Source organism: Cupriavidus sp. BIC8F (assembly GCF_032465815.1).
GTDB classification, from domain to species: Bacteria; Pseudomonadota; Gammaproteobacteria; order Burkholderiales; family Burkholderiaceae; genus Cupriavidus; species Cupriavidus necator.
The window spans coordinates 2,258,476-2,314,414 of record NZ_CP136094.1; the positions used below are offsets into that span (position 1 = coordinate 2,258,476).

Below are 55,939 nucleotides of genomic sequence, written 5' to 3' on the forward strand. Positions count from 1 at the left end.
ACTACCTGATCAAGGCGCGCATCCGCGAGATCGGCGAATACCGCCGGCTGCTGGGCGATATCCTGCTGCAGCTGCCCGGCGCGGCGCAGTCGAAGAGCTATGTGGTGATGGAAGAGATCAAGGAGACACTGGCGATTTCCGTCGAGGAGAAGGGCCAGGCAGTGTGACCAAGGCCAGCATGGAGCGCTCCCCGCAGAAACCCAAGCCCGCCAGCAGCCGCCCGATGCGGCCCGATGCCGACCCGGACGCGCTCGCGCCGCAGGCAGGCTCGCGGCCGCCCCTGGCGCGCAAGGGGCGGGGCGCCGTGAGCAACCTGCAGGGGCGTTTCGAGCGCGATCTGCGCGAAGCGTTCGACGATGGCTGGGGCAGTGCACCGGAAGAGGCACCGCGTACCATCGAGGCCGCCCCGTCGCCGGAAGCCGCCCCGCTGCCGCCACTGCGCACGGAAGTCCATATCGAGCGCGCCCGTTCGGTCCTGACGCGCAATGCATCGCCGGACATCCCGTTCGATATCTCGCTCAACCCCTACCGCGGTTGCGAGCACGGCTGCATCTACTGCTTCGCCCGGCCGACGCACGCCTACCTGGACCTGTCGCCGGGGCTGGACTTTGAAACGCAGCTTTATGCCAAGACCAACGCCGCCGAGCGGCTGCGCGAGGCGCTGGCACGGCCGTCGTACCGCTGCGAGACCATCGCGCTGGGCGTCAACACCGACGCCTACCAGCCGATCGAGCGCGAGCAGCGCATCACGCGCGGCGTGCTGGAGGTCCTGAGCGAGTGCGACCACCCGGTGGCGCTGATTACCAAGTCGTCGCTGATCGAGCGCGATATCGACCTGCTCGCGCCGATGGCGGCGCAGCGGCTGGCGGTGGCGGCGGTCACCATCACCACGCTGGACGCCGGCATCGCGCGCACGCTGGAACCGCGCGCGGCCACGCCGTCGCGCCGGCTGCGCACCATCCGCACGCTGACCGACGCGGGCATCCCGGTGGGTGTGAGCATCGCCCCGGTGATTCCGTTCATCACCGAGCCCGACCTGGAGCGTGTATTGGAAGCGGCGCACGAAGCGGGCGCCGTCTATGCAAACTACATCGTGCTGCGGCTGCCCTGGGAAGTGCGGCCGCTGTTCGAGGAATGGCTGCTGGCGCATTTTCCCGACCGCGCGGAACGGGTGATGAACCGCGTGCGCGACATGCGCGAGGGCAAAGCTTACGATGCCAGCTTTGCCTCGCGCATGCGCGGTACGGGCGTGTGGGCGGACTTGCTGCGCCAGCGTTTCTACAAGGCCGCCGAACGGCTAGGGTTCCGTTACAACCGTTTCGAGCTGGATACGTCGCGTTTCCGCCCGCCAGTCAGGAGGGGCCGCGGCAAGGACGATCCGCAGGGTTCGCTGTTCTGAGTCTTCTGAGCGCGCTCGGTTGCGAGCTGGTCGCCGATCATGCTGCTGGCGAGTTCCAGCGCGGCCTTCGCGCTCGATGGCGGCAGTCCCGAGGACAGCGCCAGCCTGACAGCGATCGCCGCCAGGCGTCCTTCCTCATAGGTTGGCATGTCGATGCTTGCTCCTTTGCGCCAGGGCGTGGCCCCGCCGCGCGTGACGCCGCCGGAATCGGACGGCTTTACCAGTATGGGCGAATTGGCGGAAAGGGGTGCTGCCGTTTACGCCGGCCTTGATCGTGCGCAAGCGTGCAGTGCGCTCTAGGTATCGGGCCGGTCCCAATAGGGCGGGTTGCTGAAGCGCTCGGCGAAGAAGTCCACGAAGGCGCGTGTCTTGGGCGGTACCAGGTGCCGGCTGGGAAACACTGCCCAGATCGACACTGCCGGCACCACCGGGTATTCATCCAGCACTGTCACCAGCGCACCGCTGCGCAACAGCGGACCCACATCCCAGGTCGATTTGAGCGAGATGCCGACGCCGGCCACCACCGCGTCGCGCAGCACTTCGCCGTTATCCACGCGCAGGTTGCCGCGCACGTTCACCACGGTCTCGCCCAGCGGCGTATTGAAGCGCCACGCCGACTGGTCGGCCAGCACCACGCAGTTGTGCTGGCGCAGGTCGTCCGGGTGGCGCGGCACGCCATGGCGCTGCAGGTAGGCGGGTGAAGCGCAGATCACGCGGTGGCTGGGGGCGAGCGCGCGTGCCACCAGCGTGGAATCGGGCAGCACGCCCATGCGCAGCGCCACGTCGATGCCGGCATCGACCAGTCCTATCACCTGGTCGGTCAGGCGCAGGTCAAGCGCGATGTCGGGATAGGCGGCAAGGAATTCGGGCAGCGCCGGCGAGACATGCTGGCGCCCGAAGGACGCCGGCGCGGTCACGCGCAACTGCCCGCGCGGGTGCTCGGCGCTGGTGCCGACCGATTCGCTGGCCAGATCCGCGGTGGCAAGCAACTGCTCCGCATGCGGCAGGAAGCGTTCGCCGTCGGCGGTGAGTGCCAGCCGCCGTGTGGTGCGATGCAGCAGGCGGCTGCCCAGCGACTGTTCCAGCCGGCCCAGGCGGGCGCTGGCAGTGGAGGTGGACAAGCCCAGGTCGCGCGCGGCGGCCGACAGGTTGCCCAGCGCCGCGGCGCGGACGAAGACGGCAATGTCGAGCAGGTCGAAATGCACGGCGCCAATGCCGCCGCTGCCGCTACTGCGACAATGCGCGGGCGGCCTCGACCTGCGATTCGAAGAAGGTCTGGAAACTGATCGCCAGCCCGGCCATCAGCAGGCCGGTGCCGATCAGCAGCGACAGGATCACCAGGATCACCACCGGCCAGCCGGAGCGCGTAGGTTTGCCGTGCTGGTTGAAGCGAGCATCCCACTTGTCGTCCGGGCGCAGCCCATAGACGATGGCCGCCAGGAAGGCGCTGATGACGGAGGCTCCGCCGGCGATGGCGAAGGTCCAGTTCAGCGCCGGGGTGCCCGCGCCGGTCGACATCGAGGCCACGCCGATCGCGCCCGCCAGCAGCGCCAGCAGGTGCACCCAGCCATACGGATCGCGCAGGCCACCCAGGTAGAAGCGATGCGCGCCCAGGCTGCCGAACAGGAACGCCAGCGCCACGGTCAGCAGCTTCGATTTGCCGCGGGCGGGCGGCGAGGCGAGCGTGGAGGCATGGCGGGCTGGCGTGGCTGCAGGCATGGTCGGATATCCGGCGGTTGCGGGCCGGCAATGCACCGGCACAGGAGCGGCGGCACACGGGTACCGGCCGGCCCACATTGTACGCCGGCAGTCAGCGCAAGAAAGGGAAGTGCGTCAGAAGACGCGCAGGATGGCGCTAATGCCAGCCGGACTGCAGGCCGTCCAGGAAGGCCACCGCGTGCTCGCTGATATGGGTTTCGCCGTAGAGGACCAGGGTCAGGATGCCCATGAACAGGATTGACAGCGATAACTGGCCAGCGTGTTCGGCCAGGTCGCTAAGAAGGGATGACATGATAAACCTCACAGAATTATTGTTATTGTCTTTCTGGAGGCTGCGCCCGGGCCGTCTTGATCGGGTCCGGCAGGAGGTGTCGGGCAGAGGCAGGTCAGTTCGATTGCCGTCTGCACTGGACGGCACGCTGTGAGCCCCGGACAGCGCCGGGCGGCAGCCTGTGCGTGGCACCGCTGAAAGCGGGGCACGCACTTAAATAGAGACAGGGGGAGCGGGGGAGGAGTTCCGCGAACAGCCGAAAGACCGTTGGACCGTGCGGCAATGGGCGGGGTTGCGCCGAAAGCAGTCAGCAGCGACCTTTATCGGCCATTGTCGCGGCCACGTGCCTGCCAGCCGGGGCCGACGACGTTGCCTGGCCGGGAGTCGTTGCGGGCTTCATTGGGGTTGTCGCGTTCCTGGCCCCGGCCGCGGTTGTCGTCGCGGGCACCAGCCAGCGCGGCGCGGCGCCCGCTCAGGCGGTCATCGGCACGGGCACGTGCCTCCATGCGGTCGATCTGGGCTTGCACGTGCTCGCGGCTCTCGGCGCGCACGCTGGCCATCTGCCAGCCGTCGCGGGGCTGCGGCTGCATCCGTGCGGACCGGCCATCGGGTCGTACTTGTTGCCAGAACGCGACCTGGGCATGGCTGGCGGCAACCGCGCCGACCAGGCCCGAGGCCACCAGGATGCCAGCCACCAGGTCGCGCAGGAGAGAGCGGGTGAGCATGCGGATTCCCAGGTTCCTGACGCGCTGTGTTGCTGTTGGAAGATGGGTTCATGGTACGCATGGGCCATCGGGGCGCCTATGCCAATCCCGTTACCGGTGTAACGGATTGTTTCGGCCACCCGGCCCCCCTTTCCGTGGGGTTTTCAGCGGGGTTCAGGGCCGGTAGCGGATGCGGTAAATGGCCCCCGCAAGGTCGTCGCTGACCAGCAGCGAACCGTCCGGCGCAACCAGGACGTCGACCGGGCGGCCCCACGGCCTGCCGCCGCGCAGCCAGCCCTGCGCGAACACCTCCTGGTGCACCGCCTTGCCGGCATCGTCGAGCACCACCCGGACCACGCGGTAGCCGGACGGCTCGCTACGGTCCCAGCTGCCGTGCTCGGCAATGAAGACGTTGTTGCGGTAGGCCGCCGGGAATTGCGTGCCGGTGTAGAAGCGCATGCCCAGGGCCGCCACGTGCGCGCCCAGCAGGGCCACCGGCGGCACGAACTCGGCGCAGGGGCGCTGGCTGCCGTATTCGGGATCGGCAACCGTGCCGGCATGGCAGTACGGGTAGCCGAAATGCTGGCCGGCAGCGGTGGCGCGGTTGAGTTCGTCGTCGGGCAGGTCGTCGCCCATGCGGTCGCGGCCGTTGTCGGTGAACCACAGTTCGCGCGTGGTCGGGTGCCAGTCGAAGCCGACGGTGTTGCGCACGCCGCGTGCCACCACCTGCAGGTCGCTGCCGTCGGGCTTCATCTTCATGATGTTGGCGTAGCGGTTCTCGTCGGGCGCGCAGATGTTGCATGGCGCGCCGACCGGCACGTAGAGGTAGCCGTCGGGACCGAAGGCGATGAATTTCCAGCCGTGGTGCCCGTCCGTCGGGAAGCGGTCGCTCACCACCGTTGGTGCCGGCGGCTTGTCGAGGCTGGCCTCGATATGGTCGATCCGCACGATCTTCGACACCGAGGACGCGTACAGGCTGCCGTCGTGCAAGGCCACGCCGGCCGGCATGCGCAGCCCGGTGGCGACCGTGCGCACGCGCGGCCGGGCCCCCAGCGCGTCGGTCACCGCGTAGACCTTGCCTTCGCTGCGCGAGCCGACGAAGAGCGTGCCCGACGGCGACATCGCCATGGCGCGCGCGCCTGGCACGTCCTGTGTCAGCACCTCGATGCGGAAACCAGGCGGCAGCCGGACCTGGTCCAGCGGCAGGGCAGCCGGCGCGGACCCGGTGCCTGCCAGCAGTACAATGGCGAGCAGCGCCGCAGGCCGCACGGTGCGTGCCATGAAGTGCAGAGCCGGGCGCATGTCGGGCCTCCTGTCGCGGTTTTTGCCACGATGCCTGCACGGCAGGCGCGCGTCAATCACCTAAGTTCACCTAAGTGTTTGTTTGGCCTCGGTAATTGGGCTATACTCTTGCGTTTCGTGTTCGAACGTCCTCGAACACCCCGTTTTCTGAGGAATCATTCCATGGTCGTTATCCGTCTGGCTCGCGGCGGCAGCAAGAAGCGCCCGTTCTTCAACATCGTCGCCACCGACTCGCGCAACCGTCGCGATGGTCGTTTCATTGAGCGCGTTGGTTTCTACAACCCGCTGGCTACGGAAGGTGAAGAAGGCCTGCGCCTGGCGCAAGACCGCCTGGCCTACTGGCAAGGCGTTGGCGCCCAGCTGTCGCCGACCGTTGCCCGCCTGGTCAAGCAAGGCGCCGCCAAGGCTGCTGCCTGATAGTCGCCTGCAGCGCGCCCCGTCGAACCGTTTTTACGGCCGGCCGGGCGCGTTCTTATTGCACACGTGACTGAACGAAAGCAGGGCGCCGCCCGGCCGCTGAACCGACCGCTGGTTCAGCCCCAGGGCGAGCCGCAAAAGGCTTGCAAACTGCCCGCGGCGCTCCTGTATGCCGACCCCCTGCCGGAAGACCTGGTTGAGGTCGGCTATGTCGGCGCTGCCTACGGCATCCGCGGCTGGATCAAGGTCTTGCCGCATGCTGATGATGCTTCGGCCCTGCTGCATGCCCGCCGCTGGTGGCTGCTGGCACCGCCGCAGGCGGGGCTGGTGGCGGCCGACGCGTCGCGTGCCCAGCCCGTGTGCGTAAAGATCGCGCAGTCGCGCGAGCACAGCGGCACCGTCGTGGCGCAAGCGTCCGGCGTGGCCGACCGCAATCTTGCGGAAGCGCTCAAGGGCCGTCGCGTGTGGATCCGGCGTGCGGATTTTCCCGCGCCGGAAGAAGATGAGTTCTACTGGGTCGACCTGATCGGCTGCACCGTCAGCAACGAGCAAGGCGAGTTGCTGGGCGAGGTGTCCGGGCTGATCGACAACGGTGCCCACCAGATCCTGCAGGTGGCCTGCGTGCTCCCTGACGGCAAGGCCGGCGAACGGCTGATCCCGTTTGTCGATGCGTTCCTGCGCTCGGTGGATACCGCGGGCAGGCGCATCGTGGTGGACTGGGGGCTCGACTACTGAGCCTGTGCCCGCGATGGTGCGGGATAGGCGCAGGATTGGGATTGGGAGAGAGCGGATGCAGTTCGATGTGATCACGCTGTTTCCCGACATGTTTCGCGCGCTGACCGACTGGGGTATCACCAGCCGGGCAGCCAAGCAGCAGCGCTATGGCTTGCGCACCTGGAATCCGCGTGATTTCACGGTCGACAACTACCGCACCATCGATGATCGTCCTTACGGCGGCGGCCCCGGCATGGTGATGCTGGCCAAGCCGCTGGATGACGCGATCGATGCCGCGGTGGCGGCGCAGGCGCAGGCCGGCGTGCCAAAGCCGCATGTGGTGCTGATGTCGCCGCAGGGCAAGACGCTGTCGCATGCCAGGGTGATGGAGCTGGCCGAACGGCCGGGCCTGGTCCTGCTGTGCGGCAGGTATGAGGCCATCGATCAGCGGCTGATCGACCGCCGCGTGGACGAGGAAATCAGCCTCGGCGACTTTGTGCTGTCGGGCGGCGAGCTGCCGGCGATGGCGCTGATCGACGCCGTGGTGCGGCACTTGCCCGGCGTGCTGGGCGATGCGCAGTCCGCCGTGCAGGACAGCTTCGTCAACGGCCTGCTGGATTGTCCGCACTACACGCGGCCGGAAGAATATGAAGGCGTGCGGGTCCCCGACATCCTGCTCGGGGGCCATCACGCCGAGATCGAGAAATGGCGGCGCCAGCAGGCGCTGGCCAATACCGCGAGCAAGCGCCCCGACCTGATCGAGGCCGCTCGCGAACAAGGTTTGCTGACCCGGGCCGACGAGAAATTCTTGTCGGAATGGGCGGCGAAGGAAGGGCGGGGGGAGACCCCCGCCAGGTAAAACCCCATCCTCTGCCGGGGCCCGGGCAATGCCTGGGGCATACAACGCCGGCACGATGGTAATGGAGAAAAAACGATGAACATCATCGAGCAGATCGAGAAGGAAGAGATCGCGCGTCTGACCGCGAACAAGACCATCCCCGCATTCGCACCTGGCGACACCGTGATCGTCAACGTGAACGTGGTGGAAGGTACCCGCAAGCGCGTGCAGGCCTACGAAGGCGTCGTGATTGCCAAGCGCAACCGCGGCCTGAATTCGTCCTTCATCGTGCGCAAGATCTCGTCGGGTGAAGGCGTGGAACGTACGTTCCAGCTGTACTCGCCGCTGATCGCCGGCATCGAAGTGAAGCGTCGTGGCGACGTGCGTCGCGCGAAGCTGTACTACCTGCGCCAGCGTTCGGGCAAGTCCGCACGTATCAAGGAAAAGCTGGTGTCGAAGGCTGCTGTCGCTGCCAAGGCTGCGCAGTAAGCTGGGCATGCCGGCCGGGGCAGCCCGGCCAGCGTTTCCTCAGGAAGGGCACCCCCGGGGTGCCCTTTTTGCATTGGCGCGGCGCAAACGTTGAAAGCGGCGGTCATTTTTGCTGCGGCGCCAGAATGCGCGCTTCTGTCATACTTGCGATGTTATGCGTCCTGCCTTCGATCCCGAATCCCTCCCCGTCATCGACACCGACCTGCGCAACGGCGCACTGAGCGCGCCGCGGCTGGAGGTGGACTTTATCCGGCACCGCTTCCAGGTGCCGCCGGCCTGGGCGCCGGAGCTGACCGATGAATCGCGCGTCTATGACCGCAGCCGCGGGCTGCGCGACGCCGCCGTGCTGGTGCCGCTGGTGGAGCGCCGTGATGGCCTGACGGTGCTGCTGACGCAGCGCAATGCCAACCTGAGCGCGCATGCCGGGCAGATCAGCTTCCCGGGCGGGCGGCAGGAGTCATGGGATGTCAACCGAATCGACACGGCGCTGCGCGAGACTGAAGAAGAGGTGGGGCTGGCGCGCGACTATGTGGAAGTGCTGGGTGCGCTGCCGGACTACATCACCGGCACCGGTTTCCATGTGAGCCCCGTGGTAGGGCTGGTGCGTGACGGTTTCACGCTGCGCCCCGATGCCTCGGAAGTTGCCGATGTCTTCGAAGTGCCGCTCGCGTTCCTGATGGACCCGTCCCACCATGAACGGCGCCTGTTCCGCTGGGTCGACGGCGAACGGGTGTTCTACGCCATGCCCTATCCGCGCGAGACTGGCGGCCACCGCTTTATCTGGGGCGCCACCGCGGGCATGCTGCGCAATCTTTACCACCTGCTGGCGGCCTGAGCCGCCGGGTTCCTACGCTGCGGCCTGGTCCTTGCTGCAGATGCAGTGGGGGCAGCTCTTGCCGACCACGTAGTGCGGGCTTTGCTGCTCCTCCGGCGTGACCACCGCGCGGCAGGCAAAGCACTGCTTGGGGCCGGCCGGCTCCAGGTTGGGGTTCAGCGCGGTGCGGTAGTCAAAGACGAAGCAGTCGCCGCGATAGTGGCTGCCGCCGACCTCCTCGAAATACTTCAGGATGCCGCCCTCGAGCTGGTACACGCGCTCGACGCCGACTTCCTGCATATGGATCGCCGCCTTCTCGCAGCGGATGCCGCCAGTGCAGAACGACACCACGGTCTTGCCTTCCAGCTCCGCCTTGTGGGCCGCCACTGCCTCGGGAAATTCGCTGAACTTGGCGATGTCGTATTCGACCGCCGCCTCGAAAGTGCCGACCGCGACCTCGAAATCATTGCGCGTATCAAGCATCACCACCGGACGGCCCTCGTCGTCGTGCCCCTGGTCCAGCCAACGCTTCAGGTCGACTGGCCGCACCGAAGGTGCACGGCCCGCCTCGGGGCGGATCAGCGGCATCTTCATGGTGATGATTTCCTTCTTGGCACGCACCAGCATGCGCTTGAAAGGCTGGTGCTCCGACAGGCTTTCCTTGGGTGCGATATCGGCAAAGCGCGCATCGGCATGCAGCCAGGCCATGAAGCCGTCGATGGCTGCGTGCGGGCCCGCCAGGAACATGTTGATGCCCTCGGGCGCGAGCAGGATCGTGCCTTTCAGGCCGGCCGCTTCGCAGCGCTCGCGCATGGCCGGGCGCAGGGTCTCGATGTCGTCCAGCGAGACGAATTTGTAAGCGGAAATATTGACGATCTGCATGAGAGACTGCGCCTGCACGGCCGCGTCCGGGAGGGCGCCGACGGCTTGCGATAACTGCCTGATTGGAAAGGCGAAATTATAGCGCGTGCAGGCGCCGGCGCCGCGCATTCCCCAGCACTCCGATCAGCTATGCCAGGCCATCGCGCCAGGCCGCCTGCACGCAATATCGGAGGCATGCCAGCGGGCTGAGCCGGTACAATGTCGCCCATGTCCGCACCCCGCTTCGTACACCTCCGCCTGCATTCCGAATATTCCGTCGTGGACGGCATCGTCCGCCTGGAAGACGCCGTCAAGGCCGCCGCCGCCGATGGCATGGGCGCGCTCGCCCTGACAGATCTTGCCAACGCCTTCGGGCTGATCCGTTACTACAAGGAGGCGCGCGGCGGCGGTGTGAAGCCGGTGGTCGGTGCCGACGTCTGGCTCACCAACGCCGAGGACCGCGACAAGCCGTCGCGCCTGCTGCTGCTGGTGCAGGATCGCCGCGGCTACCTGAACCTGTGCATGCTGCTGTCGCGCGCGTGGCTGGGCAACCAGCACCGCGGCCGCGCTGAGATCGATCCGGCCTGGTTCCTGGAACCCGGCGAAGACGACCTGCCGCTGGCGACCGGCCTGATCGCCCTGTCGGGCGCAATGGGTGGCGATATCGGCATGGCGCTGGCCAACGGCAATGCCGACGGTGCGCGCCGCGCGGCACAGCATTGGTCCACGGTATTCGCGCAGCGCTTCTACATTGAACTGCAGCGCGCCGGCAATGCCGGCACCGATGCCTACGTGCAGCAGGCCGTGCAGCTGGCGGCGGAACTGCAACTGCCGGTGGTGGCCACGCATCCGGTGCAGTTCATGACGCCGGACGACTACACCGCGCACGAGGCGCGCGTGTGCATCGCCGAGGGCGAGCTGCTGGCCAATCCGCGCCGCACCCGGCGCTTTACCACTGACCAGTACTTCAAGACCCAGGACGAGATGTGCGCGTTGTTCGCGGACATCCCCTCGGCGCTGGAGAACGCGGTCGAGATCGCGCGCCGCTGCAACCTGACGCTGGAGCTGGGCAAGCCGCGCCTGCCGCTGTTCCCGACCCCCGACGGCATGTCGCTGGACGATTACCTCGTCTACATGGCCAAGGACGGCCTGGAGAAGCGCCTGGCGGTGCTGTTCCCCGACGAGGCGGTGCGCGAATCGAAGCGCCCGGAATACTACGCACGGCTGGAGTTCGAGACCGGCACCATCATCAAGATGGGCTTCCCCGGCTACTTCCTGATCGTGGCGGACTTTATCAACTGGGCCAAGAACAATGGCGTGCCGGTGGGGCCGGGCCGCGGTTCGGGCGCCGGTTCGCTGGTGGCGTATGCGCTCGGCATTACCGACCTGGATCCGCTCAAGTACGCACTGCTGTTCGAGCGGTTCCTGAACCCGGAACGGGTCTCGATGCCCGACTTCGACATCGACTTCTGCCAGCACGGCCGCGATCGCGTGATCACGTACGTGAAGGAGAAGTACGGCAAGGACGCGGTATCGCAGATCGCCACCTTCGGCACCATGGCGGCCAAGGCCGCGGTGCGCGACGTGGGTCGCGTGCTTGACCTCGGCTACGGCTTTGTCGATGGCATCGCCAAGCTGATCCCGTTCAAGCCGGGCAAGCTGGTCACCATCGAGGAGGCCAAGAAGGAAGAGCCGCTGCTGACCGAGCGCGAGAACAACGAGGAAGAAGTGCGCCAGCTGCTGGAGCTGGCACAGCGCGTCGAAGGCATGACCCGCAACGTCGGCATGCACGCCGGCGGCGTGCTGATCGCGCCCGGCAGGCTGACCGACTTCTGTCCGCTGTACACGCAGGGCGCGCAGAACGACGGCATGAGCGGTGTGGTCAGCCAGTACGACAAGGACGACGTCGAGGCCGCCGGCCTGGTCAAGTTCGACTTTCTGGGCCTGACCACGCTGACCATCCTGGACTGGGCCGAGCGCTATATCCGCCGCCTGGACCCGAGCAAGGCCGACTGGAACTGCAGCCATATCCCGCTCGACGACAGTCCCGCCTTCGATATCCTCAAGACGGCCAACACGGTCGCCGTGTTCCAGCTGGAAAGCCGCGGCATGCAGGGCATGCTGAAGGACGCCAAGCCTGACCGCTTCGAGGACATCATCGCGCTGGTGGCACTGTACCGCCCGGGCCCGATGGACCTGATTCCCAGCTTCTGCGCGCGCAAGCACGGCCGCGAGAAGGTGGAGTATCCCGATCCGCGCGTCGAGCCCGTCCTGAAAGAGACCTACGGCATCATGGTCTACCAGGAGCAGGTGATGCAGATGGCGCAGATCATCGGCGGCTACTCGCTTGGCGGCGCCGACCTGCTGCGCCGCGCCATGGGCAAGAAGAAGCCCGAGGAAATGGCCCAGCATCGCGTGATGTTCCGCGAGGGCGCCGACAAGAATGGTCTCTCCGCGCAGCAGGCCGACGACATCTTCGACCTGATGGAGAAGTTCGCGGGCTACGGCTTCAACAAGTCGCACGCGGCCGCGTACGCGCTGCTGGCGTACTACACCGCCTGGCTCAAGGCCCACCATCCGGCCGAATTCATGGCAGCCAACATGTCGCTGGCCATGGATGATACCGACAAGGTCAAGATCCTCTACGAGGACTGCAAGCTCAACAAGCTCGCGGTGCTGCCGCCCGACGTCAACGCCAGCGAATACCGCTTCGCGCCGACCGACTCCAAGACCATTCGCTATGGCCTGGGCGGCATCAAGGGCAGCGGCCAGGGCGCCATTGAAGACATCCTGCGCGCGCGCGAAGAGCGCCCGTTCACCGATCTGTTCGATTTCTGCGAGCGCGTCGACCGCCGCCAGGTCAACCGCCGCACCATGGAGGCCCTGATCCGTGCCGGCGCCTTCGACAGCCTGAACGACAACCGCGCCCAGTTGCTGGCATCGGTGCCGATCGCGATGGAGGCCGCCGAGCAGAAGGCCGAGTCCGCCAACCAGGTGTCGCTGTTCGACCTGATGGGCGATGCCGGCGAAGCGCACCGCCCCGAGCTGCTCGATGAGCCGCGCTGGAGCGCCAAGCGCACGCTGCAGGAAGAGAAGCAGGCGCTTGGCTACTACTTCTCAGGCCATCTGTTCGATGCCTATCGCGACGAGGTGCGCCGCTTCAACAAGGGCACGCTGGCTGCGCTGGAAAAGGAAGTGCAGGGCAACGGCGGCGGCTTCGGCCGCGACGTGCGCGGCAAGACCATCGCCGGCGTGATCTCCGGCGTCCGCACGCAGATGACCCAGCGCGGCAAGATGCTGATCGTGACGCTCGACGACGGCACCGGGCTGGTCGAGATGACGGTGTTCAACGAGCTGTTCGACGCCAACCGGCACATGTTCCGCGAGGACGAGCTGCTGATCGCCACGGGGAATGCGCGGCACGATACGTTTACCGGTGGGGTGAGGTTTACGGCCGAGTCGGTGATGGACCTGGTGGCCGCGCGCCTCAAGTTCGCAAGCGCCGTGCGGCTGGCGATGAATGGCAATTCCTCGACCGGGATGCTGCGCGAACTGCTGATGCCGCACCTGGCCCGCGCCAGCGGTGGGCAGGGTTTGCCGGTGCGCATCCACTACCAGTCTGCGGCGGCTTCGTGCGAGACCATGCTCGGAGCGGACTGGAAGGTGGTGCCCTCCGACGAGGCGTTGACCGCGTTGCGGCTGGCACTGTCGCCGGACAGCGTCAGCACCCTCTACGAATAAGCCGACGGCAGCGGCGGTCTTAGGCCGCCTGCCGGGCGGCACGCGCGCTGGCCGCCAGCGTTAGCAGCGCGTCGACGTGGGCCTCGATGCCCGGATCGTAGTTGAGCATCGCCATCGGATCCGCCAGCCGGCCCTGGCCGCTGTGTGCCGCGTCGACCGCGGCGCGAATCGCGCGGTCGAGCGTCTCGGCGTGATCGCGTGCGAAGGCATGCACCGCCTGCGGCCGGATTACCTCCAGGCAGGCAATATTGTCGGCAAAGACCAGCGGCGTGCCGCACAGCACCGATTCCACGCCGACCAGTCCGAACGGTTCATAGCCCGAAGCCAGGATGGTGAAGTCCGCGGCGCGGTAGAGCGCGTCGATGCGGCTGCTGTAGCCCAGTTCCCGTACCCGCGGGATGGTGCGCCCGACTGGACGGCCGGCCACGGCAAGCTTGATCGGCAGGTCCGATTTAGAGAAATAGTCGGCAAGCACGTCGAAACCCTTGCGGGCATGGCCCGAAGACGGGAACAGGAACACGACCTCATCGTCACCGAAACCGAACTCACGGCGCAACGCGGCGCGCGCGTCGGCGTCGACCGGCGTGAAGCGCTGCGTGTCGACCGGCGGGTAGATCAGTTCCACGCGGTCCGGCGGCATCCCGTACAGCTCGATCACCTCGCGGCGCATCAGCGCCGAATGTGCCACCACGCGATGCGCGCCAGCATACTGCGCACTCTCCAGGTCGATCTGCCACTGGTCGGAGCGGCGCGCTGCCGTGCCGCGCGCGCCGAGATAGCCGCGGTGGGTGCCACCGCAAATGGCGATGTCCGAGCCGCGCACGCGGTTGCAGCCGATCAGGACTTCATCCGCTGGCAGGCGCGCTTGCAGGCGCCACGAGAAATAGCGGTCGCGCAGCTTGCCGGGCAGCCACGAGACCAGGATGCGATGCGGCGTGACGCCGGCCGCCTGCGCCACGCCGGCGTCGAAGCGGCGCGCGTAGACCGACACCTCGGTGCCGGCGCGGCCTGCCATTGCCCGGCTGATGTCGAGCGCATAGCGTTCCAGGCCGCCGCCAGCGCCGAAGCGATTGCAGGAGATGCCAACTTTCATCGATGCATGGAATAAAGGGGAGGGGCGGCCGGCCGCCTCAACGGGTGACCTCAGGTGCGGCTGCCTTGAGATCGGCGCCGGCCTGCAACTGCGCCAGCTTGGCGTACTTGTAGTAGCTTGCCTGCGCATTCATCAGCGCCACGCCGAAGCCTGCGCTGCCGTCCAGGAAGCCGCGCTTGAGCAGGTAGGTCCGGATGAAGGCCCACAGGCCGTGGCCCGCGGCGGACGCCACCGAACTACGCTTGCCCCGCGCGTAGGCCTGCTGCGCGCCTGCGCTGGAGTAGCTGTCGATCTTGCGCAGCACGTCTGACAGTGTGCGGTAGCTGTAATGGATCAGCGGCTCGCGCAGATGGGTGACCGGGTCGTCCACCTTCAGGTGTTCGTGGACCAGGTCATCCGTGAAGCGGCCGCGGCCCTTGCGGAAGACGCGGGTCACATAGTCCGGATACCAGCCTGCGTGGCGCACGAAGGTGCCGCAGAACGCTGACAGGCGCGGCAGCGCAAGCGCGTGGGCGTCGGCCCGCTTCAGGTGGCCCAGGATCTCGTCGCGCAGGGCGGGCGTGACACGTTCATCGGCATCGAGACTCAGGATCCAGTCGCCCGTGGCGGCGTCTACCGCGCGGTTCTTCTGCGGGCCGAACCCAGGCCAGTCGTCGGTCTGGATGACAGTGGCGCCGGCGGCACGCGCAATCGCCACCGTGTCATCCGTGCTGGCCCAATCCACTATAATCGCCTCTTTGCACCAGGACACGCTTTCGAGGCATGGCCCGATATTGTGAGCTTCATTCCTGGTAATGATGACGGCCGAGACTCTCATGGAACATAGGGGAGGCACGCAGGTCGGACAAGACCGACGGGCCGCCGGAGTCGCCCACGGCGCCAGGCGCTGGATCGAGACCGCGTATTCTACCGCACTGGCGCATGGCGCCCTTCGCGCACCCTGATGCCATCGAGTCGGCTCGCGGGCCGTTTCCTGATTCTCAAATTGATGATACGAGCACAATTGTCCCGTTCTGCCGGGATGGAAGAAGTCTTCCTTCTGCCTGCGCGTGCAGCATTGGTCTCTCTCTTGCCGGCTGCAATCCGGGCAAGACCGGACGCACAGGCGCTGGCCGCATGATCGGCGCCTACGTCATCAATCTCGACACCGCGCGGGAGCGCCGGGAGCGCATTTCCGGCCAGCTGGCGGGCCTTGGTATCCCGTTCCAGGTGTTCCGGGCCGTGGATGGCCGCGTGCTGGCGGAGGAGGAAGTGGCCAGCAAGTACGATGCCGCCGCCGCCGCCGCGTGTTACCGCCCCATGAGCCGGGGCGAGGTGGGGTGCGGGTTGAGCCACCTCGGCGTGTACCGCAAGATGCTGGACGACGGCGCCGCCTTCGCGCTGGTGCTGGAAGACGATGCATCGCTCGGCCCCGACCTCGCAAGCGTGCTGGCCGACCTCGAGTCACGCCTGGATCCGGACCGGGCCGAGGTGGTGCTGCTGTCCCATGTCGACAAGTACACCCGCTGGGGGGCCCGCAGGCTTGGCGGCGAGCGACGCCTGGTCAGGCGCTATGGCGAATGGTGGCTCGCGCACGGCTACGTGGTGACGCGCGCCGCAGCGCAGCGGCTGCTGGCCGGCCTGCAGCCGCTGTGGTGCGCGGCCGACTACTGGTCGGCCTTTGAGAAACAGGGCCTGGTGTCGCTCAGTGCCGTGGTGCCGTATTGCATCGGCCTGACCGAGCTGGCCGCGACCTCGTCGCTTGAAACGCATCGCGCCGACCTGGACGCCGCCGACAAGGCTCGCCGCAGCATCGGCTATTATCTGCGCCGCTACGTCTATCAGCGCTTCCTGTTCCAGCTCATCGTCAGGCCCTTCCTTCGGGTAGCCCGGCAGAAGCGGCCGGGCTAGCGCCGGGCCGGCACGCCGCCTCCACACACAAGAAATATCAGTGACCACATCCAAACCGCCCATTTCGCCAGGTGCCGCCGTGCCGTCCAGCATGGCCAGCCGGCTCTGGTCTTACCTGCGCCCCGAGCTACGCATCTTCATCGGCGCCATCCTTGCCATGGCCGTGGTCGCGGGCAGCGAAGGGGTGATCCCCAAGGTTGTCAATGACCTGCTCGACAAGGGCTTCGGCGGCGACTACGCCGGCACGCTGTGGCATGTCCCCGCGATCCTGACCGGCGTGGCCCTGATCCGCGGCGTGGCGCAGTTTGCCTCGGGCTACCTGCTGAACCTGATCTCGAACCGCGTGCTGCTGAAGATGCGCCTGCAGATGTTCGAGCGCCTGCTGCAGGCGCCGGCGTCGTTCTTCCACCGCAACACGGCGGCTTCGCTGATCAATGCCGTGATCTTCGAGGTCAACCAGGTGCTGCAGATCCTGACCAGCGTCTTTATCACGCTGGTGCGGGACTCACTGACGGTTGTCGCGCTGCTGATCTACCTGTTCTATACCAACTGGCGCCTGACGCTGATCGTGGCGGTGATCCTGCCGGTGATTGGCTACCTGATGTCGAAGATCAACCGCCGGCTGCGCAAGCTCAACCGCGATCACCAGGCCTTTACCAACAACGCTGCCTATGTCGTGGAAGAGGCCGTGGGCGGCTACAAGGTGGTCAAGCTGCACGGCGGCGAAGCCTACGAGATGGGCCGCTTCCGCACCGTGGCCGAGCGGCTCAAGAACTACTCGATGCGCATGGCGGTCGCCGGCGGGCTGAACCAGCCGGTCACGGCCTTCCTGGCCGCGCTGGCGCTGTCGGTGATCATCACCATTGCGATGGTGCAGGCGCAGGCCAACCAGACCACGGTGGGCGGTTTTACCGGCTTTGTGATGGCGATGCTGCTGCTGATCTCGCCGCTCAAGCACCTGACCGACATCAACCAGCCGCTGACGCGCGGCATCACCGCAGCCGAGATGATCTTCCGGCTGATCGATGAACCGATCGAGCCGCAGGACGGCGGCAAGATGCTGGGTCGTGCCCGTGGCGAGCTGGCCTTCGAGCAAGTCGGCTTCCGCTACGGTGAGGCATCGCGCGCCGCGCTGGAGGGCATTGACCTGCGCGTCAGTCCGGGCGAGGTGGTGGCGCTGGTGGGCCCGTCGGGCAGCGGCAAGACCACGCTGGTCAACCTGGTGCCGCGCTTCTTCGACCCCACTGCCGGGCGCATTCTGCTGGATAGCACGCCGCTGACCGAGTTGTCGCTGAAGGACCTGCGCAACCAGATTGCCTTCGTCAGCCAGGACGTGGTGCTGTTCAACGACACCGTCGCCGCCAATGTGGCATATGGCGCGCAATCCGACAGCGAGATCGACATGGCCCGCGTTGAGCGCGCGCTGGCGGCCGCCTACCTGACGGAAACCGTCAAGGGGCTGCCGGAGGGCCTGAACACCAATATCGGCGACAACGGCATGAAGCTGTCCGGTGGCCAGCGCCAGCGGCTGGCGATTGCCCGGGCGCTGTACAAGGACGCACCGATCCTGATCCTGGACGAAGCCACTTCGGCACTGGATTCGGAGTCGGAGCGCCAAGTGCAGGCGGCGCTGGAGGAACTGATGAGGGGCCGGACCACGCTGGTGATTGCGCACCGCTTGTCCACCATCGAGAACGCCGACCGCATCGCCGTGCTGGACCACGGCCGCGTGGCGGAGCAGGGCACGCACGCGCAGCTGCTGGCGGCCAACGGCCTGTACGCCGGGCTGCACCGGATCCAGTTCGCGACGCAGCAAGGTTAACGGACGTACCAATGACAAAGGCCGGCGCTTGCGCCGGCCTTTGTCGTTTCCTGCGTGCTCAGTTTGGCGAGGTGACGGGCGGCTGCACGCCCAGTACTTCATCGATGGCAGCCAGCACCTGATCCCGCCGCGGCACCACGCCGCCACCGCCCAGCGAGACCGCGCGGCCCGGCGCATCGACGCCGTACAGGTGGCGCGACGTGGTCGTGAACAGGATCACGGTCGGGCGGCGCAGCGCATCGGCGATATGCACGAAGCCGGTGTCCATGCCAACCACCAGCGATGCCTTACCTACCATCTGCGCCACGCCGGTGATGCTCAGGCGCGGCATCACTTCGGCGTTGGGCACGCTGGCGGCGATGGTCTCGGCTTCCTTGCGCTCCGCGTCGTTGCCCCAGGGCACCAGCACGCGCAGCCCGCGCGCCGAGATCGCGCTGCCCACGCTGATCCAGTCGGCGGCCGGCCACTTCTTTTCTTCGCTCGAGGTGGCATGGAACAGCATCGCGTACGGGCCCTTGGCGGCCGCCGCCGGCGTGTCTGCGGGCATCTCCAGGCCGTAGTCCATTTCCCTGGTCAGCGCATAGCCCAAGGCGCGGCTGACGGCGCGGCGCATCCGCTGCCGCGCGCAATCTTCCTCGACAAATGGCTGGAACACATGGTTGTAGGCGAAGCGAGCGCCGCTCTCGCCCAACTCTTCCACGGGGTAGCCATAACGATTGCGCGTGCGTGCCAGGAATGTCACGATGGCGCTCTTGTAGACGCCGTGGACGTCCAGCACCGCATCGTACTTTTCGCGGCGCAGTTCACGCAGCGCACTGAAGATCGCACGCAGGCCAGCCCAATTGCGCGATTTCTTGAAGCCGCGCAGCGGCGCGGAAATCACGCGCTCGATATTCGGATTCCAGCGCGGCACGTCGGCGCAATATGAGTCGGCAATCCAGTCGATCTTGACGCCGGGAAAGGCCCGCTGCAGGTCTGCGACCAGCGGCTGGGTGAACACCATGTCGCCGAGGGAGGTCAGCTTGACGATGAGAATACGTTTCATCGGGAACAGTAGGGCGGGCAATGGGCGCTCACCTGGTTCGGAAGGTGCGTAGTATGCCTTATCCAGCGGACATGTGTCCGTGCGATGCATGGGCGACATGGCCCCCGCCACGACCGCGCCGATCCGTTAGTATCTGCATCAGAAGCCTCACGATCGATGACGCCTATCCAACCGGAGACCACCATGTCCGACACGGCATTCCCCATCAGCCGCTACCCCATTCCCGCGCTGACCGACCTTCCCGACGACATCCGCGCCCGCATCCTGGAAGTCCAGGAAAAAGCCGGCTTCGTCCCCAACGTCTTCCTGGCGCTGGCGCACCGTCCCGACGAGTTCCGCGCGTTCTTCGCCTACCACGACGCGCTGATGCTCAAGGAGGGCGGCCTGACCAAGGGCGAGCGCGAGATGATCGTGGTGGCGACTTCCGGTGCCAACCAGTGCCTGTACTGCGTGGTGGCGCATGGCGCGATCCTGCGCATCTATGAGAAGAAGCCGCTGGTGGCGGACCAGGTCGCGGTGAACTACCTGAAGGCGGATATTCCGCCGCGCCAGCGCGCGATGCTCGACTTTGCGATGAAGGTGTGCGACGCGTCGCATGAAGTGGGCGATGCCGACTTTGCTGCGCTGCGCGAGCACGGTTTTTCCGAGGAGGATGCCTGGGATATTGCCGCCATCACGGCGTTCTTCGGTCTGTCGAACCGGATGGCGAACACGATCAGCATGCGCCCGAACGACGAGTTCTACCTGATGGGCCGGGTGCCGAAAGCGAAGTAACGCCGCAGGGGCTCAGCGTATCTCGGCACAGGCACCGCTCTTGGGGTCGAACAGCACCGGCCACGCCTGCTCGTAGATGCCGGGCGTGCAGTGCTTCTCGCAGCGGTTATGGGCCAGCGTCACGCGGCGCGGGTCCTGCCACACCAGCAGCTTGCACTGGCTGCCGTCGATGGCCTGAAGTTCGATGTGCGGGGTCTCGCGGACCTGGCGGAACTCTGCCAAGTTGAATTCGCAACTGCCGCGCCGCGATACCCATAGCTTCCACTTGAGCGCACGCACCTCGTTGGCCTTGACGTCCATCAGCGCGTCTTCGCGGAAGCCGTCTTCCTCGGTGCGCTTGCAGGCGGCGGCAATGTTGATCGTCTTGTTCGCGATCGGGGTGGCGCGTTCCTTGGGCGCGGCGGCGACCCCTTCGCCCTTCGCCTCGGGCGGCGGTAGGGGGGCGCGCTTGGCGATCGGCAATGGCGCGCACGCCACCGACAACAGGAGGGCCAGCAGACAGGCCCCATGGTTCGTGGCGTTCATGCCAGACTCCTTGCTTGCCGACCGGGCCGCGCCTCGGGTCGGGGCGGCAAGCCGGGTGCCGCATCCGTGCGGATGCCGCTGACTACGTTGGCTTAGTTATAGCGGATGGCAATCGGAATTGGAGTAGGACCATCCCCGAGTCCGTAAGGAGGCGGACGCAAGCGGACAGGCGCAGGCGCTGCAACGTGGTTACGTTCGTAAACAGCTTGATACACAGATGCGGGGTTCGGCGTGCTAGCCTTCCGCAACCATCGCTCGCCGCCCCCCAAATGAAGCCCCGCGCCCTTGTTGCCCTCGTTGTATTGCCCGTGCTCCTTGGCACCATCTCCGCCGCCGCCCATGCCGACGACCGGGATGACGATGACGATCACCACTACGCGCGCCGGTACAAGGGCGGCGACTACAAGGAAGAATTCTGGGTCGGCAACTGCAAGATCAAGCGCAAGTGGAAAGACAACGGCGAGTACAAGGAAGAGCGCAAGTGCAAGGACCGGCCGGTCGTGTACCAGCCGCCGCCGGCTGTGTACTACCAGCCCGAACCCGCCTTCGTGGTGAGTCCGCAAGTCGTGATCCGGCCCTAGGCCAGAATGCAGAAAGGCCCGCCAGTGAGCGGGCCTTTCCATGCCTGCGCCGGCATCTTCACATCAGGATGATGTCGTATTGCTCCTGGTGGAACGTCGATTCCACCTGCAGCGAAATCGGCTTGCCGATAAAGTCGCCAAGCATCGCCAGATGCTGGCTTTCTTCTTCCAGGAACAGGTCGATCACTTCCTGCGAGGCCAGGATGCGGAATTCGCGCGGGTTGAACTGGCGCGATTCACGCATGATCTCGCGCAGGATGTCGTAGCAGGCCGTACGCGGTGTCTTGACCTGGCCCTTGCCCTGGCAGACCGGGCATTGTTCGCACAGCACATGCGCCAGCGACTCGCGCGTGCGCTTGCGCGTCATCTCGACCAGGCCCAGTTGCGAGAAGCTGTTGACCGTGATGCGGGTGCGGTCGCGTGCGAGCGCTCGCTTCAGCTCGGACAGCACCGCGTCGCGGTGCTCGGCGTTCTCCATATCGATGAAGTCGATGATGATGATGCCGCCGAGGTTGCGCAGGCGCAGCTGCCGCGCGATGGTGTGGGCCGCCTCCAGGTTGGTCTTGAAGATGGTGTCGTCGAAGTTGCGCGCGCCCACGTAGCCGCCGGTATTGACGTCGATGGTCGTCATCGCCTCGGTCTGGTCGATCATCAGGTAGCCGCCCGACTTCAGGTCCACCCGGCGCGACAGCGCCTTCTCGATCTCGGCGTCGATATTGAACAGGTCGAAGATCGGACGCTCGCCGGTGTAGTGCGACAGCCGCGGCAGCACCGCCGGGGTGTATTCCTTGGCGAACTCCAGCAGCATCTGGTAGTTCTCGCGCGAGTCGATCTGGATCACGCCGGTGGCGTCGTTGATAAAGTCGCGCAGCACGCGCTGGGCCAGGTTCAGGTCCTGGTAGAGCAGGCTGGGCGCGGGCAGGGTGGTGGCGTTCTGGCGGATCGTGCCCCAGATCTTGCGCAGGTAGGCAATATCGTTGCCGAGTTCCTCGTCGGTCGCTTCCTCGGCGATGGTGCGCACGATAAAGCCGCCGCGCTCGTCGGCGGGCACCAGGCCCTGCACGCGGCTGCGCAGCGCCTCGCGGTCCACTTCGCCCTCGATGCGCTGCGAGATGCCGATATGCGGATCCTGCGGCAGGTACACCAGGGTGCGCCCGGCGATGCTCACCTGGGTGGACAGCCGCGCGCCCTTGGTGCCGATCGGGTCCTTGATTACCTGCACCATCAGCGCCTGGCCTTCGAACAGGGTCTTCTCGATGGCCAGTTGCGGCGTGGAATTGTTGCGGTCGGCGTCGCGTGGATGCCAGATGTCGGCCACGTGCAGGAAGGCGGCGCGCTCCAGGCCGATGTCGATAAAGGCCGATTGCATGCCGGGCAGCACGCGCACCACCTTGCCCAGGTAGATATTGCCGACCAGCCCGCGCGTCAGCGTGCGTTCGACATGCAGTTCCTGCACGGCGGCCTGCTGCACGATGGCGACGCGGGTCTCTTGGGGCGTGATGTTGACGAGGATGTCTTCAGTCATAGCGGGTGAAACGCGTCGCCGGTGGTCCGGCTGTATAGGGTGGCCCGGCGCGGGGCCGGGTCTTGTCTGGGTACGGAGACCGCGGCTCAGAACTGCAGATGGGCCTGGCGAAGTAACGCCGCCGTCTCAAACAAGGGCAAGCCCATGATACCTGAATAGCTGCCCGCGATCCGCTCCACGAACTCCGCCGCCCGGCCCTGGATGCCGTAGGCACCGGCCTTGCCGAGCGGCTCGCCGCTGGCGACATAGCGCTCGATCTCGGCGGGCTGCATCGGGCGGAAGGTGACTTCGGAGATCGACAGCGCATGCCGCATGCCCGTGGTCGACACGATCGTCACGGCGGTCAGGACGCGGTGGGTGCTGCCCGAGAGCGCGCCCAGCATGGCCGCGGCATCGGCGCCGTCGGCGGGTTTGCCCAGGATGTGGCCGCCCAGGCAGACCGTGGTGTCGGAGGTCAGCACCGGCGCATCGGGCAGCGCGCGGCGTTCGCGGCGGCGCAGCGCGGCTTCGGCCTTCAGCGCGCAGACGCGCTGGACGTAGTCGTCGGGGGTCTCGCCGGGCTGGACGGCCTCGAGCGCTTCGGCATCCTCGTCGTCATCGGCCAGCAGCAGTTCGTAGCGCACGCCGAGCTGGGTCAGCAGCTCGCGGCGGCGCGGGCTCTGCGAGGCGAGGTAAAGATAGTCGTGCAGGGTGTCGGGCATCGCGGCGGAGGGGCCTTCCGGCGACAGCCGGGATCAGGCCCGATGATAGGGGTGGTTCTGCGTGACGGACCAGGCGCGATACAGCTGCTCGGCCAGCAGCACGCGCACCATGCCGTGCGGCAGGGTCAGGCTGGACAGCCGGATCAGGGTGCTGGCGCGGGCTTTCAGGGCCGGGTCGAGCCCGTCGGCGCCGCCGATCAGGAAGGCCACGTCGCCGCCCTCGCGCTGCCAGTCGGTCAGCTGCGCGGCCAGTTGCACGGTGGTGAAGTCGCGCCCGCGCTCATCCAGCGCGACGATGCGGCACTGCTTCGACAGCGAGCCCAGCACCGCCTCGATGCGCGCGGCTTCGCGCTGCATCACGGTGGCGGCGTTGTTGCTGGACGAGCGGGTTTCAGGCTTGACCTCGCGCAGTTCTATGCGCAGCTCGGGCGGCATGCGCTTGGCGTACTCGCTGAAGCCGGTTTCGATCCAGCCGGGCATCTTGTGGCCGACGGCCACGATCACCAGTTGCATGGGGCAGAGGATGGGTCATGCTGCGCGGCCGCCGGGCGGCCGCGCGCCGGGGCTCAGGCCGAGCGGGTGGTGCGCTTGCGCGCGGCCGGCTTGGCTGCTGCGGTCTTGCTGGCTGCGGTCTTGCTGGCAGCGGTCTTGCTCGGGGCCTTCTTGACCGCGGTCTTGGTCGCGGTCTTGCGCGCGGTGGTGCCGGCAGCGGTCTTGCGCGGCGCGGCGGCGCGGGTGCCAGCAGTCTTGGTGGCTGCCGTCTTGGTGGCGGTCTTGCGGGCCGGCTTGCGGATGGTGGCGATGGCGTCGGCGTCGGTGTCCTCATGGCCCATCGGCGGCGACGGCTCCTTCATGCCTTCGGGCAGGCGGGCCAGCGCGGGGCGCAGGTTGCTGGCACGGCGCACGGTGCGCACCGGAGCTTCGTCCTCGTCCTCGTCCATCGGCTCGCTGGCCTTGGCCAGGCTGCGGCCGGCGGTGGCCAGCTTCATGCGCACCGGCTTGTCGCCCCAGATCTCTTCCAGGTTGTAGTACAGGCGCAACTGCGGCTGCAGGATGTGGACCACGGCGTCGCCGCAGTCGACCAGCACCCATTCGCCGGTTTCCAGGCCCTCGACCGCCACGATATGGCCGCCGGCTCCCTTCACCGTATCCCGCACCGACGCTGCCAGCGCCTTGGTCTGGCGGTTGGATGTCCCGCTGGCAATCACCACCCGGTCGAACAGTTCGGTCAGGTGGCTGGTGTCGTACACCTTGATGTCCTGCGCTTTGACATCCTCGAGGCCGTCGACGATGGCGCGTTGCAGTTTACGAATATCCATGGTGTCTTCTTGTTCAGCTGAGATCGGTTGGGGGTGGGCGCCGGGATTGGTGCAACCCCGGTCATGCCCTGGCCGGGGCGTTGCGGTACAGCCCGTGGTTGGCAATGTAGTGTGCCACGCCGGGCGGCAGTTGGTCATCTGCCGGCTGGCCGGCTGCCAGCCGCTGGCGCAGGTGGGTGGAAGACAGGTCGACGGCGAGCGTCTGGTCGATCCACATCCGGCCGGAGGGCGTGCATTGTATCAGGTGCGTGTCAGCCTGGCGTTCGGCCAGTGCCGCCAGCACCGGACCCTCCAGTGCCGCCAGCTCAAAACGCGGCCGCGTGGCGGTGCACAGGTGCACATGTTCGAACAGGGCCTGCCAGCCGTGCCAGGTGTGCAGGCGCAGCAGCTGGTCGGCGCCCATCAGCCAGCACAGCGAGGCTTCGGGGCCGTATTCGGCGCGCAGCTGGCGTACGGTGTCGATGGTGTAGCTGGGGCCGGCGCGGTCCACTTCCATGCGGCTCACGCGGACCTTGGCGCCGCTGTCGCCAAGTGCTGCGGCGGCCAGTTCGGTCATGGCCAGGCGGTCGGCGGCAGGGGTCACGTCGTCGCCTTTTTGCCACGACTGGCCGGTGGGAATCCACACCAGCTCATCCAGCCCAAGGTGTTCGATGCACAGCCGCGCCAGTGCCAGGTGGCCGACATGGGGGGGATCAAAAGTGCCGCCAAGGATACCCAGGCGATAGGGGCGGGCGGACGGTTGCGGCGGTTCTCCCGCGTCGGGGGCGGGTTTGCGGTGTTGCGCTGGATTGGCCATAGGTCAGGCGTCAGGCCCAGTCGCGCGCCGGCAGGAAATCGGTGTACAGCGCCGCTTCGGGGCTGCCCGGTTCCGGTTGCCAGTCATAGCGCCAGGTCACCAGCGGCGGCATCGACATCAGGATGGATTCGGCGCGTCCGCCCGACTGCAGGCCGAACAGCGTGCCGCGGTCGAACACGAGGTTGAATTCGACGTAGCGCCCGCGCCGGTAGGCCTGGAAGCCGCGCTCGCGCTCGCCGTAGGGCGCGTCCTTGCGCGCCTGCAGGATCGGCAGGTAGGCGTCCAGGAAGGCGTCGCCGACGGCTTGCATCATGGCGAAGCTGCGCTCGAAGCCCAGCGCGGAGAAGTCGTCGAAGAAGATCCCGCCCACGCCGCGCGCCTCGTTGCGGTGGCGCAGGAAGAAATACTCGTCGCACCACTGCTTGAAGCGCGGGTACAGGTCGTCGCCGTAGGGGGCCAGCGCCTGCTGGCAGGTGCGGTGGAAGTGCGTGCAGTCGCCGGCGTCGCCGTAGTAGGGTGTCAGGTCCATGCCGCCGCCGAACCACCATACCGGCTCGGCCCCCGGCTTGACCGCCAGGAAGCAGCGCACGTTCATATGGACCGTGGGCACATAGGGATTGCGCGGGTGGAATACCAGCGACACGCCCATGGCCTCGAAGCTGCGCCCGGCCAGCTCCGGCCGGTTGGCGGTGGCCGACGGTGGCAGGGTGTCGCCGCTCACGTGCGAGAAGCCCACGCCGGCGCGCTCCATCACCGCACCGCCTTCCAGGATGCGGGTGCGGCCGCTGCCGCGCAGGCGTTCGGTGGGCGGTTTCTCCCAGGCGTCGGTCAAGAACGGCTGGCCGTCGATGGCACCGATGGCATCGGTGATGCGGTCTTGCAGACCGAGCAGATAGGCACGGACTGCCTGGGAATCGATCATGGTTGGCGGAAAGCGGATGGACCGGGCTGAAAGCGCCCGGCAGCTTTGCTGGCTGCCGGGTGCGTCACAGCGTTGTCACGATTGTACCGGCTGGGGCGGCTGGCGGGTCGCGCAGGTCCAAAGCTGGCCGGCAAGGCGGATCAGCCATGCCGGCCGGAACGGCGTTTGCCGGGAAGGATCAGCGCTTGATGGCGCGGTAGCCGATGTCGGTCCGGTACTGCATGCCGTCGAAGCGGATCTGCTCGACCGCGGCATAGGCGGCGCGCTGCGCTGCCTTGACGGTGTCGGCCAGGCCCACCACGCACAGCACGCGCCCGCCCGAGGTCAGCAGGGTGCCGTCCTTGAGGGTGGTGCCGGCGTGGAAGGTCACGCTGTCGTCGGTCTCGGCCGGGATGCCGGTGATGGCATCGCCCTTGCGCGGGCTGTCAGGATAGCCGTAGGCGGCCATCACCACGCCCAGCGCGGTGCGGCGGTCCCAGTCCAGCTCGATGCTGTCGAGCTTGCCGTTGACGGCGTGCTCCATCACATCGACCAGGTCGGTCTTCAGGCGCGCCAGGATCGGCTGGGTTTCTGGGTCGCCCATGCGGCAGTTGAACTCCAGCGTCTTCAGGTTGCCGTCCTTGTCGATCATCAGGCCGGCGTACAGGAAGCCCGTGTACGGGATGCCGTCCTTTTCCATGCCGCGCACGGTCGGCAGGATGATCTCGCGCAGCGCGCGCGCATGCAGCGCGGGCGTGACCACCGGGGCGGGGGAATACGCGCCCATGCCGCCGGTATTGGGGCCGGCGTCCGCGTCCAGCAGGCGCTTGTGGTCCTGGCTGGTGGCCAGCGCCAGCACGTTCTTGCCGTCGACCAGCACGATAAAGCTGGCTTCCTCGCCGTCCAGGAACTCTTCGATCACCACGCGCGCGCCGGCGTCGCCGAGCTTGTTGTCGGCCAGCATCATGTCGACCGCGGTGTGCGCTTCTTCCAGCGACATCGCCACCACCACGCCCTTGCCCGCGGCCAGGCCGTCGGCCTTGATCACGATCGGAGCGCCCTGCGCGTCGATGTAGGCGTGCGCCTGGGTGGCGTCGGAGAAGGTCTGGTAGGCGGCGGTCGGGATGCCGTGGCGCTCCATGAACGCCTTGGCGAAGTCCTTGGACGATTCCAGCTGCGCGGCGGCCTGGGTGGGCCCGAAGATGCGCAGGCCCTTGGCGCGGAAGATATTGACGATGCCGGCGGCCAGCGGGGCCTCGGGGCCGACCACGGTGAAGGCCACGCCCTCGCGCTCGGCAAAGGCGGCGATGACCTCGGGATCGGTCAGCGGAACATTCTGCAGGCGCTTGTCGAGCGCGGTCCCGCCGTTGCCCGGCGCGACGTACACCACCTGCACCTTGGGGGACTGGGCCAATTTCCAGGCCAGCGCGTGTTCACGTCCACCCGAGCCGACAACCAATACTTTCATGATCCACTGCCAGAAAAGATACGCATGCAAAAAGGCGGCAGCTTGGATCTGTGGAGCCGGGCTGCCGCCGAGGGGGCTTGTTACTCTGTTTTAGTCTTCGATCACCGCGTTGGTGAAGACTTCCTGCACGTCGTCCAGGTTTTCCAGGGCGTCGAGCAGTTTCTGCATCTTGACCGCGTCGTCGCCGCTGAAGCTGACTTCGTTCTGCGGCTTCATCAGCACGTCGGCCACTTCCGCCTTGAAGCCGGCGACTTCCAGCGCGGCCTTGACCGCCGAAAAATCGTTGGGCGGGCAGGTGACTTCGATCGAGCCGTCGTCGTTGGTGACGACATCGTCGGCGCCGGCTTCCAGCGCGGCTTCCATCAGCTTGTCTTCCGGCGTGCCGGGGGCATACAGGAACTGGCCGCAGTGGGTGAACATGAACGCCACCGAACCCTCGTTGCCCATGTTGCCGCCGTGCTTTGAGAACGCATGGCGCACTTCGGCCACGGTGCGGGTGCGGTTGTCGGTCAGGCAGTCGACGATGATCGCCGCGCCGGCCAGGCCGTAGCCCTCGTAGCGGATTTCTTCGTAGTTGGCGCCTTCCATGCCGCCCACGCCGCGCTGGATGGCGCGCTGGATGTTGTCCTTGGGCATGTTCGCGTCCATGGCCTTGTCGATCGACAGGCGCAGGCGCGGATTGGAGTCGACATCGCCGCCGCCGAGCTTGGCGGCAACGGTGATTTCCTTGATCAGGCGGGTCCAGATCTTGCCGCGCTTGGCGTCAGCGGCGGCCTTCTTGTGTTTGATATTGGCCCATTTCGAGTGACCGGCCATGATTCTCTCCGAAGCGGAATGCGGTGATCTGCGGTGATGTTGTGCGGGGTCGCCATGCACGCCGTGGCCGGGGCGGCAAAGCCCTCGGACAGCGCGAGCCAGGTGACGGATATGCCTGGCGGCTGGCTATAATCAGCCCAGGATTTTATCACGCGGGCCTGCCCGCGCCGCCCGGATCCACCAGATCCCATCAGACGCTATCAGACGCTTACGGAACCCAGGAACATCATGGCCGACCCCATCCTCATCGCCAAGAACGCCGAACATGAACTGGTGCTGCTGCCGCAGATGGGCAACCGGCACGGGCTGATCACCGGCGCCACCGGCACCGGCAAGACCGTCACGCTGCAGACGCTGGCGCAGGGCTTCTCGCGCCTGGGCGTGCCGGTCTTCATGGCGGACGTCAAAGGTGATCTGACCGGCATTTCGCAGGCCGGCCAGCCATCCGACAAGCTCAAGCAGCGCCTGGCCGACCTGAACCTGCCGGAGCCGGCATGGGGCGCGTGCCCGACCACGCTGTGGGACGTGTTCGGCGAGAAGGGCCATCCGGTGCGCGCCACGGTCTCGCACATGGGCCCGCTGCTGCTGTCGCGCATGCTGGAGCTGAACGACACCCAGCAGGGCGTGCTGAACCTGGTGTTCCGCATTGCCGACGCCAATGGCCTGTTGCTGCTCGACGCCAAGGACCTGCGCGCCATGCTGCAGTACGTCGGCGACAACGCCGGCCAGTTCACCACCGAATACGGCAATATCTCGGCCGCCTCGATCGGCGCCATCCAGCGCGGGCTGATCGCGCTGGAATCGCAGGGCGGGGATGTCTTCTTCGGCGAGCCGATGCTGAACCTGGAAGACTTCATCCAGACCGAGAAGGGCCAGGGCGTGGTCAATATCCTTGCCGCCGACAAGCTGATGAACGCGCCGCGGCTGTACGCCACCTTCCTGCTGTGGATGCTGTCCGAGCTGTTCGAGAAGCTGCCCGAGGCCGGCGACCTGGACAAGCCCAAGCTGGTGTTCTTCTTCGACGAGGCCCACCTGCTGTTCAACGATGCGCCCAAGGCGCTGCTCGACAAGATCGAGCAGGTGGTGCGGCTGGTGCGCTCCAAGGGCGTGGGCGTGTACTTCGTCACACAGAACCCGATCGACATCCCCGACACCGTGCTGGGCCAGCTGGGCAACCGCGTGCAGCATGCGCTGCGCGCCTTTACCCCGCGCGACCAGAAGGCGGTCAAGGTGGCGGCCACCACCATGCGCGCCAACCCCGGGCTGGACCTGGAAACCTCGATCAGTGAACTGGGCGTGGGCGAGGCGCTGGTGTCGTTCCTGGACGCCAAGGGCACGCCCTGCGTGACCGAGCGCGCCTGGGTGCTGGCACCGGGCAGCCGCATCGGCCCGGCGACGGAGGAAGAGCGCAAGCAGCTGATCGCCAGCTCGCTGGTGGCGGGCACCTACGAGAAGACCGTGGACCGCGAATCCGCCTATGAAAAGCTGCGCGGCAGCGTGGCGACGGCCGGCAATGGCAATGGCAAGGGCGCTGGCGGCGCGCCGGCTGGGCAGCCCGCGGGTGAGCAGGACAGCGGCTGGCTCGGTACGGCCGGCGAGATCTTCGGCACGCTGACCAAGGGCACCGGCAAGACCGGCCGCGGCGATTCGATCCTGGAGTCGATGGCCAAGTCGGCCGCGCGCACGGTGGGGTCGCAGGTCGGCCGCGAACTGATCCGCGGCGTGCTGGGCAGCCTGCTGGGTAAGAAGAAGTAAAGACGGACTGACGGAATGACGGAAAGGGCCGCGCGATGCGGCCCTTTTCCTTAGTGGCGCTGCGCCTGTTGCTGCGCCTTGGCCGCTGCCGCGTCCTCGCGCATCTTGCGCGCGAACATCCGCGCAAAGAACCACCCCATGCCGATGATGAAGACGATCACGCCCAGGCTCATCAGGCCGGTGCTGGTACTGAACAGGATCTTGAAGGCTTCCATGCTTGGCTCCCTTTGCGTTGGCGATGGCGGCCGGCGAGGTCTCGCCGGCACTTGCCGCCAGTGTAGGGAGCCCTGTGGCGCGGACTATTGAGGCCGGTCAAGCGAAAGCCAGCCCGCCGCCGCACCACTCAGTTCTTGGTGCCGAACAGGCGGTCGCCCGCATCGCCCAGGCCCGGCACGATATAGGCATCGCCGTCCAGGTGGCTGTCCAGCGAGGCGACGAACAGCTTCACCCCCGGATGCGCCTTCTGGAACACTTCCACGCCCTCGGGGGCCGCCACCAGCGCAACGAAGGTGATGGCCTCGTCCTTGACCCCACGGCGCTTGAGCACCTCCACCGCGTGCGCGGCGGAGTACCCCGTGGCCACCATCGGGTCGCACAGGATGAAGCTGCGGTCTTCCAGGTCGGGCAGGCGCACCAGGTATTCCACCGGGCGGTGCTGCTCGTCGCGGTACACGCCGATGTGGCCGATGCGCGCCGACGGGATCAGCTCGACCAGGCCGTCGCTCATGCCCACGCCCGCGCGCAGCACCGGCACGATGGTCAGCTTCTTGCCAGCGATCACCGGCGCTTCCAGTTCCACCAGCGGCGTTTCGATGCGGCGCGTGGTCAACGGCAGGTTGCGGGTGATCTCGTAGCCCATCAGCAGCGTGATCTCGCGCAGCAGCTCGCGGAAGGTGCGCGTCGACGTTTCCTTGTCGCGCATGTGCGAGAGCTTGTGCTGGATCAGCGGGTGGTCGAGGATGAACAGGTTGGGAAAGCGCGGATCTTGTTTCATGGCTGGCGGCGAGGGCTCGGCGGGATAGGGGCAAGCAGGTGAAGCGGGCGGCGAGATCGGGTCGACCAGCGCGCCGCGCCGTTGCAGCCGGATTGTAATGGAAGCGGGCCGCCACGCCCGTGGCTTCGCTTTCGAGACCCGCCCACGCCAGCGCCGCCGGCGGGCTCCCTGAACGGCCGGGAGCGGCCGGGAGCGGCCGGCGGTGCCCTGCGCTAGTCAAGCGCGCGGTTCTTCGACTCGATATCCACCATGTAGATGGCGATCGCCGCCACGGCAAGAAATGACGAAAGCAGCGCCAGGGCGAGGGTGAACTGGCTGGCCATGATCGGTGCAATGATCGAAGGCGCGAACAGGCCGCCAAAGCGCGCCATCGCGCCGGCAGTGCCCATCCCGCTGGCGCGCAGGTCGGTCGGGTACACCTCGGGCGTGAAGGCGTAGAGAGCGCCCCAGGTACCGAGCAGCGAGAAGCTCATCAGCAGGGTCGAGCCGACCACCAACGCCGGGGACTGGCCCAGGCTGTAGAGCATGCAACCTGCCGCGCTGAGCAGCAGGAAGCCGATCAGGGTCGGCTTGCGGCCCCAGCGCTCGACGCCGTGCGCGGCCAGCGCGAACCCGGGAAGCTGCACCAGCGCGAGCACGATCAGGAAGACCTGTCCACGCATGAAGCCAAAGCCCTGGCCAGCCAGCTTGACCGGCAGATAAACGAAGACGCCGTAGTAGGCGATCGAGATCAGCGCCCAGGCGGCAAGCAGGCAGATGGTGCGGCGCCGGCAGCCGCGCGCGAACAGCGCAAAGACCGACTTGCGCTCCATCGGCTGCGGCTCCAGGTTGCCGATTTCCACGGACACGCGATTGGCGGTGGCGACACGCTGCAGCACCGCGCGCGCCTCGGCTGAGCGCCCCGATTTGTTCAGGTAGAGCGGAGACTCGGGAACAAAGAACCGGAAGACCACGCCGACCAGGGCGGGGATGCCCGTGACGAGGAAGATCAGCCGCCAGGCACCATCGCCTCGCGACACGGCGATCAGCGCAAGAATGGCGAGCAGGATCGTGCCGACGGCCCAGAACGACTCCAGCAGGACCAGCCAGCGGCCGCGCCGGTCCGAGGGCAGGAACTCGGCCATCATGGTGTAGTCGACGGGCAGCGTGCCGCCGACGCCGATGCCGGTCAGGAAGCGCAGCAGCAGCAGCCACTGGAAGTCCGGTGCGAAGGCGGAAGCGACACCGCAGATGGCGTCGATGACCACCGCCATCATCAGCACGGGCCGGCGGCCGATCCTGTCAGCCAGCCGGCCGAACACGAATGCGCCGATCAGCATGCCGACAAAGAACATCGTCCCGGTCTGCAGAGCGGTCGGTATGGGAATGCCAAAGGTCGACGCAATCGACGGCGCGGTGAAGCCGATCGACAGCACCTGCATCGCGTCAGCGAGCCAGACCAGGCCGAAGATGACAAAGAGCCGATACTGGAACCGGCCGACTCCGGCCGCGCGGATGCCTTGCTCGATCGTGATGGTTTGAGCCGACGCTCCCCGCGCGCTGGGCTGTGGGGCCGAGCCTAGCGTGACTTCCGGGATGGTCGTTGTTGCCATGGATGAAATTGATGACGACATGTTGTCTACCTGTCTTTATAGGCTGGTTCTTGAACTCGGACGCACACGTTTATCGAGGCAGGGCCAGGCGGTACTGACTAATGCGTGATGATCACACCGGGGCAATCGCACCGAATTGCAACGAAACGTGGTGAGTACTCCAATTGGCGAGGCTAGAACTGACCCGGTAGCACGCTCGCAACACCTGCTTGGTTCTGATACGACATAGTCACTCCTTGTTGTCTACCCTTGGTTGGTCCAGGCCCGGCCTCCCGGTCGGCGCTGCAGGGGACTATGCAAGCCCCGGGCCAGCGCTTCCGGTGATGTAAAGGGCCAATCTTTTAGTTTTGTTGTCTCGTCTGCCGCTTGCGGCGCGCCGTCCTTGTGCGGGGAGGCACCGCTGCGGGCCACGCGGCACTCATGTAGTGCGCACTACATGATCGTTCAGCGTAAGCTACATGAAACTGGCGGGCAAGGCCGAATTGCGTTTTCCCTCCTCGGGGTTTTCCCGCGCGTGGCGCGCATGGCGCCGGCGCGGGAATGCACGTCCCCCTGCCCGGTGGCGAAGCGCCTTGCCAGGCACGGCGTAGGTGCGGTCAGCGTGGATGCGGAGTGGCGAGCCGGCCCCGCGGGGTCTGCGTTAGTCCTGGTGGGCAGGCATCGCGCGCAGGCGCGCGACGGTGTTCTCCAGGTCCTGCCATGCGGGTTTGTCGGGCGCAAAGCGCGCGCGCAGGTACTGCGCCAGCTGCGCGATCTGCTGGTCGTCGAGCGTGTCGGCATAGGCCGGCATCGCACCCAGTTCACTGTTGGGCGGTGCCGGCATGCCTTGCAGCAGCACCTGGATCACGTTGTCCGGCAGCTTGCTGTGCAGGTTCGTATTGAGCGCGAGCGAAGGCTTGACGCCGAACTGGGCGATGCCCTGGTCCGACTGGTGGCAGACCGCGCATGCGCTCTGGTAGAGGCGTTCGCCGGGACCGCCCAGGGTGCGCGCGGCCTGCGCGCTGCGCTGCTCGATCTGCGCGGCCTGTGCGGCCAGTACGGTGGGCGAGGGCGGTGGCATGCCGAACGAGGCCACGTAGTGCGCGATCGCGCGCACGTCGGACTCAGGCAGTTGCGCCAGTTCCTCGACCACCGGTGCCATCGGTCCGGCCGCGGCGCCATGGTGCGGCGCATAGCCGCCGCGCAGGTAGGTGAACAGTGCCGCCTCGGTCCAGGGCAGCGGTGCGTGCGACAGTGCGCTCAGCGGCGGCGCTTCCCAGCCTTCGGCGCTGCCGCCGGTCAGGTACTGGCGGCCGCCTTGCTCGGCACCGAGCGCGTTGCGCGGCGAATGGCAGGCGCTGCAGTGGCCGAGCCCTTCGGCCAGGTACGCGCCGCGATTCCATTGCGCGGAGCGCGACGGGTCCGGCGTGAAGCGCTCGTTGCGATGGAACAGCAGGTTCCAGCCAGCCAGCAGCGGGCGCACGTTGAAGGGGAACGCAAGCTGCGTCTGCGGGGCTTCGGATTTCACCGGCTCTGCCGACATCAGGTGCCCATACAGTGCCTGCATGTCGCCATCGCTGATCTTCGCGAATGCGGTGTATGGGAACGCGGGATACAAGCGCCGCCCGTCGCGGTGGATGCCCTCGCGCATGGCGCGCTCGAACGCGGCGAAGGACCAGTTGCCGATGCCGGTCTGCACGTCCGGCGTAATGTTGGTGCTGTAGACCGTGCCGAAGGGAGTTTCCAGTGGCAGGCCCCCTGCGTTCTTCACGCCGCCCGGCGCGGTATGGCAGACCGCACAGTCTCCCGCGGCGGCCACCAGCCGGCCGCGTTCGAGCGTGGCCGCGGAATAGAAGCCGGCCTCGGGCAGCGCCACCGGTGCGATCGGCGCGCGCCAGGGCAGCAGCGTGGCGCACACGCCGGCAGCGGCAGTGGCGGCAGCGGCGATCCAGCCGCGTTTGCTGCGCTGGTTGCCGGGCCTGGCTTCGGCCAGCGCCAGGCGGATGCGATCGGCGCTGAAGGGCGGCGCGCGCAGGCGCACGCCGGTGGCATCGTAGATGGCATTGGCCACGGCCGCGGCGGCGGGCATGGTGTCGGTCGGGCTAGCAGCCAGCGCGTCATGCGTGGCGAGCGTGCCGGCCAGGCGGACTTCCGGCAGGGTGCTGCCCGGCACGGCTGGCAGCGTCTGGCTGGCAGGTGGCGCCTCGGCCGGCCAGGTGTCGAAGGCGGGCGTGGCCGACGTCAGCTGCAGGGCAGCATCGGCCACGGCCTGCTCGAGCGAGCGCGCGGACGGCGCGGCTTGTGCGCGTGGCAGCGATTCACTGTCATGCCCCACCGTCACGCGCGTGACCGCCAGCTCGCCGGTGGTGTCGTCGACCTCGACCTCGGCCACCCATGCCGACCAGGTCTGCCCGGCGTCGTGATCGACGGTGTGGGCATAGGCAAAGCCGCGGCCGCGCTGCACGTTGCCGGCCGCTGTGCTGGCGCGGGGCGCGGCCGGTGTCCAGCCGGCGCGCTCGGCCACTTGCCGTACCAGTGCCGTGCCGCGCGCATCGCCGAGATGCGCCAGCCGCAGCGCGACCGGGTCGGTGCCGGAGGCGGCGGCAAGCTCGTCGAGATGGGATTCCCGGGCGAACACCTGGGCCCGGGCTGCCGCCAGTGGCGCGGCATCGGACGCGGCGGCGTTGCCTGTCGCAACCAGGTCGACATGCGGGATGCGATAGGGCGGCATGGCGGTGTCGCCTGCGTGGCCGGCATCGATGCTGTCCGCCACGGGCGATGCCGTATGCGTCAGCCACAGCGCCAGCGGCACGGCCGGGGCGGCGGTGCCCGCCAGTGTTGCGGCGTAGGCTTCGACGGCAGTGCCGGCCAGCGCGGTGTCGACGCGCACATCGAGCGCGGCATCGGCAAGGCCTACATCGGCGGCACACAGCCGACGCATCACGGGCAGTCCGGCGGCGTGGGCCAGCAGGGCCGCGTCGGCGGCGGCGTGCGGCGCGAGCAGCGCGGGGTCCGCGCGGTCGTCGGGCGACTGCCAGCAGGCCAGCACCACCTGTTGCGGCGCGATGCCCAGCAGCGCGGCAAGCTCGGCGCGCAGCGCGCCAGGGCGCGTGCTCGGCAGCCACACGGTCAGCTTGCCGTCGCGCCAGTCGGCGACGGCCGTGCAATACGCCTCAGCGCGGGTGCCGGCCAGCGGCCACTGGTAGTGCTGCGTGCGGCGCGCATCGGCGCTGGCCAGTACCGCATCGGCGTTGCCGCGCCGGGCCAGCGTGAGGCGCGCTACCGGCGCGTCGTCTGCGCGGGGCGGGGCGGACCATCGTGCCCGCAGCGCATGGGTTGCGTTGGTGGCCTGTGCGCCGGACGCCGTTGCCACGCCGGCGAAATTGTTGCGGATGACGACCGCGCGCACGCCCGGCAGCGCCAGCGCTGCTTCGCGCTCCGCGCCCAGCAGGCGTGCCGCCAGCGGCTTGCCGTCGATCCAGCGCAGGCCAGGCGGTGTCAGCACCCGGGCAACCAGGCAGTCGGCGGCGGGCGGCGGCATGCTGCCCGCGACCGCGGTCGCAGGGGTTGCCTGTGGCACGAGCCCTTCGTTCACGATGCCGGCCCCTCGGCCACCTGCCGTTGCAGCACCGCGGCACGTTGCACCGCGCGCACGATTTCCACGTGGGTGCCGCAGCGGCACAGGTTGAAGCGCAGCGCCTCGCGGATCTGGGCCTCGTCGGGATCGGGGTTCTGCGCGAGCAGCGCCTTGGTGGTCATGATCATGCCATTCAGGCAATAGCCGCATTGCGCGGCCTGCTCATCGATAAATGCTCGTTGCACAGGGTCGGGCTGCGCGTCGGTGCCCAGTCCCTCCAGCGTGGTGACGGCGTGCCCGATCACGGCCCTGACCGGCAGCACGCAGGCGCGCGCGGGCATGCCGTCCACCAGCACCGTGCAGGCGCCGCATTGCCCCAGGCCGCAGCCATACTTGGGCCCGTTGCAGCACAGGTCGTTGCGCAGGATGTAGAGCAGCGGCGTGTCAGGGGCCACGCTCAGCGTGTGCTCGGCGTGGTTGACTTGCAATGTCAGGGGGCGGGGCGTGTTCATGGGGGGCTGGGGGCGGTTTGAACATCACGCATCGCTGCGCCGCGCCCCTTCGATGAGGGGCTGCGGCGGGCAGGGTCGGTCAGGCGTCAGGCTGCTGCGGACAGCGTCCCGGTCCCGGCCGACACCAGCGGCACGTTGAAGACATCGTAGCCGAAACACCAGTCGGGGTTCTCGTTGCCGCGCAGCCAGGTGTTGTTGTGCGAGACCAGCTGGACCTTGCTTGCGCGCTCGTTGCGGTTCGCTTCATACAGCGCGAATGCCGAGGCGAAGTCGTCCACGCCGGTCTCGGTGAAGCAGCGCGTGAGCATCGCCGCATCCTCGATCGCCATCGCGGCGCCTTGTGCCATGTGCGGTTTCATCGGGTGGCAGGCATCGCCGAGCAGCACCAGGCGGCCCCGGCTCCACAGCGGCAGCGGGTCGCGCTCCAGCAGCGGCCACTTGGTCACTTCGACAGTGCCTTCGATCAGCGATTGCACACCTTCATGCCAGCCGTCGAACGCCGCGCGCATTTCCTCGATGCTGCTCGGCACCCAGCTCTTGCTCATGTCCCACTCGGGCTCGGGCACGCCGGTGACGTAGTAGATCTCGTCGAGCTTGCTGGTATCGAAGTAGACCATCATGTGGCGGTCGTCGGTCCACCACTTGGTGCAGCGCTCATGCGTGAAGCCCTTGACGCGCGAGATCGGGAACACCGCGCGGTGCGCCACGTAGCCAGTGTACTTGGGCGGCTCGGCGCCCAGCAGCGTCTCGCGGATGCGCGAGTTGACGCCGTCCGCGCCGATCACGATGTCGGCCTCTTCGACCGTGCCGTCGGTGAAGCGCAGCTGCACCACGTCGCCCTGGTCGGTGACGCTTTCCAGCTTCTTGTTGAAGAACAGCGTGTCGGGCGCCACGGCGTCGGTCAGCAGCTTGTGGAAGTCGCCGCGGTGCACGGTCAGGTAGCTGGCGCCGTAGTGGCGCTCCGCGTAGTCGCCCAGCGGGATCTGCGCGATCACCTCGCCGGTCAGCCCGTCGCGGCTGTACCAGTAGTCGGGGTGGCAGCCCATGTCGTTGAGCGCGTCCTCGATGCCGATGCGCCGCATGATCTTCATCACATTGGGCCCCACATGGATGCCCGCGCCCAGGCGCGAGAACGCCGGTGCCTGTTCATACAGCCTGACTTGGAAGCCGGCTCGCTGCAGCAGGGCGGCCGCGGCCGTCCCTCCGAGTCCGGCGCCGACAACTGCGATTCGCGGTTTGCCTTGCACGTTATTTCTCCTGGCAATGACACAAGGTCGATGGGGGCTGGGGCGGCCACTCGGCCGACCGTTGAAAACGAGTGTACACACTCAAAACATCAAAGTAAAAGAAGAAAATTGAGAACCTATGGAAAACCCTTATGGGAATGTGATGGCGCTCGCGCATCGCGCTATATCGGCGAATTAATGCACAAATGCAGGGATTGATTAGTTAAGTATGCACTGAACGAGTGAATTCGCGGCGGCGCAGATTCTGTTTGCCTAGATAAAGTGTGTACACTACAATCAATCGCAGCATGCAGGCCGCCAGGCCGAAGCAGGCAGGGTAGACAGACCAACAGATGACGGAGTCGACAGTGCAGAAAGTTTTCCGAATCGGCCAGATCGTGCCGAGCTCCAACACCACCATGGAAACCGAGATCCCGGCGATGCTGGCCGCGCGCCAGTTGGTGCGCCCGGAACGCTTCACCTTCCACTCAAGCCGGATGCGGATGAAGAAGGTGGTCAAGGAGGAACTGGCGGCCATGGACGCCGAATCCGACCGCTGCGCGGTGGAGCTGAGCGACGCCCGCGTCGACGTGCTCGGCTATGCCTGCCTGGTGGCCATCATGGCGATGGGCCACGGCTACCACCGGGTGTCAGAGCAGCGCCTGCAGGCGCATACCGCCGAGAACGGCGGCGACGCGCCGGTGATCACCAGCGCCGGCGCGCTGGTCGACGCGCTCAAGGTGATGGGCGCGAAGCGCATCGCCGTGGTGGCGCCCTATATGAAGCCGCTGACCGAGCTGGTGGTCGACTACATCCGCAATGAAGGCTATGAGGTGGTCGACTACCGCGCGCTGGAAATCCCTGACAACCTTGAGGTGGGGCGCCATGACCCGGCACGGCTGCCGGAAATCGTCGCGCAGATGAATACGGCCGACGCCGATGTCATCGTGCTGTCGGCGTGCGTGCAGATGCCGTCGCTGCCGGCCGTCGCCAAGGTCGAGGCAATGACCGGCAAGCCGGTGGTCACCGCCGCCGTCGCCACCACCTATGCGCTGCTGAAGCGGCTGGGGCTGGAGCCGGTGGTGCCGGGCGCCGGAGCGCTGCTGTCGGGCGCGTACTAAAGGGGGCGGCCATGGCAGACAGCACCTTTCTCTACGGCGCCAACGTGAACGCCAACGGCATCCGCCAGCACTACCTGCGCTATGGCGGGCAGGGCGGTGCGCGTGCGCAGCGCGATGCCGTCATCATCGTGCCGGGCATCACCAGCCCGGCGGTGACCTGGGGCTTTGTCGGCGAGCAGTTCGGGCAGCAGTTCGATACCTATGTGCTCGACGTGCGCGGCCGCGGCCTGTCGCAGGCCGGCGCTGAGCTGGACTACAGCCTCGATGCGCAGGCGGCCGATGTGATCGCGTTTGCGCAAGCGCTTGGCTTGCAGCGCTACGCCATCGTCGGCCATTCGATGGGCGCGCGCATCGGCGTCCGCGCCGCGCGCGGCAAGCCGGCAGGCCTGACGCGCCTGGTGCTGGTCGATCCGCCGGTGTCGGGGCCGGGCCGCCGCCCGTATCCGTCGCAGCTGCCGTGGTATACCGATTCGATCCGGCTGGCGCGGCAGGGCATCGACGTGGAAGGCATGCGCCACTTCTGCCCGACCTGGACCGAGGACCAGTTGCGCCTGCGCGCGCAATGGCTGCATACCTGCGACGAGCGCGCGATCCTGGCCAGCTTCAATGGCTTCCATGAGGACGATATCCACGCCGACCTGCCGCACGTCGCCGTGCCGGCCCTGCTGATGACCGCGGGGCGTGGGGACGTGATCCGCGAGGAAGACGTGCAAGAGATGCGCAAGCTGCTGCCCGCACTGCTGCTTGCGCATGTCGCCAACGCCGGCCACATGATCCCGTGGGACGACGAGGCCGGCTTCTATCGCGCCTTTGGCGACTTCCTGGGTGCGGCGCTGAACTAAACGAGGAGCGAACATGCCCGTAAGCGATTACGACCTGACCGCGGCGTGGAAGCAGGTGCTGACGCTGTCGAAGCTTGAGCCGGGGCAGACCGTCACCGTGCTGACTGGCGCCGCCACGCATCCGCAGACGTTGCGCACCGCGATGGTGGCGGCGGCATCGATTGGCGCCATCGTCAACCGGCTAGACCTGCCGCCCGTCAATGGCGAAAAGGCCCTCAGCCGCGACGCGCTGGCCTATCTGGGGACCACGCCGCTGACCGGCAACCCGGCCGCCATTGCCGCACTCAAGGCGAGCGACCTGGTGCTGGACCTGATGACGCTGCTGTTCTCGCCGGAGCAGCACGAGATCCTGGCGCAAGGCACCAGGATCCTGCTGGCGGTGGAGCCGCCTGAAGTGCTGGCGCGGCTGGTGCCGACCGAGGCCGACCGTGCCCGCGTCAAGGCGGCGACCGCGCGGCTGGGCAAGGCGCGCGAGATGCATATCGTGTCCGACGCCGGCATGGACCTGCGCTGCCGCCTGGGCGAGTTCCCGGCGATCAGCGAGTACGGCTTTGTCGACGAGCCCGGCCGCTGGGACCACTGGCCGAGCGGCTTCGTGCTGACCTGGCCGGACGAGGGCGGCACCAATGGCACCATCGTGCTGGACCGCGGCGACATCCTGCTGCCGATGAAGTCTTACATTCAGGCACCGATCCGCATCACCGTCGAAGCCGGCTACGTGCGCCGCATCGAAGGCGGCGTGGACGCCGAGCTGCTGGCCGACTACATGGCCTCGTTCAACGACCCCGAAGCCTATGCCATGTCGCATATCGGCTGGGGGCTGCAGCCGCGCGCCAGCTGGTCGGCGCTGGCGATGTACGACCGCGAGGCCACCATCGGCATGGATGCACGCGCCTACGAGGGCAACTTCCTGTGCTCGTTCGGCCCCAACAACGAAGCCGGCGGCAGCCGCACCACCGCCTGCCATATCGACATCCCGGTCCGTCACTGCACCGTCAGCCTGGATGGCGAGCCCGTGGTGGTGCGCGGCAAGGTGATGGACGGCCACCACGCGCCGGCCGCTTCTCTCTACAAGGACGCGCGCCATGGATGACGCCGTGCAGACTTACCAACGCCAGGGCTTTGGCGCGTCGATTCCACTGAAGGCCCCATACGGCCTGCTGATCATCGACTTTGTCAACGGCTTCGCCGATCCGGCGGTGTTTGGCGGCGGCAATATCCCCGAGGCGATCCGCAACACGCAGCCGCTGCTGCGCACCGCGCGCGAGCAGGGCTGGCCGGTGGCGCACAGCCGCATCGTGTTTGCCGACGACGACAGCGACCACAATATCTTCACGCTGAAGGTGCCGGGCATGCTGACGCTGAAGGAGGATGGCCACAACAGCAAGATTGTGCCGGAGCTGGCGCCCGCGCCGGGCGAACTGGTGGTGCGCAAGACGGTGCCGTCGGCGTTCTTCGGCACCTCGCTGGCAGCGTGGCTGACGCAGCGTGGCGTGCAGACGCTGCTGGTGGCGGGTTGCGTCACCAGCGGCTGCGTGCGCGCCAGCGTGGTCGACGCGATGTCGCTGGGCTTCCGCCCGCTGGTGGTGTCGGATTGCGTGGGCGACCGCGCGCTGGGCCCGCATGACGCCAACCTGTTCGACATGGCGCAGAAGTACGCCACCGTGCTGACGCGCGACGAGGCGCTGGCGCAGGTTGCCGGCGTGCGCGCCGCCGCCTGAGGCGTGGCGATGCGGCCGGGCCTGGTGTCAGCCTGCCGCCGCGCGCCGGCCGCGGGCCGCCTTGCGCGGCGCGAGCGGCGGCACTACCTCCGCATCCGGCACCGCGCCGGGCACGGCCACGGCGCGCAGCACCGTCTGCTGGATCACATCGCGCCAGTGCGCCAGCGCGGGCGGGCTCATCATGGGTTCGCCCAGGAAGGCGCTGAGCGTATGATGGTTGGAGTTGTAGAAGTAGCCAAGCGAAGCGATCACCATATAAACATCGCGCGCGCCCGCGTCGGCCCGGAACAGCCCCGCGGCCTTGCCGCGCGCGAGGATGCCGTCGAGCACCGACAGCGCGTAGCTGGAGATCTCGCGCAGCCGCACCGACTTCTTCGCGTGCTTGCCCTGGCTCATGTTCTCGCTGGTCAGGATGGCGACGAACTCCGGATGATCGAGGTAGTACTGCCAGATGAAATCGATCAGTTGCGACAGCGCGCGCACGGGGTCGGCGGCGTCGAGCTCATGTTCCAGCTGCTGCTCGGCTTCATTGAGCTGCAGGTAGATGGTCTCGAGCACTTCGACAAACAGCTTTTCCTTGCTGCCGAAGTAGTAATAGATCATCCGGTCGTAGGTCTTGGCCAGCGACGAGATGCGTTCGATGCGGCCCCCGTCGTAGCCGCGCTGGGCGAAGACCTTGATGGCCGCCTTCAGGATGCGGTCGCGGCTGTCCTGCGCCTGCCGGGCCCGCGTGCCGGCTGCCGCCCGCTTCGCGGTTGGCTTGGGCGCAGGTCTGGTCGTGATCGTCATGGTCGATGCTTGGGCTATTCCACTGTTGGCTTGCAGTATAACGGCGCCCCGGGGCGCAGCCGGTGAAGGAGATGGCAGAACGATGACGGCAACCAATCTGCAACCCGCGGCACAGGCCGACGCCGACACGCCGCGCACGCTGCGGCTGGGCTTGCTGCAGGCCACCGGCGTGCTGCTGGTGACGCGCGCCCCGCAAGCCGCGGCACGGCCCGCGCCCGGCCAGCCCGGCGCGGCGTCGGACTACGTGCCGGCGCTGCCGGACATCTTCATTGCCGTGCGCGACAGCGGCGAGGTGCTGGCCTTCAACGGCCATGTCGACCTGGGCACCGGCATCCGCACGGCGCTGGCGCAGATCGTGGCGGAAGAACTCGACGTGCCGCTCGAACGCGTACGCATGGTGCTTGGCCATACCGAAGCCACGCCCAACCAGGGCCCCACCATTGCCAGCGCATCGATCCAGATCTCGGCGCTGCCGTTGCGCCGAGCCGCCGCCCAGGCGCGTGCGTGGCTGCAGGCGCGTGCCGCGCAGCACCTCGGCGTGGAAGCCGGCGGGCTGGAGGCAGAGGACGGCGTGTTCCGCGTTCCCGGCACGCAGGCCAGCATCGGCTATGGCGCGCTGCTTGCCGGCGAGCACCTGGAACTGCCGCTGGCCGACGACATACCGACCAAGCCGGTCGAGTCCTACCGCATCGTCGGCCGCGCCGCGGGCCGCGTCGATATTCCCGACAAGGCGCGTGGCGCGCTGACCTTTGTCCACGACGTGCGCGTGCCCGGCATGCTGCATGGCCGTGTGGTGAGGCCGCCGTATGCGGGGCGCGACAGCGGCGACTTTGTCGGCAACAGCCTGCTGGAAGTCGACCGCGACTCCGTGCGTGATATACCCGGCCTGGTCGATGTGGTGGTGCAGGGCGACTTTGTCGGCGTGGTGGCCGAGCGCGAAGAATACGCGGTGCAGGCCGCGCGCCGGCTGCGCGTGCGCTGGAAGCCGGTGCCGCCTTTGCCAGCGCTGGACGATCCGGAGCCCGCGCTGCGCGCCAACCCGGCCACGCGGCGCGAGTTGCTGTCCGACGGTGAGCCGCCGGCAAGCGGCGCCGGCACGGTATTGCAGCGGCGCTTCGTCTGGCCGTACCAGATGCATGGCTCGATCGGCCCGTCATGCGCCGTGGCCGACTGGCATGACGATGGCCTGACGGTGTGGTCCGGCACGCAGAACCCGCATGTGCTGCGCATCGACCTGGCAAAGTTGTGCGGGCTCGGCGAAGACCGCATCGAGATCGTGCGCATGGAGGCTGCCGGCTGCTACGGGCGCAACTGCGCCGACGATGTATGCGCCGACGCGGCACTGCTGTCGCGCGCCGTCGGCCGGCCCGTGCGCGTGCAGCTATCGCGTGAACAGGAACACCTGTGGGAGCCCAAGGGCGCGGCCCAGTTGATGGACGTCAGCGCCACGCTGGGGGCGGACGGCGCGCTGCTTGGCTATGACTTCACCAGCCGCTATCCGTCCAACGATGCGCCCACGCTGGCGCTGGTGCTGGCCGGTGCCGTGCCCAACGCGCCGCGCACGCTGGAGATGGGCGATCGCACCGCCGTGCCGCCATACGCGTATGGCGCGCGCCGCATCGGTTGCGACGACACGCCCGCGATCGTGCGCGCGTCCTGGCTGCGTGGCGTGTCGGCGCTGCCCAATGCGTTTGCGCATGAGTGCGTGATCGATGAGCTGGCAGCAGAGGCGGGTGCCGATCCCGTGGATTTCCGGCTGCGGCACCTGCCGGATGAACGTGCCGCGGCCTTGCTGCGTGCCGTGGCCGAAGCGGCCGGCTGGCAGCGGGGCGTGGCCGGGTCGCGGGGCATCGCGGATGCCGAAGGCCGGCTGCGCGGCCGGGGCGTGGCCTATGCCCGCTATATCCACAGCCGTTTCCCGGGCTTCGGCGCGGCCTGGTCGGCCTGGGTGGTGGACTTGGCGGTGGATGCCGGCAGCGGCCGCATCACCATCGAAAAGGTGGTGGTCGGGCAGGACACCGGCATGATGGTCAACCCCGACGGCGTGCGCCACCAGATCCACGGCAACGTGGTGCAGACGCTCAGCCGGGTGCTGAAGGAGCAGGTGCGCTTCGATGCGGATGGGGTCGCCAGCCGCGAATGGGGCAGCTATCCGCTGCTGACCTTCCCGGAAATCCCGCCGATTGAAGTGGTGCTGATGTCGCGGCAGTCGGAGCCGCCGCTGGGCGCGGGCGAATCGGCCTCGCTGCCCGGCGCGCCGGCGCTTGCCAATGCCTTGTTCGACGCCCTGGGGGTGCGGCTGTGCCGGCCGCCTTTCGTGCCCGAGACGGTGCTGGCGGGGTTGCAGGCCCGCTGAGGCCCCCAAACCTGAAGCGGCGCCTGCTCAGGCGCCGCCATTCCCCTCGTCGATCTCACTCATCTTGCGCAGCAGGTAAGTCACCGCCACGCGCTCGGCCGGGTTCAGGCCGCCGAAGGTCTGCTCCGAGATCTCCTTCGCAAACGGCACGGTCTCATCGATCAGTGCCAGCCCGGCGGGCGTGACCGTTACCACCACCTTGCGCCGGTCATTGGGATCGTGCGACACCGCAATCAGCTCACGCGACTTCAGCCGGTCGATGATGCCCCGCACCGTGGCCTGATCGATGGCGGTGGCGCGCACCACCTCGTTCATCGAACACGGCTGGCGGTCCCTGACCGCGCACAGCACCACGAACTGCGCCGCGGTCAGTTGCGAATCCGGGATGGTCTGCTGGAAGATCGCCACATGGCGCTGGTAGGCGCGCCGCAGCAGGTGGCCCACCTGCTCGGTGAAATCGTAGTCGGCTGCGGTCTTGCCGGAAGGCGTGTCGGAGGGCTGGGGCACGAACCTGGTGCAGTGGGTAAGGTGACTCAGAGTATACCGAGGAAGGGGCCGGGAAGGTGGCCGGGACCGCTGCGGCGATGCCCGATGCCATTGCGTCTTTTCGAATACAATCGTCGGGTCGTTTCGCGGGGCCGACGTGCCCGCCCGCTTTCCCCCTGTATTCCCCGTGCCCGCCTTCCAGAAGTCTCTCGCCGCACCTGCTGCGCTGCCGTCGCCGCAGCGCTCGGGGCTTGTCATCGCCGCCGTCGGCGCGGTGCTGTTCTCCGCCAAGGCGATCGTCGCCAAGCTGATGTACCGCTACAACGTCGATGCGGTGATGGTGATCACGCTGCGCATGTTGTTCGCGGTGCCGCTGTTTATGGCGATCGGCTGGTGGCAGTCGCGCCGGCTGGCGCCGCTGTCGTGGGCGGATCGCGGCCGCGTGGTGTTTCTTGGCTTTATCGGCTACTACCTGTCGAGCTTCCTCGATTTCATCGGCCTGCAATACATCACCGCCGGGCTGGAGCGGCTGATCCTGTTCCTGACGCCGTCGTTCGTGCTGCTGGCCACCGCGCTGGTGTTCCGCCGGCCGATCGCCATGCGCCAGTGGCTGTCGCTGCTGCTGGCCTACGCCGGCATCGTGCTGGTATTCGCGCATGACCTGGACGTCAGCGGCAGCCAGGTGTGGCTGGGCGGCGCGCTGGTGCTGGGCAGCGCCATGACCTATGGTATCTACCTGATCCTGAGCGGCGAGCTGGTGCGGCGCATCGGCTCGCTGCGGCTGGTGGCGTATGCGATGTGCGTCTCGACCGCCTGCTGCGTGATCCAGTACCTGGTGCTGGGCCGGCCGGTGGCGGAACTGGCGCAGCCGGCGCCGGTGATGTGGCTGTCACTCATCAATGCGGTGTTCTGCACCGTGCTGCCGGTGTCGCTGACCATGGTGGCGGTGGCGCGCATCGGTGCGCCGATGGCGTCGCAGGCGGGCATGATCGGGCCGGTGTCGACGCTGTTCCTGGCCTTCTGGCTGCTGGGCGAGCCCGTCAGCGGCGTGCAGCTGGCCGGCAGTGCGCTGGTGATGGGCGGCATGTATTTGCTGTCGGCAAGAAAAACATAATTCTGGGCCGGCCCCGGAGCTGGCCCGTCAAAGACAACAGACAAAGGAGAAAGACATGGATCTGGGACTGCGCGGCAAGCATGCGCTGGTATGCGGCGCCAGCAAGGGCCTGGGCTTTGCCTGCGCCGACGCGCTGGCGGCCGAGGGCGTTGACGTGGTGATCGTGGCGCGCGGCGCCGAGGCGCTGGAGAAGGCCGCTGCCGGCCTGCGCGCGCGCCATGGCCGCCGCGTGATCGCGGTGGCGACCGACATCACCACGCCGGAAGGCCGCAAGGCGGCGCTGGACGCCGTGGCCAAGCTGGGCGACCTCGACATCCTGGTGAACAACGCCGGCGGCCCGCCGCCGGGCAACTTCCGCGACTGGGAGCGCAGCGACTGGCTGGCCGCGCTGGACGCCAACATGCTGACCCCGATCGAGCTGATCAAGGCCACCGTCGACGGCATGATCGCGCGCAAGTGGGGCCGCATCATCAATATCACCAGCGGCGCGGTCAAGGCGCCGATCGATGTGCTGGGCCTGTCCAATGGCGCGCGCTCGGGCCTGACCGGCTTTGTCGCGGGCGTGGCGCGCGAAGTGGCGCAGCATGGCGTGACCATCAACAACCTGCTGCCGGGTCCGTTCAACACCGACCGCCTGCTCAAGACCATGGAAGGCGGGGCCAAGAAGGCTGGCCTGACCGTCGATGAGGTGGCGCAGCGCCGCGCCGCGGCGAACCCGTCGCGCCGCTTCGGCGAGCCGGCCGAGTTCGGTGCCACCTGCGCCTTCCTGTGCAGCCGCCATGCCGGCTACATCACCGGGCAGAACATCCTGCTCGATGGCGGCGCCTACCCGGGCACCTTCTGATCCCGCTGCTTTCTCCTGTTTCCTGACGTTCACCGACCCCGCAACAAGGAACCCCTGATGACTCGCCCCCGCATCGCGCTGATCGCCCACGACCACAAGAAGGACGATATCGTCGCCTTCGCCACGCGCCACCGCGCCTTCCTTTCGCAGTGCGAGCTGCTGGCCACCGGCACCACCGGCGGGCGCCTGATCGACGAGGTCGGGCTGGAGGTGACGCGCATGCTGTCGGGGCCGTGGGGCGGCGACCTGCAGATCGGCGCGCAGCTGGCGGTAGGCCAGGTGCGCGCCGTGGTGTTCCTGCGCGACCCGATGACGCCGCAGCCGCATGAACCCGATATCAACGCGCTGGTGCGCGCCTGCGACGTGCACAACGTGCCGTGCGCCACCAACGTGGCCACTGCCGAGCTGTTGATCGCCGGGCTGGCGCGCGAGGCTGAAGCCGGCAACTGAATTCCCATCAATGCATCACCATAACGAGGAGCGACGCAGATGAGCAAAGCCATCCGGATCGAGCAGACCGGCGGTCCCGAAGTCATGCAGTGGGTCGATGTCGAAGTGGGCGAACCCGGCCCCGGCGAAGTCCGCGTGCGCCATGAGGCGGTGGGCCTGAACTATATCGATGTCTATTTCCGCACCGGGCTTTACAAGCAGCCGCTGCCGGGCGGGCTCGGCATGGAAGGCGCCGGCGTGGTCGAAGCGGTGGGCGAGGGCGTGCGCCACGTTGCCGTGGGCGACCGCGTGGCCTACGCCGGCCGCCCCACCGGCGCCTACGCGCAGGTGCGGGTGATGCCGGCCGATATCGTCGTGCGGCTGCCCGACGCGATCCCGTTCGACACCGCGGCGGCAATGATGCTGCAGGGCCTGACGGCGCAGTACCTGATCCGCGACAGCTACAAGGTGCAGCCGGGCGACACCGTGCTGCTGCACGCGGCAGCGGGCGGCGTTGGCCTGATCGCGTGCCAGTGGCTGAAGGCACTGGGCGTGACCGTGATCGGCACCGTCGGCAGCGACGAGAAGGCCGAGCTGGCGCGCGCCAACGGCTGTGCCCATACCATCGTCTATACGCGCGAGTCGTTCGTGGACCGGGTCAAGGAAATTACCAACGGCAAGGGCGTGCCGGCGGTCTATGACTCGATCGGCGCGGATACCTTCCGCGGTTCGCTCGACTGCCTGGCGCCGCGCGGCACCATGGTCAGCTTCGGCAACGCCTCGGGCCCGGTGCCGCCGTTCGATCTGTCGGTGCTGGGCAACAAGGGCTCGCTGCGCCTGACGCGGCCGACGCTGATGACCTACGTGGTGCATCGCGAACTGCTGGAGCCGATGGTGGCCGACCTGTTCGACGCCGTGGCCACCGGCAAGGTGAAGATCGATATCCGCCAGCGCTACGCGCTGTCGGAGGTGGCGCAGGCGCATCGCGACCTGGAATCGCGCAAGACCACCGGCTCGACCATCCTGCTGCCGAACTGAGCAACTGCCAGGCAGGCAAGCAAAAGCCCCGGGGCGGCAGGGCCGCCCCGGGGCTTTGTCATTCAGCGATGCCGTCAGTGCGGCCGGACCGTGGTGGCGGTGGCGCGCGTCTGCGCCTGGCGCAGGATATGCGGCGGCAGGCGCTTCAGGATCAGGTGCACGGCTAGCGGAATCAGCACCACGTCGTCGACGATGCCCAGGCCCGCTACCACATCGGGGATCAGGTCGATCGGCGAGATCGCATAGAGCAGCAGCCCGATGGCGGCGGGCTTGAGCCACGCCGGCGCGTCCGGATGGCGCAGCGCGTACCAGAACAGGCGGCCGTCGCTACGAACCAGCGTCCACAGGGCCGAAAATCGCTTCCACATGAGAGGCCTCCTTCACATTGCGGGCGCCGGTCACTGGCGCATGCACAGATAGCTTGGGCCGTTATCGGCGGCTTCAAGTTCCGCAAGGTAGGGGCGGTGCGGGGAGGGTGCCCGGAACGGGCGGCAGGGCTGGGAATTGTGGCGATTCCGCCCCCGCGCGGCGGAGGCGGGCGCCGCGCACCGTCACCGGCGCACGGCTGGGCTGCGTGGCGATCAGCCCGGGATCTTGCCTTCCACGCCTTCGACGTAGAACTTCACGCCGTGCAGGAAGCCGTCGTCGGCCACCTGGTCCTTGGCCAGCTGTTCCTTGCCGGTGTTGTCCTTGATCGGACCCTTCCAGATCGGCGCGCTGCCGTCGGCGATGCCCTTCTTGCGCTCTTCGACCAGCGCCTTGACGTCAGCCGGCACGTCCGCGTTGAAGCCCTTCAGGTCGATCATGCCTTCCTTCAGGCCCCACCACGTGGTGCTGTTCTTCCACTGCTTGCTGAGCACGTCTTCCACCACCTTGTTGTAGTAGACACCCCACGAGATCACCGACGCGGCCAGGTGGGCCTTGTCGCCGAACTTGCTCATGTCGCTGTCCCAGCCAAAGGCGTGCACGCCCTTTTCCTGCGCGGTCTGCACCACGGCGGCGGAGTCGGTGTTCTGCATCAGCATGTCGACACCCTGGCCGATCAGCGTGGTGGCGGCTTCGCGCTCCTTGCCCGGATCGAACCACTTGTTGACCCATACCACCTTGACCGTGGCCTTGGGGTTGACGCTGCGCGCGCCCAGCGTGAACGAGTCGATATTGCGGATCACCTCGGGGATGGGCACCGATGCCACCACGCCCATCTTGCCGGTCTTGCTCATCTTGCCGGCGACCACGCCCGCCAGGTAGGCGCCCTCATAGGTGCGCACGTCGTACTGGGCCAGGTTCTCGGCGGTCTTGAAGCCGGTGGCGTGCTCAAACTTCACGTCCGGGAATTCCTTGGCGACCTTGAGCATCGACTCCATGTAGCCGAAGGTGGTGCCGAAGATCAGCTTGTTGCCCTGGCTGGCCAGGTCGCGGAACACGCGTTCGGCGTCGGCGGCGGATTCGGGCACGTTCTCGACGAAGGTGGTCTTGACCTTGTCGCCGAACTTCTCTTCCACGGCCTTGCGGCCGGTGTCATGCGCGAAGGTCCAGCCGGCATCGCCGACCGGCCCGATATAGACGAAGGCGACCTTGAGCGGCTCGGCCTTCTGCTCGGCCGCGGGCGCGGAGGCCGGGCCTGCCGTCTCGGCAGGCTTGTCGGCCTCTTTCTTGCCGCAGCCCGCGAGGGCCAGCACGGCGGTGGCGGCCAGGGCCGCCAGGGTCTTCCTGCGCGTGACGATCATGATTTCTCCTTGTGATGAATTGTTGGTAGCTCAGGGATTTCCGTCAAAAAACCCAAGGCTCAGGCATTGCCGGGCCGGAAGGGCTTGCCCAGCGAGGCCGGCATGTTCAGCCGGATCCAGGCCGGATTGCGCGAGATCAGCGCCAGCACCACGATGGTGGCCGCGTACGGCAGCATCGACAGGAACTGCGACGGCACCGACACGCCGATCCCTTGCAGGTAGAACTGCAGGATGGTCACGCCGCCGAACAGCCACGCCCCCACCAGCACCCGGCCCGGGCGCCAGGTGGCGAAGGTGGTTAGCGCCAGCGCGATCCAGCCGCGGCCGGCGACCAGGTTCTCGACCCACATCGGCGTGTACACCAGCGACAGGTAGGCGCCGGCCAGCCCGCAGCAGGCGCCGCCGAACAGCAGCGCGCCAAAGCGGATGGTGCGCACCGGGTAGCCCAGCGCGTGCGCCGATTCCGGCGCTTCGCCGATCGCGCGCAGCGTCAGCCCCGCGCGCGTGCGGAACAGGAACCACATGATGGCGAAGCACAGCAGCAGGCTGAAATACACCATCCAGTGATGCTGGAAGAAGGCCGGCCCGAAGAAGGGCAGGTCGGCCAGGCCGGGCACGGCCTTGGCCTGCGCCGGCATGGCGTGGCCGACAAAGCGCTGGCCCATGAAGGCCGACAGGCCGGTGCCGAAGATCGACAGCGCCAGGCCGGTGGCGACCTGGTTGGTGGCCAGCACCAGCGCCAGCCATGAGAACAGCGTGGCCATCAGCATGCCGGCGAGCGCGCCGGCGGCAAAGCCGAGCAGCGGCGACTGGGTCTGGTAGCCGACCATGAAGCCGGCAACCGCGGCGACCAGCATCATGCCTTCGGCGCCCAGGTTGAGCACGCCCGATCGTTCGTTGATCAGCAGGCCCAGCGCGGCCAGCAGCAGCGGCGTGCCGGCGTTGATGGCGGTGGCGATGAGGGGAGCGAGTTGTTCCATATTGTTCGGTAGCTCCGCTCAGGCCGTGGTGGCGCGCCAGCGCAGGCGGTTTTCGATCAGCGTGTCGCAGGCCAGCAGGAAGAACAGCAGCATGCCCTGGAACACCCAGCCAATGGCCGACGGCAGGCCCAGGCGCGACTGCGCCATCTCGCCGCCGATATAGAACAGCGACATCATGATGCCGCCGAAGACCGTGCCGACCGGATGCAGCCGGCCGATAAAGGCGACGATGATGGCGGTGAAGCCGTAGCCCGGCGAGATCGACGGCAGCAGCTGGCCGATCGGGCCGGTTACTTCGAACGCGCCCGCCAGGCCCGCGGTGGCGCCCGAGATCAGCAGCGCGCTCCACAGCGCGCTGCGCGCCGAGAAGCCCGCGTAGCGCGCCGCCGCCGGCGCGGTGCCGCCCACCTGCAGGCGGTAGCCGGCAAAGCTGCGGAACACGAACACGGTCATCACCGCCACCAGCACCAGCATCACCACAAAGCCGACATGCAGGCGCGAGCCCGACATCAGGTTGGGCTGCAGGTACGCGGACGAGAACACCTTCGACTGCGGGAAGTTCATGCCGTTGGGATCCTTCAGCGGCCCGTTGACCACCCACAGCAGCAACTGCTGCGCGATATAGGTGAGCATCAGCGAGACCAGGATCTCGTTGGCGTTGAACCTGTCCTTGAGCACCGCCGTGAGCGAGGCCCACAGCATGCCGCCGATCATGCCGGCCAGTGAGGCCAGCACCAGCACCACGGTGCCGTTCATGGCCTGGCCCGGCACATCGAAGTAAAGCACGGTGGCGCCGGCGCAGATGCCGCCGGCAATCAACTGCCCGTCGGCGCCGATATTCCACACGTTGGCGCGGTAGCACACCGACAGGCCGAGTGCGCACAGCACCAGCGGCACGGTCTTGAGCAGCACCTCGCCGATGGCGCGCTGGTCGCGCAGCGGATCGGCCAGGAAGACCTTGAGCGCGGCCACGGGGTCCTTGCCGAGCACCAGGAACAGCAGCGCGCCGAACAGGAGCGTCAGCGCCAGTGCGATCACCGGCGAGGCATAGGCCATGGTGCGCGAGGGCAGGCCACGCGGCGCCAGTGAGAGGGGGGAGCGGGGCAGCAGTTGTCGCACATCAGTCATGGCTTGCCACCTCCGCGTCGGATGTCGCCTGGGCGGGCCCACCTTCCCACAGTCCGCTCATCCACAGGCCGACCTGCTCGCGCGTGGCGGTCTCGGTCGGCACCGACGGCGACAAGCGGCCCTTGGCGATCACGTGCAGCCGGTCGCAGATCGCGAACAGCTCATCGAGCTCTTCCGACACCACCAGGATGGCGCAGCCGGTGGCCTTCAGCGCCAGGATCTCGTTGTGGATCTGCGCCGCGGCGCCCACGTCCACGCCCCAGGTCGGTTGTGCCACGATCAGTACCTTAGGGCCGCTTTCGATCTCGCGGCCGACAATGAATTTCTGCAGGTTGCCGCCCGACAGGCTGCGCGCCAGCGCCTCGGGGCCGCTGGCCTTGACGCGGAAGCGGTTGATCACCGCCGCGGCCAGCCCGGTGGCGGCCTTGGGCGAGATCATGCCCCGCCGCACGTAGGGCCGCGTCTGGTGCGACAACAGGATATTGGTGGCCAGGCTCATGCCCGGCACGGCGCCACGGCCCAGGCGCTCTTCCGGCACGAAGGCCAGGCCGGCGCGGCGGCGCTGGCGTGCATCGCGCTTGCCCACCAGCCTGCCGCCGAGCTGCACCGATACGTTGGCCGCGCGCGTGTCTTCGCCCGACAGCGCTGCCAGCAGTTCCTGCTGGCCGTTACCGGACACGCCGGCAATGCCGACGATTTCGCCCGCATGCACGTCCAGCGAAATCCGGCTCAGCTCGGTGGCGAAGGCATGCGCGCGCGGCAGCGACAGCTCCTGCACGCTCAGCCGCACCGGGCCGCGAAAGGCAGCCACGCGCGTTTCGCGCGGGGGCTCGCCGCCGATCATCAGGCGCGACAGCGAGGCCGCGGTTTCCTGGCGCGGATCGCACACGCCGGTGACCTTGCCCATGCGCATCACGGTGGCCTGATGGCACAGCGCGCGGATCTCGTCGAGCTTGTGGCTGATGTAGAGGATGCTGGTGCCTTCGGCGGCCAGCTGGCGCAGCGTGACGAAGAGTGTTTCCACTGCCTGCGGCGTCAGCACCGAGGTGGGTTCGTCCAGGATCAGCAGCTGCGGATTGGCCAGCAGCGCGCGCACGATCTCCACGCGCTGGCGCTCGCCGACCGACAGCGTATGCACATGGCGGTTCGGCTCCAGCGGCAGGCCGTAGCGCTCGGCGGTAGCGCGGATGCGCTCGGCCAGCTGCTTCATGTTGCCTTGCTGCCCGGCGGGCAGGCCGAGCGCGATGTTCTCGGTCACGGTCAGCGTGTCGAACAGCGAGAAATGCTGGAACACCATGGCGATGCCCAGGTTGCGGGCGTCGTGCGGGCTGTTGATCGTGACCGGCGCGCCGTTGAAGTGCATCTCGCCGGCATCCGGACGGACCGCGCCAAAGATAATCTTCATCAGGGTGGACTTGCCTGCGCCGTTTTCACCCAGCACGGCATGGATCTCGCCGGGAGCGACGCTGAGGCTGACGTCGTCATTGGCGACGACGCCCGGGTAGCGCTTGCTGATATGGGCCAGCGCCAGCCTGGGAGGGAGTTGTGATGTCACTGAGGCGGCTCGGGTTGTTGTGGTGGCAGCAACGTGGGATGAGTCAACGGCGCGGCAGTGCGTGGCGCAGCATCGCCGCGACGCATTGCAGCATTCATCATGGTCTGGTGATGCCCGATATTGGTGATGGATTATATAAGTGAGCGGGGACCGGGCGGGCCGATTCCGGCGTCATTCCAGTCCCTGCAACGGTTTAGGGGCGGTTGCAAGTCGCGTGCCGGCCACAGCACGAAAAAAAGCCGCCGGCTCCTTGCGGAGCCGGCGGCTGGACTGGGGCGGCAGCAGCGGGCGGCCAGGACGGCCGCTTGCAGGCAGGGCTCAGGCGTCGATGGCGGCGGCGCTGGTGGCGAAGCGCCCGTCGCGGAAGTCCGCCAGCGTCTGGTAGATCTGCTCCTGCGTGTTCATCACGAACGGCCCGTACTGCGCGATCGGCTCGTTCAGCGGCTGGCCCGCGATCAGCAGGAAGCGCGCGTCAGCCTCGGCCCTGACGATGACGCCGTCAGACTGGCCGGCGTTGTCCAGCACGCCCATGCGCTGGGCCTCGATCACGGCGCGGTCGTCGCCGCTGCCGATCGAGACCTCGCCCCGGTACACGTAGACGAACGCGTTGTGCCCGGCCGGCAGCGCCTGCGCAAAGGTCTGGCCGGCCGGCAGGTGCACGTCCAGGTAGACCGGCTCGGTCACCGGGCGCGTGATCGCGCCGGCCACGCCGTGCGTGGCGCCCGCCAGCACGCGCACCGTGCCGCCGTTGTCCAATGCCACCGTCGGGATCTCGGCGGCGGGCAGGTCGCGGTACCACGGCGCGGTCATCTTGTCCGCGGCCGGCAGGTTCAGCCACAGCTGGAAGCCTTCCATGCGGCCGTCTTCCTGCTCGGGCATTTCCGAGTGGACCACGCCGGCGCCCGCCACCATCCACTGCGCGCCGCCGTTCTGCAGCAGGCCCTCGTTGCCGGCGCTGTCGCGATGCCGCATGCGCCCGGCCAGCATGTAGGTGATGGTCTCGAAGCCGCGGTGCGGGTGATCGGGGAAGCCGCCGATGTAGTCGTCCTTGCTGTCGGTGCCGAAGGCATCGAGCATCAGGAACGGGTCCAGCCGGCGCTGCAGGTTCTGCGTCAGCACGCGGGTCAGCTTGACGCCGGCGCCGTCCGAGGTGGCGATGCCCCGCACGACGCGGTCCACGGCGCGCGAGCGTTGCACGGTCTCGACGGCGGCGGCGGGAACGGTGGTGAGGGTCGTGGTAAGGGTGTCCATGTCTTTCTCCTGTGGGCGGGTCCCGCGCGGCGATGGCCAGGCCGGGTTCCCGTCGTTTCAGCTACCTCGTCAATTTAGTGGTTTGGCGCGGAAAGAGTAGAGGGTCGCCGGGCAACAGATTGTTCTGCTGGCGTACCAATTGGCTGCCGATCTCTGCGAATTCAGAACGATCCGAGTGATCGCGATGTGCCGACTAATGCACGACCGAAACTGACGTCCCAGTGCTGACAATTCGCGCCCGATCGGCGCAGGAAGGCCGAAAGAATGCGGGAAGATGACGGGATCGATGAAGATCGCTATAATAGCGCTCTCTTTATCATCCGTTGAGGCGAGATGCGGGGTGAGGAAAACCTCGCCAGCCCTTGCCAGTCAACGGCCGATGGACCGGCGGCGCGTCG

At 67.5% G+C, this 55,939-nt stretch carries 54 protein-coding genes (1 of these 54 cut by a window edge); 22 read left to right on the plus strand and 32 right to left on the minus strand.

Translation table 11 applies throughout. The features are described from left to right. On the plus strand, positions 1-167 hold the final stretch of the coding sequence (locus RS901_RS10530; protein WP_316148718.1) for an Lrp/AsnC ligand binding domain-containing protein. The gene continues 337 nt to the left of window position 1, outside the view; the window shows 167 of its 504 coding nt (coding positions 338-504); its start codon lies off the left edge, out of view; its stop codon occupies positions 165-167. A gap of 56 nt (positions 168-223) precedes the next feature. Then, complete coding sequence (locus RS901_RS10535; RefSeq protein WP_316153458.1) at positions 224-1,399, plus strand: PA0069 family radical SAM protein; 1,176 nt, start codon at positions 224-226, stop codon at positions 1,397-1,399. Positions 1,400-1,695: 296 nt separating this feature from the next. Here the strand turns inward: RS901_RS10535 and RS901_RS10540 are convergent, their stop codons facing one another. From RS901_RS10540 to RS901_RS10560, 5 genes are all read right to left on the minus strand, one after another. Next, complete coding sequence (locus RS901_RS10540; protein WP_316148720.1) at positions 1,696-2,604, minus strand: LysR family transcriptional regulator; 909 nt, start codon at positions 2,602-2,604, stop codon at positions 1,696-1,698. A gap of 22 nt (positions 2,605-2,626) precedes the next feature. Next, on the minus strand, positions 2,627-3,118 hold the full coding sequence (locus RS901_RS10545; protein WP_316148721.1) for an NINE protein: 492 nt from the start codon (positions 3,116-3,118) through the stop codon (positions 2,627-2,629). Between the two features lie 136 nt (positions 3,119-3,254). Further along, a complete protein-coding gene (locus RS901_RS10550; RefSeq protein ID WP_013955876.1) occupies positions 3,255-3,410 on the minus strand; it encodes a hypothetical protein in 156 nt (51 codons plus the stop codon). Between the two features lie 299 nt (positions 3,411-3,709). Continuing rightward, a complete protein-coding gene (locus tag RS901_RS10555; RefSeq protein ID WP_316148722.1) occupies positions 3,710-4,114 on the minus strand; it encodes a hypothetical protein in 405 nt (134 codons plus the stop codon). Between the two features lie 153 nt (positions 4,115-4,267). After that, a complete protein-coding gene (locus tag RS901_RS10560) occupies positions 4,268-5,395 on the minus strand; it encodes a sorbosone dehydrogenase family protein (RefSeq protein ID WP_316148723.1) in 1,128 nt (375 codons plus the stop codon). A gap of 162 nt (positions 5,396-5,557) precedes the next feature. Between RS901_RS10560 and rpsP the strand changes: the two genes are divergently transcribed. The 5 genes from rpsP (at position 5,558) to RS901_RS10585 (ending at position 8,688) form a co-directional block, all read left to right on the plus strand. Then, positions 5,558-5,812 (plus strand): 30S ribosomal protein S16, encoded by a 255-nt coding sequence (gene rpsP / locus RS901_RS10565; protein ID WP_010812927.1) that lies wholly within the window; start codon positions 5,558-5,560, stop codon positions 5,810-5,812. A gap of 111 nt (positions 5,813-5,923) precedes the next feature. Then, complete coding sequence (rimM, locus tag RS901_RS10570) at positions 5,924-6,547, plus strand: ribosome maturation factor RimM (protein WP_316153460.1); 624 nt, start codon at positions 5,924-5,926, stop codon at positions 6,545-6,547. Positions 6,548-6,602: 55 nt separating this feature from the next. Next, positions 6,603-7,385 (plus strand): tRNA (guanosine(37)-N1)-methyltransferase TrmD, encoded by a 783-nt coding sequence (gene trmD, locus RS901_RS10575; RefSeq protein ID WP_316148724.1) that lies wholly within the window; start codon positions 6,603-6,605, stop codon positions 7,383-7,385. A 75-nt stretch (positions 7,386-7,460) separates the two neighbouring features. Next, the gene (rplS, locus tag RS901_RS10580; protein ID WP_013955882.1) at positions 7,461-7,853 is read left to right on the plus strand and encodes a 50S ribosomal protein L19; all 393 of its coding nucleotides are present in this window, start codon (positions 7,461-7,463) and stop codon (positions 7,851-7,853) included. 154 nt (positions 7,854-8,007) lie between these two features. Further along, complete coding sequence (locus tag RS901_RS10585) at positions 8,008-8,688, plus strand: CoA pyrophosphatase (protein WP_018312408.1); 681 nt, start codon at positions 8,008-8,010, stop codon at positions 8,686-8,688. Positions 8,689-8,700: 12 nt separating this feature from the next. Here RS901_RS10585 and RS901_RS10590 read toward each other — a convergent pair whose 3' ends face one another. Then, the gene (locus RS901_RS10590) at positions 8,701-9,549 is read right to left on the minus strand and encodes a sulfurtransferase (protein WP_316148726.1); all 849 of its coding nucleotides are present in this window, start codon (positions 9,547-9,549) and stop codon (positions 8,701-8,703) included. A gap of 207 nt (positions 9,550-9,756) precedes the next feature. On the opposite strand from RS901_RS10590, the gene dnaE reads away from it, so the two are divergent. Then, positions 9,757-13,269, plus strand: coding sequence for a DNA polymerase III subunit alpha (gene dnaE / locus RS901_RS10595; protein WP_316148727.1), 3,513 nt, complete (start codon positions 9,757-9,759; stop codon positions 13,267-13,269). A 19-nt stretch (positions 13,270-13,288) separates the two neighbouring features. On the opposite strand, the gene RS901_RS10600 is transcribed toward dnaE, so the two are convergent. Beyond that, the gene (locus RS901_RS10600) at positions 13,289-14,362 is read right to left on the minus strand and encodes a glycosyltransferase family 4 protein (protein ID WP_316148728.1); all 1,074 of its coding nucleotides are present in this window, start codon (positions 14,360-14,362) and stop codon (positions 13,289-13,291) included. A gap of 37 nt (positions 14,363-14,399) precedes the next feature. Then, on the minus strand, positions 14,400-15,179 hold the full coding sequence (locus RS901_RS10605) for a glycosyltransferase family 2 protein (RefSeq protein ID WP_316148729.1): 780 nt from the start codon (positions 15,177-15,179) through the stop codon (positions 14,400-14,402). A 299-nt stretch (positions 15,180-15,478) separates the two neighbouring features. Here RS901_RS10605 and RS901_RS10610 point away from each other — a divergent pair, with 299 nt between their 5' ends. Then, positions 15,479-16,252 (plus strand): glycosyltransferase family 25 protein, encoded by a 774-nt coding sequence (locus RS901_RS10610; protein WP_316148730.1) that lies wholly within the window; start codon positions 15,479-15,481, stop codon positions 16,250-16,252. 91 nt (positions 16,253-16,343) lie between these two features. After that, positions 16,344-18,074: a lipid A export permease/ATP-binding protein MsbA gene (gene msbA / locus RS901_RS10615; protein ID WP_316153462.1), complete on the plus strand. Its 1,731-nt coding sequence runs from the start codon at positions 16,344-16,346 to the stop codon at positions 18,072-18,074. Between the two features lie 58 nt (positions 18,075-18,132). Here msbA and waaC read toward each other — a convergent pair whose 3' ends face one another. Beyond that, positions 18,133-19,119 (minus strand): lipopolysaccharide heptosyltransferase I, encoded by a 987-nt coding sequence (gene waaC / locus RS901_RS10620; RefSeq protein ID WP_316148731.1) that lies wholly within the window; start codon positions 19,117-19,119, stop codon positions 18,133-18,135. Between the two features lie 183 nt (positions 19,120-19,302). Here waaC and RS901_RS10625 point away from each other — a divergent pair, with 183 nt between their 5' ends. Then, entirely contained in the window at positions 19,303-19,893 is a 591-nt protein-coding gene (locus RS901_RS10625) for a peroxidase-related enzyme (protein WP_316148732.1), read from the plus strand. 12 nt (positions 19,894-19,905) lie between these two features. On the opposite strand, the gene RS901_RS10630 is transcribed toward RS901_RS10625, so the two are convergent. Then, a complete protein-coding gene (locus tag RS901_RS10630; protein WP_316148734.1) occupies positions 19,906-20,418 on the minus strand; it encodes a hypothetical protein in 513 nt (170 codons plus the stop codon). Positions 20,419-20,687: 269 nt separating this feature from the next. Between RS901_RS10630 and RS901_RS10635 the strand changes: the two genes are divergently transcribed. Beyond that, entirely contained in the window at positions 20,688-20,999 is a 312-nt protein-coding gene (locus RS901_RS10635; RefSeq protein ID WP_114132285.1) for a hypothetical protein, read from the plus strand. A gap of 58 nt (positions 21,000-21,057) precedes the next feature. Here the strand turns inward: RS901_RS10635 and rng are convergent, their stop codons facing one another. The 8 genes from rng to RS901_RS10675 form a co-directional block, all read right to left on the minus strand. After that, on the minus strand, positions 21,058-22,524 hold the full coding sequence (gene rng, locus RS901_RS10640; protein WP_013955894.1) for a ribonuclease G: 1,467 nt from the start codon (positions 22,522-22,524) through the stop codon (positions 21,058-21,060). A gap of 86 nt (positions 22,525-22,610) precedes the next feature. Further along, positions 22,611-23,225 carry a Maf family protein gene (locus tag RS901_RS10645; protein ID WP_316148735.1) on the minus strand — a complete coding sequence of 205 codons (615 nt, stop codon included), beginning with the start codon at positions 23,223-23,225 and terminating at the stop codon, positions 22,611-22,613. A 33-nt stretch (positions 23,226-23,258) separates the two neighbouring features. Beyond that, positions 23,259-23,738 carry a 23S rRNA (pseudouridine(1915)-N(3))-methyltransferase RlmH gene (gene rlmH, locus RS901_RS10650; protein ID WP_011614787.1) on the minus strand — a complete coding sequence of 160 codons (480 nt, stop codon included), beginning with the start codon at positions 23,736-23,738 and terminating at the stop codon, positions 23,259-23,261. Positions 23,739-23,791: 53 nt separating this feature from the next. Then, complete coding sequence (gene rsfS, locus RS901_RS10655; RefSeq protein ID WP_316148737.1) at positions 23,792-24,544, minus strand: ribosome silencing factor; 753 nt, start codon at positions 24,542-24,544, stop codon at positions 23,792-23,794. 61 nt (positions 24,545-24,605) lie between these two features. Further along, positions 24,606-25,340 carry a nicotinate-nucleotide adenylyltransferase gene (locus tag RS901_RS10660; protein WP_316148738.1) on the minus strand — a complete coding sequence of 245 codons (735 nt, stop codon included), beginning with the start codon at positions 25,338-25,340 and terminating at the stop codon, positions 24,606-24,608. 10 nt (positions 25,341-25,350) lie between these two features. Next, on the minus strand, positions 25,351-26,262 hold the full coding sequence (gene hemF / locus RS901_RS10665) for an oxygen-dependent coproporphyrinogen oxidase (protein ID WP_316148739.1): 912 nt from the start codon (positions 26,260-26,262) through the stop codon (positions 25,351-25,353). A 178-nt stretch (positions 26,263-26,440) separates the two neighbouring features. Continuing rightward, complete coding sequence (purD, locus tag RS901_RS10670) at positions 26,441-27,709, minus strand: phosphoribosylamine--glycine ligase (protein WP_316148741.1); 1,269 nt, start codon at positions 27,707-27,709, stop codon at positions 26,441-26,443. A 90-nt stretch (positions 27,710-27,799) separates the two neighbouring features. Further along, entirely contained in the window at positions 27,800-28,525 is a 726-nt protein-coding gene (locus RS901_RS10675; protein WP_316148743.1) for a YebC/PmpR family DNA-binding transcriptional regulator, read from the minus strand. A 228-nt stretch (positions 28,526-28,753) separates the two neighbouring features. Here RS901_RS10675 and RS901_RS10680 point away from each other — a divergent pair, with 228 nt between their 5' ends. Continuing rightward, the gene (locus RS901_RS10680) at positions 28,754-30,280 is read left to right on the plus strand and encodes a DUF853 domain-containing protein (RefSeq protein ID WP_316148745.1); all 1,527 of its coding nucleotides are present in this window, start codon (positions 28,754-28,756) and stop codon (positions 30,278-30,280) included. Between the two features lie 50 nt (positions 30,281-30,330). Here RS901_RS10680 and RS901_RS10685 read toward each other — a convergent pair whose 3' ends face one another. From RS901_RS10685 to RS901_RS10710, 6 genes are all read right to left on the minus strand, one after another. Beyond that, the gene (locus RS901_RS10685) at positions 30,331-30,495 is read right to left on the minus strand and encodes a DUF3149 domain-containing protein (RefSeq protein WP_013955903.1); all 165 of its coding nucleotides are present in this window, start codon (positions 30,493-30,495) and stop codon (positions 30,331-30,333) included. 128 nt (positions 30,496-30,623) lie between these two features. After that, on the minus strand, positions 30,624-31,274 hold the full coding sequence (upp, locus tag RS901_RS10690; protein ID WP_013955904.1) for a uracil phosphoribosyltransferase: 651 nt from the start codon (positions 31,272-31,274) through the stop codon (positions 30,624-30,626). A 212-nt stretch (positions 31,275-31,486) separates the two neighbouring features. Further along, positions 31,487-32,887: an MFS transporter gene (locus RS901_RS10695; protein ID WP_316148748.1), complete on the minus strand. Its 1,401-nt coding sequence runs from the start codon at positions 32,885-32,887 to the stop codon at positions 31,487-31,489. 619 nt (positions 32,888-33,506) lie between these two features. After that, entirely contained in the window at positions 33,507-36,386 is a 2,880-nt protein-coding gene (locus tag RS901_RS10700) for a c-type cytochrome (protein WP_316153464.1), read from the minus strand. Between the two features lie 50 nt (positions 36,387-36,436). Further along, positions 36,437-36,934 carry a (2Fe-2S)-binding protein gene (locus RS901_RS10705; protein WP_316148750.1) on the minus strand — a complete coding sequence of 166 codons (498 nt, stop codon included), beginning with the start codon at positions 36,932-36,934 and terminating at the stop codon, positions 36,437-36,439. An 86-nt stretch (positions 36,935-37,020) separates the two neighbouring features. Then, on the minus strand, positions 37,021-38,181 hold the full coding sequence (locus RS901_RS10710) for an FAD-dependent monooxygenase (RefSeq protein ID WP_316148751.1): 1,161 nt from the start codon (positions 38,179-38,181) through the stop codon (positions 37,021-37,023). Positions 38,182-38,528: 347 nt separating this feature from the next. On the opposite strand from RS901_RS10710, the gene RS901_RS10715 reads away from it, so the two are divergent. The 4 genes from RS901_RS10715 to RS901_RS10730 are packed head-to-tail and all read left to right on the plus strand — an operon-like array spanning position 38,529 to position 41,844. Continuing rightward, positions 38,529-39,281: a maleate cis-trans isomerase family protein gene (locus RS901_RS10715; RefSeq protein ID WP_010812897.1), complete on the plus strand. Its 753-nt coding sequence runs from the start codon at positions 38,529-38,531 to the stop codon at positions 39,279-39,281. A gap of 11 nt (positions 39,282-39,292) precedes the next feature. Then, positions 39,293-40,123 carry an alpha/beta hydrolase gene (locus RS901_RS10720; RefSeq protein ID WP_316148756.1) on the plus strand — a complete coding sequence of 277 codons (831 nt, stop codon included), beginning with the start codon at positions 39,293-39,295 and terminating at the stop codon, positions 40,121-40,123. A gap of 13 nt (positions 40,124-40,136) precedes the next feature. Continuing rightward, positions 40,137-41,216 carry a 2,5-dihydroxypyridine 5,6-dioxygenase gene (locus RS901_RS10725; RefSeq protein WP_316148757.1) on the plus strand — a complete coding sequence of 360 codons (1,080 nt, stop codon included), beginning with the start codon at positions 40,137-40,139 and terminating at the stop codon, positions 41,214-41,216. Continuing rightward, the gene (locus RS901_RS10730) at positions 41,209-41,844 is read left to right on the plus strand and encodes an N-carbamoylsarcosine amidohydrolase (RefSeq protein ID WP_010812894.1); all 636 of its coding nucleotides are present in this window, start codon (positions 41,209-41,211) and stop codon (positions 41,842-41,844) included. Before RS901_RS10725 ends, RS901_RS10730 begins: the two co-directional genes overlap by 8 nt. A gap of 27 nt (positions 41,845-41,871) precedes the next feature. Here the strand turns inward: RS901_RS10730 and RS901_RS10735 are convergent, their stop codons facing one another. Further along, on the minus strand, positions 41,872-42,633 hold the full coding sequence (locus RS901_RS10735) for a TetR/AcrR family transcriptional regulator (RefSeq protein WP_316148758.1): 762 nt from the start codon (positions 42,631-42,633) through the stop codon (positions 41,872-41,874). A gap of 82 nt (positions 42,634-42,715) precedes the next feature. Here RS901_RS10735 and RS901_RS10740 point away from each other — a divergent pair, with 82 nt between their 5' ends. Then, positions 42,716-44,989 carry a xanthine dehydrogenase family protein molybdopterin-binding subunit gene (locus tag RS901_RS10740; protein WP_316148759.1) on the plus strand — a complete coding sequence of 758 codons (2,274 nt, stop codon included), beginning with the start codon at positions 42,716-42,718 and terminating at the stop codon, positions 44,987-44,989. 27 nt (positions 44,990-45,016) lie between these two features. Here RS901_RS10740 and RS901_RS10745 read toward each other — a convergent pair whose 3' ends face one another. Further along, positions 45,017-45,496: a MarR family winged helix-turn-helix transcriptional regulator gene (locus RS901_RS10745; RefSeq protein WP_013955915.1), complete on the minus strand. Its 480-nt coding sequence runs from the start codon at positions 45,494-45,496 to the stop codon at positions 45,017-45,019. A gap of 205 nt (positions 45,497-45,701) precedes the next feature. On the opposite strand from RS901_RS10745, the gene RS901_RS10750 reads away from it, so the two are divergent. The 4 genes from RS901_RS10750 to RS901_RS10765 are packed head-to-tail and all read left to right on the plus strand — an operon-like array spanning position 45,702 to position 48,900. Then, positions 45,702-46,589 carry a DMT family transporter gene (locus tag RS901_RS10750; RefSeq protein ID WP_316153466.1) on the plus strand — a complete coding sequence of 296 codons (888 nt, stop codon included), beginning with the start codon at positions 45,702-45,704 and terminating at the stop codon, positions 46,587-46,589. Between the two features lie 55 nt (positions 46,590-46,644). Continuing rightward, positions 46,645-47,433, plus strand: coding sequence for an SDR family oxidoreductase (locus tag RS901_RS10755; RefSeq protein WP_114132269.1), 789 nt, complete (start codon positions 46,645-46,647; stop codon positions 47,431-47,433). Positions 47,434-47,487: 54 nt separating this feature from the next. Beyond that, positions 47,488-47,883 carry a methylglyoxal synthase gene (locus tag RS901_RS10760; protein WP_316153467.1) on the plus strand — a complete coding sequence of 132 codons (396 nt, stop codon included), beginning with the start codon at positions 47,488-47,490 and terminating at the stop codon, positions 47,881-47,883. 39 nt (positions 47,884-47,922) lie between these two features. Next, positions 47,923-48,900 (plus strand): quinone oxidoreductase, encoded by a 978-nt coding sequence (locus tag RS901_RS10765; protein ID WP_316148760.1) that lies wholly within the window; start codon positions 47,923-47,925, stop codon positions 48,898-48,900. A gap of 74 nt (positions 48,901-48,974) precedes the next feature. On the opposite strand, the gene RS901_RS10770 is transcribed toward RS901_RS10765, so the two are convergent. The 6 genes from RS901_RS10770 to RS901_RS10795 all read right to left on the minus strand — a co-directional run bounded on the left by RS901_RS10770 (position 48,975) and on the right by RS901_RS10795 (position 55,541). Continuing rightward, positions 48,975-49,268 carry a YkvA family protein gene (locus tag RS901_RS10770; protein ID WP_013955919.1) on the minus strand — a complete coding sequence of 98 codons (294 nt, stop codon included), beginning with the start codon at positions 49,266-49,268 and terminating at the stop codon, positions 48,975-48,977. A 213-nt stretch (positions 49,269-49,481) separates the two neighbouring features. After that, a complete protein-coding gene (locus RS901_RS10775; RefSeq protein ID WP_316148761.1) occupies positions 49,482-50,627 on the minus strand; it encodes a BMP family ABC transporter substrate-binding protein in 1,146 nt (381 codons plus the stop codon). Between the two features lie 59 nt (positions 50,628-50,686). Beyond that, on the minus strand, positions 50,687-51,607 hold the full coding sequence (locus tag RS901_RS10780; protein ID WP_018312370.1) for an ABC transporter permease: 921 nt from the start codon (positions 51,605-51,607) through the stop codon (positions 50,687-50,689). A gap of 18 nt (positions 51,608-51,625) precedes the next feature. After that, complete coding sequence (locus RS901_RS10785; protein WP_316148762.1) at positions 51,626-52,735, minus strand: ABC transporter permease; 1,110 nt, start codon at positions 52,733-52,735, stop codon at positions 51,626-51,628. Next, positions 52,728-54,290, minus strand: a complete 1,563-nt coding sequence (locus RS901_RS10790; protein ID WP_316148763.1) for an ABC transporter ATP-binding protein — start codon at positions 54,288-54,290, stop codon at positions 52,728-52,730. Before RS901_RS10790 ends, RS901_RS10785 begins: the two co-directional genes overlap by 8 nt. Positions 54,291-54,608: 318 nt before the next feature. Further along, on the minus strand, positions 54,609-55,541 hold the full coding sequence (locus RS901_RS10795) for a pirin family protein (RefSeq protein WP_316148764.1): 933 nt from the start codon (positions 55,539-55,541) through the stop codon (positions 54,609-54,611). Positions 55,542-55,939 lie beyond the last annotated feature (398 nt).

Excerpts from the sequence above, each read along its gene's own strand:
- RS901_RS10535 (WP_316153458.1), top strand. The coding sequence starts at position 224 with ATGCGGCCCGATGCCGACCCGGACGCGCTCGCGCCGCAGGCAGGCTCG.
- RS901_RS10545 (WP_316148721.1), bottom strand. The coding sequence starts at position 3,118 with ATGCCTGCAGCCACGCCAGCCCGCCATGCCTCCACGCTCGCCTCGCCG.
- RS901_RS10550 (WP_013955876.1), bottom strand. The coding sequence starts at position 3,410 with ATGTCATCCCTTCTTAGCGACCTGGCCGAACACGCTGGCCAGTTATCG.
- RS901_RS10555 (WP_316148722.1), bottom strand. The coding sequence starts at position 4,114 with ATGCTCACCCGCTCTCTCCTGCGCGACCTGGTGGCTGGCATCCTGGTG.
- RS901_RS10560 (WP_316148723.1), bottom strand. The coding sequence starts at position 5,395 with ATGCGCCCGGCTCTGCACTTCATGGCACGCACCGTGCGGCCTGCGGCG.
- rpsP (WP_010812927.1), top strand. The coding sequence starts at position 5,558 with ATGGTCGTTATCCGTCTGGCTCGCGGCGGCAGCAAGAAGCGCCCGTTC.
- trmD (WP_316148724.1), top strand. The coding sequence starts at position 6,603 with ATGCAGTTCGATGTGATCACGCTGTTTCCCGACATGTTTCGCGCGCTG.
- rplS (WP_013955882.1), top strand. The coding sequence starts at position 7,461 with ATGAACATCATCGAGCAGATCGAGAAGGAAGAGATCGCGCGTCTGACC.
- RS901_RS10585 (WP_018312408.1), top strand. The coding sequence starts at position 8,008 with ATGCGTCCTGCCTTCGATCCCGAATCCCTCCCCGTCATCGACACCGAC.
- RS901_RS10590 (WP_316148726.1), bottom strand. The coding sequence starts at position 9,549 with ATGCAGATCGTCAATATTTCCGCTTACAAATTCGTCTCGCTGGACGAC.
- dnaE (WP_316148727.1), top strand. The coding sequence starts at position 9,757 with ATGTCCGCACCCCGCTTCGTACACCTCCGCCTGCATTCCGAATATTCC.
- RS901_RS10600 (WP_316148728.1), bottom strand. The coding sequence starts at position 14,362 with ATGAAAGTTGGCATCTCCTGCAATCGCTTCGGCGCTGGCGGCGGCCTG.
- RS901_RS10605 (WP_316148729.1), bottom strand. The coding sequence starts at position 15,179 with ATGAGAGTCTCGGCCGTCATCATTACCAGGAATGAAGCTCACAATATC.
- RS901_RS10610 (WP_316148730.1), top strand. The coding sequence starts at position 15,479 with ATGATCGGCGCCTACGTCATCAATCTCGACACCGCGCGGGAGCGCCGG.
- msbA (WP_316153462.1), top strand. The coding sequence starts at position 16,344 with ATGGCCAGCCGGCTCTGGTCTTACCTGCGCCCCGAGCTACGCATCTTC.
- waaC (WP_316148731.1), bottom strand. The coding sequence starts at position 19,119 with ATGAAACGTATTCTCATCGTCAAGCTGACCTCCCTCGGCGACATGGTG.
- RS901_RS10625 (WP_316148732.1), top strand. The coding sequence starts at position 19,303 with ATGTCCGACACGGCATTCCCCATCAGCCGCTACCCCATTCCCGCGCTG.
- RS901_RS10630 (WP_316148734.1), bottom strand. The coding sequence starts at position 20,418 with ATGAACGCCACGAACCATGGGGCCTGTCTGCTGGCCCTCCTGTTGTCG.
- RS901_RS10635 (WP_114132285.1), top strand. The coding sequence starts at position 20,688 with ATGAAGCCCCGCGCCCTTGTTGCCCTCGTTGTATTGCCCGTGCTCCTT.
- rng (WP_013955894.1), bottom strand. The coding sequence starts at position 22,524 with ATGACTGAAGACATCCTCGTCAACATCACGCCCCAAGAGACCCGCGTC.
- RS901_RS10645 (WP_316148735.1), bottom strand. The coding sequence starts at position 23,225 with ATGCCCGACACCCTGCACGACTATCTTTACCTCGCCTCGCAGAGCCCG.
- rlmH (WP_011614787.1), bottom strand. The coding sequence starts at position 23,738 with ATGCAACTGGTGATCGTGGCCGTCGGCCACAAGATGCCCGGCTGGATC.
- rsfS (WP_316148737.1), bottom strand. The coding sequence starts at position 24,544 with ATGGATATTCGTAAACTGCAACGCGCCATCGTCGACGGCCTCGAGGAT.
- RS901_RS10660 (WP_316148738.1), bottom strand. The coding sequence starts at position 25,340 with ATGGCCAATCCAGCGCAACACCGCAAACCCGCCCCCGACGCGGGAGAA.
- hemF (WP_316148739.1), bottom strand. The coding sequence starts at position 26,262 with ATGATCGATTCCCAGGCAGTCCGTGCCTATCTGCTCGGTCTGCAAGAC.
- purD (WP_316148741.1), bottom strand. The coding sequence starts at position 27,709 with ATGAAAGTATTGGTTGTCGGCTCGGGTGGACGTGAACACGCGCTGGCC.
- RS901_RS10675 (WP_316148743.1), bottom strand. The coding sequence starts at position 28,525 with ATGGCCGGTCACTCGAAATGGGCCAATATCAAACACAAGAAGGCCGCC.
- RS901_RS10680 (WP_316148745.1), top strand. The coding sequence starts at position 28,754 with ATGGCCGACCCCATCCTCATCGCCAAGAACGCCGAACATGAACTGGTG.
- RS901_RS10685 (WP_013955903.1), bottom strand. The coding sequence starts at position 30,495 with ATGGAAGCCTTCAAGATCCTGTTCAGTACCAGCACCGGCCTGATGAGC.
- upp (WP_013955904.1), bottom strand. The coding sequence starts at position 31,274 with ATGAAACAAGATCCGCGCTTTCCCAACCTGTTCATCCTCGACCACCCG.
- RS901_RS10695 (WP_316148748.1), bottom strand. The coding sequence starts at position 32,887 with ATGTCGTCATCAATTTCATCCATGGCAACAACGACCATCCCGGAAGTC.
- RS901_RS10700 (WP_316153464.1), bottom strand. The coding sequence starts at position 36,386 with ATGCCGCCGCCCGCCGCCGACTGCCTGGTTGCCCGGGTGCTGACACCG.
- RS901_RS10705 (WP_316148750.1), bottom strand. The coding sequence starts at position 36,934 with ATGAACACGCCCCGCCCCCTGACATTGCAAGTCAACCACGCCGAGCAC.
- RS901_RS10720 (WP_316148756.1), top strand. The coding sequence starts at position 39,293 with ATGGCAGACAGCACCTTTCTCTACGGCGCCAACGTGAACGCCAACGGC.
- RS901_RS10725 (WP_316148757.1), top strand. The coding sequence starts at position 40,137 with ATGCCCGTAAGCGATTACGACCTGACCGCGGCGTGGAAGCAGGTGCTG.
- RS901_RS10730 (WP_010812894.1), top strand. The coding sequence starts at position 41,209 with ATGGATGACGCCGTGCAGACTTACCAACGCCAGGGCTTTGGCGCGTCG.
- RS901_RS10735 (WP_316148758.1), bottom strand. The coding sequence starts at position 42,633 with ATGACGATCACGACCAGACCTGCGCCCAAGCCAACCGCGAAGCGGGCG.
- RS901_RS10740 (WP_316148759.1), top strand. The coding sequence starts at position 42,716 with ATGACGGCAACCAATCTGCAACCCGCGGCACAGGCCGACGCCGACACG.
- RS901_RS10755 (WP_114132269.1), top strand. The coding sequence starts at position 46,645 with ATGGATCTGGGACTGCGCGGCAAGCATGCGCTGGTATGCGGCGCCAGC.
- RS901_RS10765 (WP_316148760.1), top strand. The coding sequence starts at position 47,923 with ATGAGCAAAGCCATCCGGATCGAGCAGACCGGCGGTCCCGAAGTCATG.
- RS901_RS10770 (WP_013955919.1), bottom strand. The coding sequence starts at position 49,268 with ATGTGGAAGCGATTTTCGGCCCTGTGGACGCTGGTTCGTAGCGACGGC.
- RS901_RS10775 (WP_316148761.1), bottom strand. The coding sequence starts at position 50,627 with ATGATCGTCACGCGCAGGAAGACCCTGGCGGCCCTGGCCGCCACCGCC.
- RS901_RS10780 (WP_018312370.1), bottom strand. The coding sequence starts at position 51,607 with ATGGAACAACTCGCTCCCCTCATCGCCACCGCCATCAACGCCGGCACG.
- RS901_RS10785 (WP_316148762.1), bottom strand. The coding sequence starts at position 52,735 with ATGACTGATGTGCGACAACTGCTGCCCCGCTCCCCCCTCTCACTGGCG.
- RS901_RS10795 (WP_316148764.1), bottom strand. The coding sequence starts at position 55,541 with ATGGACACCCTTACCACGACCCTCACCACCGTTCCCGCCGCCGCCGTC.